This window comes from Streptomyces sp. NBC_01320 (assembly GCF_035974375.1).
In the GTDB taxonomy this organism is placed as follows: Bacteria; Actinomycetota; Actinomycetes; order Streptomycetales; family Streptomycetaceae; genus Streptomyces; species Streptomyces yanii.
In genome coordinates this window covers 10,312,327-10,368,094 of the sequence record NZ_CP108390.1, presented here as the reverse complement: position 1 = coordinate 10,368,094, position 55,768 = coordinate 10,312,327, and the positions used below count along the sequence as shown (strand labels likewise).

53 protein-coding genes and 7 pseudogenes (2 of these 60 running past the window's edge) are annotated in these 55,768 nt (G+C 68.5%); 27 read left to right on the top strand and 33 right to left on the bottom strand.

Translation table 11 applies throughout. The features are described 5' to 3' along the window. Positions 1–193: the 3' portion of an NADPH-dependent F420 reductase gene (locus OG395_RS47075; RefSeq protein ID WP_327248398.1), read on the top strand. It extends 470 nt beyond the left edge of the window; only the last 193 of its 663 coding nucleotides appear in the window; its start codon lies beyond the left edge, outside the window; the stop codon is at positions 191–193. A gap of 38 nt (positions 194–231) precedes the next feature. Here OG395_RS47075 and OG395_RS47070 read toward each other — a convergent pair. Further along, positions 232–981: pseudogene (locus OG395_RS47070) on the bottom strand (transposase); the annotation flags it as partial. Positions 982–1,120: 139 nt separating this feature from the next. After that, positions 1,121–2,164, bottom strand: coding sequence for a LacI family DNA-binding transcriptional regulator (locus OG395_RS47065; RefSeq protein ID WP_327248397.1), 1,044 nt, complete (start codon positions 2,162–2,164; stop codon positions 1,121–1,123). Between the two features lie 155 nt (positions 2,165–2,319). Between OG395_RS47065 and uriH the strand changes: the two genes are divergently transcribed. The 3 genes from uriH (at position 2,320) to OG395_RS47050 (ending at position 6,172) form a co-directional block, all read left to right on the top strand. After that, a complete protein-coding gene (gene uriH, locus OG395_RS47060) occupies positions 2,320–3,306 on the top strand; it encodes a uridine-preferring nucleoside hydrolase UriH (RefSeq protein WP_327248396.1) in 987 nt (328 codons plus the stop codon). Beyond that, positions 3,303–4,733, top strand: a complete 1,431-nt coding sequence (uriT, locus tag OG395_RS47055) for a uridine transporter UriT (RefSeq protein ID WP_327248395.1) — start codon at positions 3,303–3,305, stop codon at positions 4,731–4,733. The genes uriH and uriT overlap by 4 nt, the downstream gene beginning before the upstream one ends. 440 nt (positions 4,734–5,173) lie before the next feature. Further along, positions 5,174–6,172 (top strand): ribokinase, encoded by a 999-nt coding sequence (locus tag OG395_RS47050; protein ID WP_327248394.1) that lies wholly within the window; start codon positions 5,174–5,176, stop codon positions 6,170–6,172. 290 nt (positions 6,173–6,462) lie between these two features. On the opposite strand, the gene OG395_RS47045 is transcribed toward OG395_RS47050, so the two are convergent. From OG395_RS47045 to OG395_RS47030, 4 genes and pseudogenes are all read right to left on the bottom strand, one after another. Further along, positions 6,463–6,870, bottom strand: coding sequence for a helix-turn-helix domain-containing protein (locus OG395_RS47045; protein ID WP_327249684.1), 408 nt, complete (start codon positions 6,868–6,870; stop codon positions 6,463–6,465). 133 nt (positions 6,871–7,003) lie between these two features. Continuing rightward, positions 7,004–7,176: pseudogene (locus OG395_RS47040) on the bottom strand (zinc ribbon domain-containing protein); the annotation flags it as partial. Positions 7,177–7,420: 244 nt separating this feature from the next. Further along, positions 7,421–8,302: an ABC transporter permease gene (locus tag OG395_RS47035; protein WP_327248393.1), complete on the bottom strand. Its 882-nt coding sequence runs from the start codon at positions 8,300–8,302 to the stop codon at positions 7,421–7,423. Then, positions 8,299–9,210, bottom strand: a complete 912-nt coding sequence (locus OG395_RS47030) for an ABC transporter ATP-binding protein (RefSeq protein WP_327248392.1) — start codon at positions 9,208–9,210, stop codon at positions 8,299–8,301. Before OG395_RS47030 ends, OG395_RS47035 begins: the two co-directional genes overlap by 4 nt. Positions 9,211–9,342: 132 nt before the next feature. Between OG395_RS47030 and OG395_RS47025 the strand changes: the two genes are divergently transcribed. The 4 genes from OG395_RS47025 (at position 9,343) to OG395_RS47010 (ending at position 13,970) form a co-directional block, all read left to right on the top strand. Continuing rightward, complete coding sequence (locus OG395_RS47025) at positions 9,343–10,536, top strand: sensor histidine kinase (protein WP_327248391.1); 1,194 nt, start codon at positions 9,343–9,345, stop codon at positions 10,534–10,536. After that, on the top strand, positions 10,533–11,204 hold the full coding sequence (locus tag OG395_RS47020; protein WP_327248390.1) for a response regulator transcription factor: 672 nt from the start codon (positions 10,533–10,535) through the stop codon (positions 11,202–11,204). The genes OG395_RS47025 and OG395_RS47020 overlap by 4 nt, the downstream gene beginning before the upstream one ends. Before the next feature lie 352 nt (positions 11,205–11,556). Continuing rightward, entirely contained in the window at positions 11,557–13,185 is a 1,629-nt protein-coding gene (locus tag OG395_RS47015) for a transposase (protein ID WP_327248389.1), read from the top strand. A gap of 308 nt (positions 13,186–13,493) precedes the next feature. After that, entirely contained in the window at positions 13,494–13,970 is a 477-nt protein-coding gene (locus tag OG395_RS47010; RefSeq protein ID WP_327248388.1) for a hypothetical protein, read from the top strand. A 42-nt stretch (positions 13,971–14,012) separates the two neighbouring features. Here OG395_RS47010 and OG395_RS47005 read toward each other — a convergent pair whose 3' ends face one another. The 4 genes and pseudogenes from OG395_RS47005 to OG395_RS46990 form a co-directional block, all read right to left on the bottom strand. Continuing rightward, positions 14,013–14,420, bottom strand: coding sequence for a DUF4158 domain-containing protein (locus OG395_RS47005; protein ID WP_327248387.1), 408 nt, complete (start codon positions 14,418–14,420; stop codon positions 14,013–14,015). A 46-nt stretch (positions 14,421–14,466) separates the two neighbouring features. Beyond that, positions 14,467–14,595: pseudogene (locus OG395_RS47000) on the bottom strand (MFS transporter); the annotation flags it as partial. Beyond that, positions 14,592–15,059: an ArsI/CadI family heavy metal resistance metalloenzyme gene (locus tag OG395_RS46995; protein ID WP_327248386.1), complete on the bottom strand. Its 468-nt coding sequence runs from the start codon at positions 15,057–15,059 to the stop codon at positions 14,592–14,594. The pseudogene OG395_RS47000 and the gene OG395_RS46995, both read right to left, overlap by 4 nt. Positions 15,060–15,117: 58 nt before the next feature. Then, positions 15,118–16,518, bottom strand: a complete 1,401-nt coding sequence (locus OG395_RS46990; protein ID WP_327248385.1) for an NAD(P)-binding domain-containing protein — start codon at positions 16,516–16,518, stop codon at positions 15,118–15,120. 103 nt (positions 16,519–16,621) lie between these two features. On the opposite strand from OG395_RS46990, the gene OG395_RS46985 reads away from it, so the two are divergent. Then, entirely contained in the window at positions 16,622–17,017 is a 396-nt protein-coding gene (locus OG395_RS46985) for an ArsR/SmtB family transcription factor (protein WP_327248384.1), read from the top strand. Here OG395_RS46985 and OG395_RS46980 read toward each other — a convergent pair. Further along, entirely contained in the window at positions 17,014–17,343 is a 330-nt protein-coding gene (locus OG395_RS46980; RefSeq protein WP_327248383.1) for an ArsR/SmtB family transcription factor, read from the bottom strand. The genes OG395_RS46985 and OG395_RS46980 overlap by 4 nt on opposite strands. 59 nt (positions 17,344–17,402) lie before the next feature. Between OG395_RS46980 and OG395_RS46975 the strand changes: the two genes are divergently transcribed. Then, positions 17,403–17,825 carry an NAD(P)-binding domain-containing protein gene (locus OG395_RS46975; RefSeq protein ID WP_327248382.1) on the top strand — a complete coding sequence of 141 codons (423 nt, stop codon included), beginning with the start codon at positions 17,403–17,405 and terminating at the stop codon, positions 17,823–17,825. Positions 17,826–17,904: 79 nt separating this feature from the next. Further along, a complete protein-coding gene (locus OG395_RS46970; RefSeq protein ID WP_327248381.1) occupies positions 17,905–18,453 on the top strand; it encodes a hypothetical protein in 549 nt (182 codons plus the stop codon). Between the two features lie 109 nt (positions 18,454–18,562). On the opposite strand, the gene OG395_RS46965 is transcribed toward OG395_RS46970, so the two are convergent. Both OG395_RS46965 and OG395_RS46960 read right to left on the bottom strand, forming a co-directional pair. Beyond that, complete coding sequence (locus OG395_RS46965) at positions 18,563–19,273, bottom strand: cation transporter (protein WP_327248380.1); 711 nt, start codon at positions 19,271–19,273, stop codon at positions 18,563–18,565. Between the two features lie 2 nt (positions 19,274–19,275). Next, complete coding sequence (locus tag OG395_RS46960) at positions 19,276–19,611, bottom strand: ArsR/SmtB family transcription factor (protein ID WP_327248379.1); 336 nt, start codon at positions 19,609–19,611, stop codon at positions 19,276–19,278. 45 nt (positions 19,612–19,656) lie between these two features. Between OG395_RS46960 and OG395_RS46955 the strand changes: the two genes are divergently transcribed. Then, the gene (locus OG395_RS46955) at positions 19,657–19,788 is read left to right on the top strand and encodes a hypothetical protein (RefSeq protein WP_327249776.1); all 132 of its coding nucleotides are present in this window, start codon (positions 19,657–19,659) and stop codon (positions 19,786–19,788) included. Here the strand turns inward: OG395_RS46955 and OG395_RS46950 are convergent. The 3 genes and pseudogenes from OG395_RS46950 to OG395_RS46940 form a co-directional block, all read right to left on the bottom strand. After that, positions 19,781–20,205, bottom strand: a pseudogene (locus OG395_RS46950) (FAD-dependent oxidoreductase); the annotation flags it as partial. The gene OG395_RS46955 and the pseudogene OG395_RS46950 overlap by 8 nt on opposite strands. Further along, entirely contained in the window at positions 20,202–21,320 is a 1,119-nt protein-coding gene (gene arsB, locus OG395_RS46945; RefSeq protein WP_327248378.1) for an ACR3 family arsenite efflux transporter, read from the bottom strand. The pseudogene OG395_RS46950 and the gene arsB, both read right to left, overlap by 4 nt. Further along, positions 21,317–21,625, bottom strand: a complete 309-nt coding sequence (locus OG395_RS46940) for an ArsR/SmtB family transcription factor (protein WP_103492416.1) — start codon at positions 21,623–21,625, stop codon at positions 21,317–21,319. Before OG395_RS46940 ends, arsB begins: the two co-directional genes overlap by 4 nt. A 94-nt stretch (positions 21,626–21,719) precedes the next feature. Here OG395_RS46940 and OG395_RS46935 point away from each other — a divergent pair, with 94 nt between their 5' ends. Together OG395_RS46935 and OG395_RS58650 are read left to right on the top strand one after the other, a co-directional pair. Continuing rightward, a complete protein-coding gene (locus tag OG395_RS46935; protein WP_327248377.1) occupies positions 21,720–22,142 on the top strand; it encodes an arsenate reductase ArsC in 423 nt (140 codons plus the stop codon). Beyond that, positions 22,139–22,262, top strand: a pseudogene (locus OG395_RS58650) (FAD-dependent oxidoreductase); the annotation flags it as partial. The gene OG395_RS46935 and the pseudogene OG395_RS58650, both read left to right, overlap by 4 nt. A 283-nt stretch (positions 22,263–22,545) precedes the next feature. Here OG395_RS58650 and OG395_RS46930 read toward each other — a convergent pair. Genes OG395_RS46930 through OG395_RS46900 form a run of 7 tightly spaced genes read right to left on the bottom strand, consistent with a single transcriptional unit; the run spans position 22,546 to position 30,645 of the window. Continuing rightward, entirely contained in the window at positions 22,546–24,195 is a 1,650-nt protein-coding gene (locus tag OG395_RS46930) for an ABC transporter substrate-binding protein (RefSeq protein ID WP_327248376.1), read from the bottom strand. Between the two features lie 14 nt (positions 24,196–24,209). Beyond that, entirely contained in the window at positions 24,210–25,016 is an 807-nt protein-coding gene (locus tag OG395_RS46925; RefSeq protein ID WP_327248375.1) for an ABC transporter ATP-binding protein, read from the bottom strand. Next, on the bottom strand, positions 25,013–26,035 hold the full coding sequence (locus OG395_RS46920; RefSeq protein WP_327248374.1) for an ABC transporter ATP-binding protein: 1,023 nt from the start codon (positions 26,033–26,035) through the stop codon (positions 25,013–25,015). Before OG395_RS46920 ends, OG395_RS46925 begins: the two co-directional genes overlap by 4 nt. Next, positions 26,032–26,907 carry an ABC transporter permease gene (locus OG395_RS46915; protein ID WP_327248373.1) on the bottom strand — a complete coding sequence of 292 codons (876 nt, stop codon included), beginning with the start codon at positions 26,905–26,907 and terminating at the stop codon, positions 26,032–26,034. Before OG395_RS46915 ends, OG395_RS46920 begins: the two co-directional genes overlap by 4 nt. Next, complete coding sequence (locus tag OG395_RS46910; protein WP_327248372.1) at positions 26,904–27,923, bottom strand: ABC transporter permease; 1,020 nt, start codon at positions 27,921–27,923, stop codon at positions 26,904–26,906. Before OG395_RS46910 ends, OG395_RS46915 begins: the two co-directional genes overlap by 4 nt. Continuing rightward, complete coding sequence (locus tag OG395_RS46905) at positions 27,920–29,566, bottom strand: amidohydrolase (RefSeq protein ID WP_327248371.1); 1,647 nt, start codon at positions 29,564–29,566, stop codon at positions 27,920–27,922. Before OG395_RS46905 ends, OG395_RS46910 begins: the two co-directional genes overlap by 4 nt. 8 nt (positions 29,567–29,574) lie before the next feature. Then, on the bottom strand, positions 29,575–30,645 hold the full coding sequence (locus tag OG395_RS46900; RefSeq protein WP_327248370.1) for a C45 family peptidase: 1,071 nt from the start codon (positions 30,643–30,645) through the stop codon (positions 29,575–29,577). Between the two features lie 154 nt (positions 30,646–30,799). Here OG395_RS46900 and OG395_RS46895 point away from each other — a divergent pair, with 154 nt between their 5' ends. From OG395_RS46895 to OG395_RS58640, 3 genes and pseudogenes are all read left to right on the top strand, one after another. Further along, entirely contained in the window at positions 30,800–31,867 is a 1,068-nt protein-coding gene (locus tag OG395_RS46895) for a LacI family DNA-binding transcriptional regulator (protein ID WP_327248369.1), read from the top strand. 1 nt (position 31,868) lies between these two features. Further along, positions 31,869–32,051 (top strand): annotated as a pseudogene (locus OG395_RS58645) (hypothetical protein); the annotation flags it as partial. A 660-nt stretch (positions 32,052–32,711) separates the two neighbouring features. Beyond that, positions 32,712–33,026 (top strand): hypothetical protein, encoded by a 315-nt coding sequence (locus OG395_RS58640; protein WP_442818685.1) that lies wholly within the window; start codon positions 32,712–32,714, stop codon positions 33,024–33,026. A 105-nt stretch (positions 33,027–33,131) separates the two neighbouring features. Here OG395_RS58640 and OG395_RS46885 read toward each other — a convergent pair whose 3' ends face one another. Beyond that, positions 33,132–33,968 (bottom strand): SMI1/KNR4 family protein, encoded by an 837-nt coding sequence (locus OG395_RS46885; protein ID WP_327248368.1) that lies wholly within the window; start codon positions 33,966–33,968, stop codon positions 33,132–33,134. A 69-nt stretch (positions 33,969–34,037) separates the two neighbouring features. On the opposite strand from OG395_RS46885, the gene OG395_RS58635 reads away from it, so the two are divergent. Both OG395_RS58635 and OG395_RS46875 read left to right on the top strand, forming a co-directional pair. Further along, entirely contained in the window at positions 34,038–34,460 is a 423-nt protein-coding gene (locus OG395_RS58635) for a transposase (RefSeq protein WP_442818799.1), read from the top strand. Next, positions 34,460–34,561, top strand: a pseudogene (locus OG395_RS46875) (IS5-like element IS4811 family transposase); the annotation flags it as partial. The gene OG395_RS58635 and the pseudogene OG395_RS46875, both read left to right, overlap by 1 nt. Before the next feature lie 183 nt (positions 34,562–34,744). Here OG395_RS46875 and OG395_RS46870 read toward each other — a convergent pair. The 3 genes from OG395_RS46870 to hutH form a co-directional block, all read right to left on the bottom strand. After that, the gene (locus OG395_RS46870) at positions 34,745–37,738 is read right to left on the bottom strand and encodes a family 16 glycoside hydrolase (RefSeq protein WP_327248367.1); all 2,994 of its coding nucleotides are present in this window, start codon (positions 37,736–37,738) and stop codon (positions 34,745–34,747) included. 1,227 nt (positions 37,739–38,965) lie between these two features. Continuing rightward, positions 38,966–40,168 carry an imidazolonepropionase gene (gene hutI, locus OG395_RS46865; protein ID WP_327248366.1) on the bottom strand — a complete coding sequence of 401 codons (1,203 nt, stop codon included), beginning with the start codon at positions 40,166–40,168 and terminating at the stop codon, positions 38,966–38,968. 157 nt (positions 40,169–40,325) lie between these two features. Beyond that, positions 40,326–41,861 (bottom strand): histidine ammonia-lyase, encoded by a 1,536-nt coding sequence (hutH, locus tag OG395_RS46860; protein WP_327248365.1) that lies wholly within the window; start codon positions 41,859–41,861, stop codon positions 40,326–40,328. A 128-nt stretch (positions 41,862–41,989) separates the two neighbouring features. On the opposite strand from hutH, the gene OG395_RS46855 reads away from it, so the two are divergent. Next, positions 41,990–42,763, top strand: a complete 774-nt coding sequence (locus OG395_RS46855; protein WP_327248364.1) for an IclR family transcriptional regulator — start codon at positions 41,990–41,992, stop codon at positions 42,761–42,763. Between the two features lie 71 nt (positions 42,764–42,834). On the opposite strand, the gene OG395_RS46850 is transcribed toward OG395_RS46855, so the two are convergent. The 3 genes from OG395_RS46850 to OG395_RS46840 all read right to left on the bottom strand — a co-directional run bounded on the left by OG395_RS46850 (position 42,835) and on the right by OG395_RS46840 (position 46,279). Further along, the gene (locus OG395_RS46850; protein WP_327248363.1) at positions 42,835–43,053 is read right to left on the bottom strand and encodes a hypothetical protein; all 219 of its coding nucleotides are present in this window, start codon (positions 43,051–43,053) and stop codon (positions 42,835–42,837) included. 91 nt (positions 43,054–43,144) lie between these two features. Next, positions 43,145–44,797 (bottom strand): amidohydrolase, encoded by a 1,653-nt coding sequence (locus OG395_RS46845; RefSeq protein WP_327248362.1) that lies wholly within the window; start codon positions 44,795–44,797, stop codon positions 43,145–43,147. A gap of 66 nt (positions 44,798–44,863) precedes the next feature. After that, positions 44,864–46,279, bottom strand: a complete 1,416-nt coding sequence (locus OG395_RS46840; protein ID WP_327248361.1) for a purine-cytosine permease family protein — start codon at positions 46,277–46,279, stop codon at positions 44,864–44,866. 180 nt (positions 46,280–46,459) lie between these two features. On the opposite strand from OG395_RS46840, the gene OG395_RS46835 reads away from it, so the two are divergent. Beyond that, on the top strand, positions 46,460–47,065 hold the full coding sequence (locus tag OG395_RS46835) for a TetR/AcrR family transcriptional regulator (protein ID WP_327248360.1): 606 nt from the start codon (positions 46,460–46,462) through the stop codon (positions 47,063–47,065). A 277-nt stretch (positions 47,066–47,342) separates the two neighbouring features. After that, on the top strand, positions 47,343–47,735 hold the full coding sequence (locus OG395_RS46830) for a DDE-type integrase/transposase/recombinase (RefSeq protein ID WP_327248359.1): 393 nt from the start codon (positions 47,343–47,345) through the stop codon (positions 47,733–47,735). A 76-nt stretch (positions 47,736–47,811) separates the two neighbouring features. On the opposite strand, the gene OG395_RS46825 is transcribed toward OG395_RS46830, so the two are convergent. Next, on the bottom strand, positions 47,812–48,393 hold the full coding sequence (locus OG395_RS46825) for a hypothetical protein (RefSeq protein ID WP_327248358.1): 582 nt from the start codon (positions 48,391–48,393) through the stop codon (positions 47,812–47,814). A 71-nt stretch (positions 48,394–48,464) separates the two neighbouring features. Between OG395_RS46825 and OG395_RS46820 the strand changes: the two genes are divergently transcribed. Continuing rightward, positions 48,465–48,710, top strand: a complete 246-nt coding sequence (locus OG395_RS46820; protein WP_442818684.1) for a DsbA family oxidoreductase — start codon at positions 48,465–48,467, stop codon at positions 48,708–48,710. 59 nt (positions 48,711–48,769) lie between these two features. Here the strand turns inward: OG395_RS46820 and OG395_RS46815 are convergent, their stop codons facing one another. After that, positions 48,770–49,780 carry an aldo/keto reductase gene (locus tag OG395_RS46815; RefSeq protein ID WP_327248357.1) on the bottom strand — a complete coding sequence of 337 codons (1,011 nt, stop codon included), beginning with the start codon at positions 49,778–49,780 and terminating at the stop codon, positions 48,770–48,772. 87 nt (positions 49,781–49,867) lie between these two features. Between OG395_RS46815 and OG395_RS46810 the strand changes: the two genes are divergently transcribed. The 4 genes from OG395_RS46810 (at position 49,868) to OG395_RS46795 (ending at position 53,351) form a co-directional block, all read left to right on the top strand. After that, positions 49,868–50,764 carry an AraC family transcriptional regulator gene (locus OG395_RS46810; RefSeq protein WP_327248356.1) on the top strand — a complete coding sequence of 299 codons (897 nt, stop codon included), beginning with the start codon at positions 49,868–49,870 and terminating at the stop codon, positions 50,762–50,764. A gap of 483 nt (positions 50,765–51,247) precedes the next feature. Next, the gene (locus tag OG395_RS46805; RefSeq protein ID WP_327249683.1) at positions 51,248–51,637 is read left to right on the top strand and encodes a RidA family protein; all 390 of its coding nucleotides are present in this window, start codon (positions 51,248–51,250) and stop codon (positions 51,635–51,637) included. Positions 51,638–51,945: 308 nt separating this feature from the next. Continuing rightward, a complete protein-coding gene (locus tag OG395_RS46800; protein WP_327248355.1) occupies positions 51,946–52,668 on the top strand; it encodes a class I SAM-dependent methyltransferase in 723 nt (240 codons plus the stop codon). A gap of 296 nt (positions 52,669–52,964) precedes the next feature. Then, on the top strand, positions 52,965–53,351 hold the full coding sequence (locus OG395_RS46795) for a helix-turn-helix domain-containing protein (RefSeq protein WP_327248354.1): 387 nt from the start codon (positions 52,965–52,967) through the stop codon (positions 53,349–53,351). 108 nt (positions 53,352–53,459) lie between these two features. Here OG395_RS46795 and OG395_RS46790 read toward each other — a convergent pair whose 3' ends face one another. Beyond that, positions 53,460–55,768, bottom strand: the 3' portion of a protein-coding gene (locus OG395_RS46790) for a family 78 glycoside hydrolase catalytic domain (protein ID WP_327248353.1). Its footprint extends 1,360 nt past the window's final position; only the last 2,309 of its 3,669 coding nucleotides appear in the window; the start codon falls outside the window, past its right edge; the stop codon is at positions 53,460–53,462.

Sequence of the window (55,768 nt, the reverse complement as noted above, 5' to 3'; positions counted from 1 at the left end):
CGAGACCGCCAAGGCGAGGGTCCGCGCCCTGATCGATGAACTCGGCTTCGACACTGTCGACGCCGGCGGGATCGATGACTCCTGGCGCCAGCAGCCCGGCAGCCCGGTCTACGGGCTCCGCGCCGACGTCGACGGCGTGACGAAGGCTCTCGCCGACGCCTCACCCGAGCGCAAGTCGGACTTCCGGGCCTAGGTGTACTGACCCGTGAGACGCCTCAGGGTTCTCACTCGTCAAGCGGCGGCAGCGAGTTCGATGGGGAAGGCGGTTCGTTCGTCGAACAGCTTGCGGTGCTGGAGGCAGTGGTAGAGCCGGCCGGGCATGCGGTTGAAGAGGTTTCTCTGGGCGGCAGCGTGCCAGTCTCCGTGGTCGTCGCGGCGCCTTCGGTAGTGGGTTTTGGCGCCGGGTGAGGTGGTGATGGCGGAGAAGGCCCAGAGGTAGCCGGTGTGGTTAAGCCGGTCGTTCTTGACCCACCGCCGGGTGTTGCTGGACTTCTTGCCGGAGGCCCTGGTGATGGGCGAGGAGTCGGCGTATGCCTTGAGGCCGCGGGCGTCGGCGAACCGGGTGCGGTCGTCGCCGATCTCGGCCGGCACCGGGGCGCCGAGCTGAACGCCGAGGCCGGGGAAGCTGAGGGTGATCTCAGCGTCCGGGTGCTGGGGGAATGCTTCTTCGACCGCCTTCGCGAGGTCGTCGGTGGCTGTGCGGGCGGCTGCAAGCTGGATCACAAGGGCGAGCATCTGCTGGCCGAGCGCGTCTTCGACAGCGAGTGGCTGGTGGGCCCAGTCGGTGCGGAACACGTCGCGAAGCCGGTCGGCTTCGGTTGCGATGCCGCGTTGGCGGCCGGCTCGCTTGAGCGCGGCCTGCAGCTGCGTGCGCGTCAGGAAAGCGGCGCGGGATGGTGTCGGAGCCGCTTTGAGGACCTCAAGGGCCTCCGGACGGCAGAGGCCGTTCCTCCACGGCTCGAAGGCCACCAGCGCGGCCGGGGGCGGCGCGCTGCGCGAGTTCGCCCTGCACATGGCCCGCATTGCCGTGGATGCACCTGGTTGCCGCAACGTCATTCATCGGCCGACCGGAATGCGTTGCTTCCGTGGGCCGGCGCGAGCGGCCCGGCCAGGGGCCGTACTACCGAGCCCCTACGGTCGAGTCCCGGAGGATGAGCCTGCTTGTCAGCATGACTTGGTGGTCTCCGGGGTTCCCGCCCTCGATGATCGCGCGCAGGGCCCTGCCTGCCGCGTCGCCGAGTTCGCGGGCGGGGAGGCTCACGCTTGTAAGGCTCGGGCTCATGTGGCGCGAATACGGGAGGTCGTCGAAGCCGGCGACGGCGAGTGCATCGGGGACGCTCACGCCGGCCGCGCGGGCGGCTGCAAGGATCCCGTATGCGTGGGTGTCGGTGCAGCCGACCGCCGCGCTGATGCCGGCGGCCTGCCACGCGGGCCAGACTTTCGCGAAGGTACTGGCGGCATCGTCGACAGCGGTGAGCGAGCTGGCCTGATAGCCGGCCTCGAGCCCTAGATCCGCTGCCGTGTCGCAGAACGCCGCGCGTCGCACCCGGAAGGTCTCCGCCTCGACGACGCTGTCGAGGTAGGCGACGCGTCGGTGGCCGAGGTCCGCGAGATGGCGGGCCAACTCGGCCGCGCCGCCCGCTACGTCGAGGTTGACGGTGGGCCAGGTGGTGCTGAGCCCGGGGGCGTCCAGCAGAACGGCCCGTGTTCCGGCGGGAAGGCTCGCGACCAGCTCCGCGTTCGGGGCGTCGATGAGGAAGCCTGCTGGGCGCTGCGAGATCAGGCGGCGGATGCTCGCAGGGTCGGTCGGGCTGCCGGGGTCGCTCACGGACAACAACAGCTCGTACCGATCGCCGAGCGCCGCGCGGGCGGCGGAGATCAGCTCGGCGTAGAAGGGGTTGGTGACGTCCGTTGCGATGAGTACGACCACGGGGCTGAACCCCTTGGAGAGGGAGCTGCCGGCGGTGTCCACCACGTAATTCAGGCGTGCGACTGCGTTCTCGACCTTCTCCCTGTTCGCGGCGGAGACACGCCCGCGCGCTTTGCCGCTGACCACGAGTGAGACGGTGGCGGTCGAGACCCCCGCCTCGTGCGCGACCATCGCTGCCGTCACGCGCCGGGAGCCTGCGGGACGGGGGAGCGGACTGCCGTCGGCCGTATCCATGTGCCGCATTGTACTGGGGGCGTCCTGCCCTGCCTCACCAAGGGGTAAAACGCTTGACGTCAAACGCTTGACGTGAATCTTTACCGGTGTCACAGTCGTGTGATCCCCCCGGCCGCGTGTAGCAGCCCCAGTTCCCGACGACGCGGAGCCCCGCCATGTCCCTTTCCCCGCATGAATCCAGTCCGCGCAAGATCATCCTCGATTGCGACCCCGGCCACGATGACGCAGTGGCCCTCCTTCTGGCCCACGGAAACCCGAGCATCGAGCTACTCGCTGTGACGACCGTGGTCGGCAACCAGACACTGGAGAAGGTCACACGCAACGCGCTGTCCGTGGCTGCCGTCGCCGGTATCACCGGGGTCCCGTTCGCGGCCGGCTGTTCCCGGCCCCTGGTCCGCCCGATCGAGATCGCGCCGGACATCCACGGCGATTCGGGTCTCGACGGGCCCGACCTTCGCAGGCCGTCGTTCGAGCTCGATCCGCGTCACGCCGTCGACCTCATCATCGACACGATCATGGCCCATGAGCCCGGAACCGTGACCCTCGTCCCCACGGCGGGACTGACGAATATCGCGATGGCCGCTCGGAAGGAGCCGCGGATCGTCGAGCGGGTCCGCGAGGTCGTCCTCATGGGGGGCGGATACCACGTGGGCAACTGGAGCGCCGTCGCCGAGTTCAACATCAAGATCGACCCCGAGGCCGCTCACATCGTCTTCAACGAGTCCTGGCCTGTCGTCATGGTGGGCCTCGACCTCACTCATCAAGCCCTCGCGACGCCGGATGTGGTCGAGCGCTTCGCCGCGATCGGCACGGGTCCTGCGAAGTTCGTCGTCGAGCTGGTGGACTTCTTCGCGGCGACATACAAGGATGCTCAGGGCTTCGACCACCCGCCCGTGCACGATCCGTGCGCCGTCGCCTACGTCATCGACCCCACGGTCATGACCACCAGGCGCGTCCCCGTGGACATCGAACTCACCGGCACGCTCACCCTCGGTATGACCGTCGCCGATTTCCGTTCCCCGGCACCGGAGAGCTGCAACACCTCGGTGGCCGTCGAGCTGGACCGTGAGAGGTTCTGGGACCTCGTCGTCGACGCCGTGAGGAACATCGGCGAGCCATCCTCGGAGGTGTCCGCAGAATGAGCGTGCAGACGAGCCCACGTATCAACAAGACGGTTACGAGCACCGGCGTCCTGACCGTAGCGCTCCTGGCAGCGTGCGTGGCGTTCCAGCTGAACGCCTCCATGCTCAGCCCCGCGCTTGTGTCGATGCAGCGCGAGTTGCACACCGACCAGGCCGTGATCGACCTGAGCCAGACATGGTTCTTCACGGCTGCAGCGCTCTTCTCACTGTTCCTTCCGCGGCTGAGCGACATCGTGGGCCGCAAGCGCGTCCTCGTCGGGATGATGGTGCTCATGGCCGCGGGCTCCATGATCGCTGCGCTGGCCCCCGATGTGAGCTGGCTCTTCGTGGGGCGCATCATCCAGGGTGTGTCCGGTCCTACGGTCCCGCTGTGCCTCATGATGCTCCGGTCTGCCACGGACGATCCCCGCCGCTACGGGGCGCTCCTGGGCGTCATCACCGCCGTGAACGGTGGCGTGGCCGGGATTGACTCGTTCGTCGGCGGCTACTTCACCGAGCATTTCGGCTTCCGCAGCCTCTTCTGGATCATGATGGTCCTCGCCGTCGTCGCTGCCGTCCTCGTCGCGGCCAAGGCACCTGAGACCCGCCCGGGAGCCGGCACATCGATGGACTGGGCCGGGGTGTTCTGCATCGTCGTCGCCGTCGGCGCCGTTCTTGTCGCGCTCAACCAGGCGGCCGGTCTCGTCGCCGCGTTCGACAGTGGCACGCTCCTCGTCTCGGTACTGCTGGCCGCCCTCGGCGTCGCGGCCTTCGCGGGCTTCTGGGCGGTGGAGAAGCGGGCGGCCCAGCCCATGGTCGAGATCGTGCATCTGCGCCAGCGCGCCACGTGGGCTCCGTTGCTGACGACCGTGATGACCATGACCGGCGTCTTCGCGGTGATCAACGGGATCGTGCCCGCCTATGTTCAGGCTGCTGCGCCCGGCTTCGCGGTCGGTCCCACGGAAATGTCTTTGATCATCCTCACCCCCTACGCCCTGCTCGGCTGGGTGGCCGGCCCGTTCAGCGGCCGTCTCGCCCCCGTGCTCGGTTACGGAAAAATGTTGCGGATCGGTCTGCTCGGAAGTCTCGTGGCGCTCGTGGTCATCGCGTTCCTGGGCCTGGCGAGCCTTCCCGTCATGGTGGTGGGCACGGCACTCCTGGGCATCGCATACGCGGGAACCGCGAACATCATGCTCAACGGGCTCGGTGTCGTCCTCTCGCCGAAGGCCAACCCCGGCTTCCTGCCGGGCATGAATGCCGGTGCGTTCAACCTCGGTGCCGGCCTGAGCTTCCTCGTTCTGCCCGCAGTCCGCCAGGCCACAGAGTCGCTCGGCGACACCCGGACCTCGTACCAGATCGTCGTCTTGGCCGGCTTCCTCATCACCCTCGCGGCACTTGCGGTGTCGTTCCTCATCCCGCGCCCGGTGGAAGCGGAGGTGCCGCGCTGACGGGTAGCGCCTCGGCCTGCCCACGTGGATCTGACGCTTCTGACCCTCGAACGGCCGGATGTTCGTCGAGCCCGCCTCGTCGATCGTGGCGGCGCGCAGGGTGCAGATGATGGCCGGTCCGCGCTCCGACAGCAGGTAAACCGTCCTGGAAGCCGGCAGCTCGCTCCGCAGGCAGATCGAGCTGCCGGCCCGGGAGCGGAACATCCAGGTCAGCGTCACCGACTTCGGCATCCGCCCTACCCGCCGCTATCGCGAGAATGGCCTGCTCCTGGCCGAGGAGGCAGCCGCCGACCTGGGAGACGCCCCGCGACGCAGGACGCGCAAGGGAGCGCGGCGACACAACCAACGCAGGCCACCCCACCGGACCCGCAGGCGGACCGCCCTCCGCACCTGGTGCAGCCCGGCACCCATCGCATTGATCGAACGGAAAGCACAATCACATGGACACGACATCCTCTCTCCACAGCACGCACGCCGTATGTGTCGTCGGCTCGATCAACGCAGACCTGAGTGTTGCCACGGAGCACCTGCCCCAGCCGGGACAGACCGTCCGCGGCGGCGGACTGGTGATCGGTTCCGGCGGCAAGTCGGCCAACCAGGCAGTGGCCGCGTCCCGCCTCGGCGCATCTGTGAGCATGGTGGGCGCTGTCGGGCGCGACGAGCACGGCGGCATCCTGCGCGGCGCGCTCGAACGGGAAGGTATCGACACCTCCCGGGTGCAGTCCTTCTCGGACGTCGCCACCGGCACGGCGTTGATCACCATCGACCACGAAGGCGAGAACACCATCGTCGTCTCCCCGGGAGCCAACGGCGTCCTGTGCGACCGGGACATCGAAATTGCCCGAGAGACCATCGCCCAGTCGGCAGTACTCGGCCTCGCCTTCGAAGTCGACGACCGGGTGCTCCTCACCGCGGCTCGGATCGCCCACAGCTCCGGAGGCCGGGTCGTGCTCAACCCCTCGCCCTATCGCACACCGCACCCGGACCTGCTGGCCATGGTCGATCTGCTCGTGCTCAACGAACTCGAACTCGCTGACATGGTGGGAGCCGACCTGGCGGAACAGCCGTGGGAAGACATCTGCCGTGTGCTGTTCGAACGCTTCGGTATCCGCCGCACGGTGGTGACCGCAGGAGCCCGCGGCGCGATGGTGCTGAACCATGCCGACGTCGGCCCCGACGCTCACGCCCCTGTCGTCCGCATCGCGCCGATCACCGTCAGCGCTGTCGACACCACCGGCTGCGGGGACGCCTTCCTCGGGGCGGTACTCGCGGGCCTTGCCGACGGCCGTACCGTCGTCGACGCCGCGCACACGGCAGCAGCGGTCGCCGCCTACGCCGCCACCCGCCGCGGAACCCAGAGCTCCTATCCGACCAGCGCCGAACTGCAAGCCCTGCTCGACTCACTCGACCATGACGATGCCGCCGCCCCGGCACCCTGATTCGGCCGCTGCCGCCCGCGGTATCTGCTCCAACTCCCCCTGGGGCGCTGCTCCGACGTGCTGCGGCTCGCACTCGCCGACCTGCCGCACGGTCGGCCACTCGCCACGCTCGGTGATCGAGTTCCGGATGCCTCTGAGGATCGACCCCTGCCTCGGTGAGAGCACACCTTTTCGGCTCATGCCACTCCCCCATTGCCGACGGCCTGCGTGCCGGAAAGCCTCCCGTCACGATCGCCGCCGCCAGCAAGGGCTGACCCGCACTCCCCGGTCAGGCCGGGCCGGGAACGCGGTCAGCCGAGTCGGCGATGGAGCCGCAGCGCCAGATGCAGGGCCAGCGCCCGAGGCGTGCCGGTCGGGTCCCCGCCCAAAAGGTCGAAGGCGCGCTGCAACCGGGCGTAGAGGGACTGGCGTTGCAGATGCAGCTCCGTCGCCGTGCGGGTCTTGTTGAAGCCGGACTCGAAGTACGTCTCCAGAGTGGTGAGCAGCAGTTCGCGTTCCTCGTGGCGCAGGGTGAGCAGCAGGCCGAGCTGCTCTCGTACGAGCCGCTCCGCGGGGGTGCGCAGCTCGTCGTCGAGCAGCAACCGCTCGGCGCCCAGTTCGGTGGCGTCGACCACCCCGGCCCGGAACGCGAGCGTCGGGCGCCGCAGACACGTCAGCGCGGCACCCAGCGAGAGGGCGGCGTCCTGCAGGGACGGCATCAGCGGACCGACCGCGATCGCGGTGCGGTCGGACGTGTGCCACTCGGTGAGGTCGGCGACGAGCCGGGCGCGGAGGTTCGCGGCGCCGCCGCGCTCGCGCGGCGCCAGGAGCACGTGCACGGCGAGCACGGATCTGGATCTCCGGGTTGCCGGGCGTGGTGAAGCCGCACGCTGAGCAGCGTTGGGAGGTGCCGGGGCGGGGACCTTGTGCAGGGTGCCGCCGAGCTGGGCGGTCTTGTACGTCAGCATGGTGACCGTCCGGCCCCATGCCTCCCCGCTGATGGAACGGTTCAGCCCGGACTTCCGCCGCGTGTGCGGCACGGACTCCCCGCCGTGGCTTCACAGTTCGGACAGTCGTTTCATTCTACCTCGGCGGCTTGATCAGGCGTCAGGTTCACCTCCGTAGTGGGTCACAACTGTCCCGCAGAACGCTGGAGTTCTGAGAGGTTTTCTGTGAACGGCGACCTGCGGAAACGTGATCGACTCCGAGGCTCTCGCAGAACTCGCGCAACTGGTCATTTGTGAGGAACGAGAAACCCGCCTGGTCCGCTCACACATCGCGGTGGTGCACGACGGCCACGGCGACGGCCGCCGCGACGAGCGACCATGCCCCGAACACGATCCACCCCTCGGTGACCGATACCGGGTACTTGTCCACGCTGTAGTCCCGTCCAGGGTTCTGGACCAGAGCTCGCCATGCGGTGAGCGGCATCGCGTTGCCGATCTCTTTGACCCACCGATAGGTCTCGCCCATGAACAGCGTGGGCAGCAGCAGGAGCACGCCGACGACAGCGACGACGGTGCCCGCGGCTTGGCGGATGAGCGCCCCGAGGGCCATGCCGACGAGGGCGCACAGTGGCGCGAGCAGCGCGGATGCGCCGACGGCCCGCAGTGCGCCGGGGTCGCCCATGGACATGCCGTGGTGATCTTGCAGAATCGCCTGGGTGACGCCGAACGAGGCGCCGGCGGTGACCGTGCCGAGGACGAGCATGACAGCCGCCATGACGGCCACCTTCGCTCTCATCACCGCACGGCGTGCGGGAACGGCCGCGAAGGTGGTACGGATCAGTCCGCTGGTGTACTCGCCGAAGACAGCGATGGCGCCGACACTGCCGGCGATGACCATGAGGAGCTGCCAGGCTGGGTCGACGAAGGCGGACGCCAGAGGATCGAACAGCATCTGCGGCAGCTCGGGACGCCCTGGCGGTGGGGCAGGCGGCAGTTCGGGCTGATGCGCCAGCCGGTCGCCATTCGACAGAGCGGAGTTCACGTTGATCCCGATGACGGCCAGGGGGCCGACTCCGAGGACCCAGTAGGTGGAACGCAGCGACCACAGTTTGATCCACTCGGCGGAGAGGAGGTGGTGGAACCGGGTGGGCGAGTCGAGGGCGGTCGCGTACGCTTTGGGCTCGGCGACTGTCTGTGCGGTCATCGTGCATCTCCTGCGCTGTATTCGACACTGTCGGCGGTAAGTCCCATGAACGCCTCTTCCAGAGAGGCCGAGCGGGGGGCGAGTTCGTGCAGCAGGACGCGGCTGTGGAAAGCGAGCTCGCCGATGCGATCCGCGCCCATGCCGGTCACCGTGCACGAGCCGTCGGCCTCGCCGCGGACGGCCGCCCCCTCCTTGGTGAGGACGGACGTCAGCCGGGCGACCTCGGGCGTTCGGACGGTCACGGTGAGCCGGGTGCCGCGGGCTGCGAACTCCGCCAGGCTCTCCGCGGCGATCAGCTCGCCCCGGCCGATGACGATCAACTGCTGAGCGGTGTGCTCCATCTCGCGCATCAGATGGCTGGAGACCAGCACCGTACGGCCCTCGGCGGCCAGCCGATGGAACAGGCCGCGCACCCACAGCACGCCCTCCGGGTCCAGCCCGTTGAGCGGCTCGTCGAACAGGAGGACGGGCGGGTCACCGAGCAGCGCGGCGGCGATGCCGAGCCGTTGCTTCATCCCCAGCGAGAACCCCCCGATGCGGCGCCGGGCAGCGGTGGCCAGTCCCACCTCCTCCAGGACTTCGTCCACCCGGCGCCGCGGCAGCCCGTTGCTGTGCGCCAGTGCCGACAGATGCGACCGTGCGCTGCGTCCGCCGTGCACGTCATGGGCGTCAAGCAGGGCCCCGACGTGCCGCAGTCCTCGTGGGCGTCCCCGGAACGGCTGCCCGTCGACGGTGACGGTGCCGCTGCTGGGGTCGTTCAGGCCGAGGATCATCCGCAGCGTGGTGGACTTGCCGGCGCCGTTGGGGCCGAGGAACCCGGTGACGTGGCCGGGGCGGACGGTGAAGGTCAGGCGGTCGACGGCGGTGGTGGCGCCGTATCGCTTCGTCAGTTCGTTGGCTTCGATCACCCGGCCCACGGTGCCGTGGGCCGGCCCGCACGGCATCGGCCCGCGGGCCACACTCTCAGGATCCGCTTGTAGCCTCAGGGCGTACGCCTCGAGGCCGATGCCCCGGCTCCGGCCCCTACCTATGATCGCCGCATGAGCCTCTCACCCCGCGCCGCCCTCTCCTGGCGCTTGCGGCCGGCCGCGGCGCAGGCCCTGGCCTGGTGCGGGGCCCTCGCCTACCCGATCCTGCTGTACGTCGCGGTGCTCAACGAACGCGAACCCACCGGTGTGCGGCTCCTCCTGCCAGCCGTACTCTCGGTTCTGACCATTCCTCTGCTGCGGCGTCGACCGTTGCCGGCCCTGATGCTGATGCTCGCCGGTTCGTTCGCCGCGACTTTGACAGCGGCGTCGAAATTGGCTTCGGCGTTCCCCTTCATGTCGCCAGGGCAGGCATGGCAGATCGGCTGTCTGCAGGCTCTGCTGACCAATCTCGCCGTCGCCTGGATCGCTGCCACCCGGACGCGCCGGACCGCGCTCGCCGTTGCAGCGCTGACGCTCGCCGAGCAGATCGCCGCCGCCGGCTACTACCGGACCGGGCGGGACGTCTTCGTCTCAACCATCGTGTTCCTCGTTCTGATGCTCGCCCTTGCCTGGCTGACCGGCTATCTCGTCCAAGAGCGCCGCGAGCACGCCGAAACGGTGCGGGTCCAGGCCGCGGAGCAAGCAGTCACCGCCGAGCGGCTGCGGATCGCCCGCGAGTTGCACGACATGGTCGCGCACAGCATCGGCATCATCGCCATCCAGGCCGGCACGGGCCGCCGGGTCATCGACACCCAGCCGGTCGAGGCCCGCAACGCGCTGGCCGCCATCGAGACCACCAGCAGGGACACCCTGGCCGGGCTGCGGCGCATGCTGGGATCCCTCCGCAAGGCCGAGCCAGAAGAGGCGCCGTTGGCCCCCGCGCCGGGCATGACGGACGTCGACCGGCTGGTCGCGACCACACGGAATGGCGGCGTGAGGGTCGACGTGAAGTGGCGAGGAGAACGCCGCCCGCTCCCCATGGACATCGAACTGTCCGCCTTCCGCATCATCCAGGAGGGCCTGACCAACGTGGTTCGCCACGCGGACACGCACGAGTGCCGGGTGGTCATCGACTATCAGGGGGACGAACTGTCCATCGAGATCACCGACGACGGTCAGGGGCCTACACCTGCAGGCATCGGCTACGGCATCATCGGCATGCGCGAGCGGGCCTTCCTGCTGCACGGCCAGTTCACCGCCGGACCCCGTCCCGAAGGCGGCTTCCGCGTGGCGGCGCGGCTGCCGGTGCCGGCGGGGATGCGATGACTCCTGACCGCGTCCGTGTCGTGCTCGTCGATGACCAGCCGCTGGTGCGCGCCGGGCTGCGCGTGCTCATCGCGGACAGTCCGGATCTCGAGATCCTGGGAGAAGCCGGCACGGGCGCCGAAGCGGTCCAGTTGGTCCAGGACGTCCGGCCCGATGTGGTCGTGATGGACATCCGCATGCCCGGCATGGACGGCATCGAGGCGACCCGGCTGATCACCGCCGGCCCGAACACGGCACGGGTCCTCGTCCTCACCACCTTCGACGACGACGAGTACGTCTACGGCGCGCTGCGTGCGGGCGCGAGCGGATTCCTCGTCAAGGACATGGACTTGGACGACATCCTCACCGCGATCCGTGTGGTCGCCGTCGGCGAAGCCCTGATCGCGCCGCGCGTGACCCGCCGCCTCATCGAGGAGTTCGCCGCACGCCCCGAACCCACGGCCCCGCCCCGGCACGGGGCGATCGAAGGCGTCACCGACCGGGAACGCGAGGTACTCACCCTCGTCGGACGCGGCCTGTCCAACGACGAGATCGCCGGCCGGCTCTTCATCAGCCCGGCCACGGCCAAGGCCCACGTGGGGCGGCTGTTCTCCAAGCTGGCGGCCCGTGACCGGGTCCAGTTGGTCATCATCGCCTATGAACTGGGCTTGGTATCGCCATCGCGCTGAGCGAGTGCACGTGCTGTTGGCTTCGTTCACTACTGCTCGATAAAGCCATGCTGTGAGCTGCGCCCCGTGCGCCCCGCTGCCGGGTGAGAGCGTCCTGCGACTGGACTGTGCTCGTTCTGGTCGGCAGAAGCATGGCGTTTCAGCCCGTCGACCGGCCGAGGTAGGTGTGAGTACGGGGGTTGCGAGCTGCTGTCGGTTTGCTGCGTTGAAGTGTGTTGTAGCGAGCGGGAGTGAGTCCTGTGGGTGGGTTTGTGGGGGTGGGAACGGGGGTTCTGGGGTCGAATGGGTGACCTTGGCGGTTGTGGCTCGTTGGGTGGGGTGGCAGGGGTGCGGCCTGGGTGGGGGTGATGTGGTGGGTGGTTTGCGGGAGTTGGCCGGGTCCTTTGTGGTGCCTGGGCCTTGCGGGGTGGCGGTCCGGGACCGCCTCAAGGACCTCACGCCCCAGGACGAGAGGGTGCTGCGTGCGGTCGGTGCGCACCAGGGTGCGCTGGCTTCCGGTGATCTCAAGGCCCGTTGTGCGGATGGTCTGGGGCACGGTGCGGACACGTGGGCGGCGCGTAAGCGGGAGCTGACGGCACGGTCGTCGTCGCGGATCGCGGGTGCGATCACCAAGGCCACGCACGATCAGTGGGCACTCGCGCGCCGTTGCCAGGCGGCGCACATCCAGAGCCTGGCGGCCGGGATCAGGACGTTGCGGCACCGGCTGTCCCTCCCGGTCGGGGAGAAGGGCACCAAGCGTGCGGCGGGTGGCTATCGGTCGAAGGGCGAGTGGTTCCGCAAGTCCCGCCGCCTCGCGGCACTGGAAGCCAGGCATGCTGCTGCTGTGGCCGACTGGCAGGCCGGACGGGTCCGGGTGGTACGGGGCGGGAAACGTCTCCTCAACACCCGCCACCACCTCACCCGGGCCCGGCTCACCGAGGAGCAGTGGCGGCAACGCTGGGAGGCGGAGCGCTGGTTCATCGCCGCTGACGGTGAGTCGGGGAAGCGGTTCGGGAACGAGACGATCCGCGTCACCCCGGACGGCGAGGTCAGCATCAAGCTGCCTGCCCCGCTCGCGCACCTGGCCAACACCCGGCACGGCCGGTACACCCTCACCGCCACCGTGGCGTTCGCGCACCGGGGCGCGGAGTGGGCCGACCGCATCACCGCGAACCGGGCCGTCGCCTACCGCGTCCACCTCGACACGGGCCGCGGCCGCTGGTACCTCACCGCGTCCTGGCAACGCCCCGCCGTGAAGACCGTCCCGTTGGAAACCGCCCGCGCCCGGGGCATGATCGGTGTCGACACCAACGCCGACCACTTCGCCGCCTACCGGCTCGACCGGCACGGCAACCCGGTCGGCGGGCCGCGCCGCTTCGGCTACGACCTGTCCGGTTCGGCCGGTCACCGTGACGCACAGATCCGTCACGCCCTGACCCGCCTGATCAACTGGGCGGTGCGGGCCGGGGTCGCCGCGATCGGCATCGAAGACCTCGACTTCACCGCCGAGAAGACCCGGGAGAAGCACGGTCGCCGCAAAAGGTTCCGGCAGCTCGTCTCCGGCATCCCGACCGGGAAACTCAAGGCCCGGCTCGTGTCGATGGCCGCCGAACACGGCCTGAGCATTGTCGCGGTCGACCCCGCCTACACCTCCCAGTGGGGTGGCCAGCACTGGCAGAAACCGCTGGCCACCCCCCACCGCACCATGTCACGTCACGATGCCGCCGGTATCGCGATCGGACGACGCGCCCTCGGGCACCCGATCCGGCGTCGGACGGCACCGCCCCCACACGACCGGAGTGATCGTGCGGGGCATCGGACCGCCCAGGCCGGACCAGGCACCCCGGGGCGTGAGGGAACCCGCCCACCCACCACGGACCGGCCCCCTGGAGGACCGTCGCCGAGCGGGACGCGAACGCGGGAACCCAGCGCATCCAACACCGTTCGGGATGCGCCCAGCACGCAACAGTGGGTCCAGGACTCACTCATGCGCACTGGTTAGGAACGGTAGGCAGTGAAGCCCATGGAGTGACGGCTCCCGCCCGAGCCCCCGGGTGTCATGCCAAGGTCCGCGTCGGCTCGCCCCGCACGGTGCGAGGGGCAGGCACCATCGCCGAGGCGGCGGCCAGATTCAGGTCGAGACGGCTGTTCGTGTCCAGCTCGAATCGCCCGTAGGAACCCTTATCTGGACGTTTTGTGTGGCTGCCGCTGGACCGGTCTTGAGGTTCACGAGCGCCCGTAGAGCCTTGCTGGCACTCTCTTCTTGTGGATGCTGGGACTTCAGCGGTTCTGGGTGCCGGGGTGGGAGTAGTGGGAACAACCCTGGCAGCGATCATTGCCGGGGTAGCGGGGCAGCGGCAGGCTCGAGCTGAGCATCGTCACTGGCGTCGCCAGCTGCGCCGAGATGCTTATGCCACCTTCACGGTCAGAGCTGATGAGGTTCATGGGGCACTGAGGGGTATCGAAGCTGAGTTGGCCAGGCCAGCCCATGATCTTGACGGGCTGCGCGGTGCTCTTGACGAAACCCGCAGGTTGGTTCGAGAGGATTTAGCCGATGCCCAGACTGCCGTCGAGCTTGAAGGCCCGGAGGAACTGGCTCGCATGGCGGGCGAGTTGACCAAGTCGCTGTCGGCCTGCGCAGCAGCGATTCAGGCAAGAACCCTTGGTCGAGAGGGCAGTGGTGCGCTTGGGGCGAACGAGTCGCATCGCATCCGGCGTTTCCTCAACCATGCGTCGAACAAGCGAGACCAGTTCGTGAGTCATGCTCGCAAGGCCATTGATGTGTGAGCGTGAGATTGAGCATTGCTCGAGCCATGCGCGCAGAATCGCTCAGCAGTGATCGTCGGGGCCGGACTCGGTGCTCTCGCCGAGGTCGGCGAGGAGACTGGGATCCGGTCGGCGATGGCGTTGTGCCGTTCGACCTCGCGGGGCCAGCCGCGTTCGACGGCATCCCGGGCGAGCTGCTGCTCGCGGGCAAGCCAGCTGCATGGCCTTGCCCTGCCAGCCGTACTCCGCCCACGCCTCGGCCGGCACCTTCATCTGCTGCGCCCCGTACGCCACCGCAGCGGCCGGGATCTCCCTGGCCGTCTCCGGGAACCGGGCCTCCACCTCGAAGAACTTCAGCAACAGCGTGAAGCCGAGCCGATTCGCCCCGGACTTGTTCCGCACCCGCTTCATGTCGTCTTCGAGCAGCGTCCAGACCTCGATCAGGTCCTCCGGCTCCCAGTCCTGCCGCACCCGTGCTCCTCCGCGCCGACCGAGATCACCGTTCGCCGTAGCCATACGGGAACAGGGTCTTGACGATGCCCCAGCTGGTGATCTGTGTGATGCACAGGGCTGGAAGTACGGCGCGGGGCCGCGACCGGTCCCCTGTTCCGGTCGAGGCCCGGCTGGCGACGTCGAGCTCGGTCACGGGCAGCAGCCACCTGCCTCGACCGGCGTACCAGGGCCTGCTTCGGCGACGGCCGGGTCCACGCAGCAGGTGCTGCCTTTCTGCTTGGCCATCGAGTCGGCGTCGGCCTTGACGACATACACCTCCCACGGCTCCTGGCCGGGGCCGTGGACCCAGACCTTGTCCTGGAGGACGTAGCAGCAGGTGGTGTCGTTCTCGACGTCGGTCGCCAGCCCCTGGCCTGCGAGTCGAGTGGTGGCCGTGTGGACGGCTTCGGTGGTGTCGACTTCGATGCCGAGGTGGTCCATGCGTGTGTTCTCGTCCGGCGTGCCTTGGATGAGGACGAGTTTGAGCGGGGGTTCGGCGATGGCGAAGTTGGCGTAGCCGTCGCGGAGTTTGGCCGGCTCGGTACCGAAGAGCTTGCTGTAGAAGGCGATCGAGGCGGGGAGGTCGGGGACGCGCAGGGCGAGCTGTACTCGGTACATGGCGATGCCTCCTGACGCGGGGTGGTAGCGCCCCGGCGGTTGGCCGGGGCGCCGGGGTTCAGGCTCCGCAGCAGCCGCCGGACGAAGGTTCGTCGGCAGCGGCTGCAACCGGCAAAGAGGTGCCAGTGCCGATCTGTACGAGAGCGAGCGCCGGAGCGGCGCAGCAGCCTGTGCCGTCGGCCTGGTCGGCTGCCGGGTCGTCGAAGAGTCCGGCGCCGCCGCAGACTCCGGTCTCGGGAAGGGTGAGTTCGACGCGGTCGGCGGATTCGGTGTCACCGGCGATGGCGGCGGTGACGGAGCGAACCTGCTCGTACCCGGTCATGGCGAGGAAGGTCGGGGCGCGGCCGTAGGACTTCATGCCGACCAGGTAGATGCCGGAGTCGGGGTGGGAGAGCTCACGGTGTCCGTGGGGGTAGACGGTGCCGCAGGAGTGCTGGTTGGGGTCGATGAGCGGGGCGAGTTCGGTGGGGGCCTGGAGGCGCTCGTCGAGACCGAGCCGGATCTCGGAGAGGAAGGACAGGTCGGGGCGGAAGCCGGTCAGCACGATGACCTCGTCCACCGGGTCCAGACGGCGTCCGTCCTCGCCGACCAGGATCAGACGGCCGTCCTCGTCACGCTCGATGGCCTCGGTACGGAAGCCGGTGACCGCGTCGGCGTGGCCGTGGTCGACGGCGGCCTTCGCGGCCAGGCCGAGGGCGCCGCGGGCGGGGAGCTGGTCGGCGGTGCCGCCGCCGAAGGTGGAGCCGCTGATGCCGCGGCGCAGGATCCACGCCGCGTGCGTGCCGGGCTCGTCCTTCGCGACGTCGGCGAGCGTGGCCAAGGCGGTGAACGCGGAGGCGCCGGAGCCGATCACGGCGGTCCGCTTACAGGCGTAGCGGGCGCGGACGGCCGGGTCCTTGAGGTCGGGGACGCGGTAGGTAACGCGGTCGGCCACCGTCTTCTCACCGAGGGCGGGCAGGCCGCTGGCCCCGGCCGGGCTCGGGGTGGTCCAGGTGCCGGAGGCATCGATGACCGCGCGGGCGAAGACACGCTCCTCACCGCCGTCGGCAGTGGTGAAGTGGACGACGAAGGGCTGGGCTTCGCGGCCGGCGTCAACGATACGGTCGCGGCCGGTGCGCGACACCCCGGTGACAGTGGCGGTGTAGCGGACGCGGTCACCCAGGACATCGGCGAGCGGCTGGAGGTACTGCTCGGCCCAGTCCCCGCCGGACGGGTAGGTGGCCGCGTCGGGCTTGGTCCAGCCGGTCGGCGCCAGGAGCTTCTCGGCGGCCGGGTCGGTGACCTCGCCCCAGGTGGAGAACAGCCGCACATGCGACCAGTCACGTACCGCGGAAGCGGCGACCGGACCGGCTTCCAGGACCAGCGGTTCGATGCCGCGCTCGACCAGGTGGGCGGCGGCGGCCAGCCCGGCGGGGCCGGCGCCGATGACGACAACCGGAAGGTCTGCAGTGGTGGTCATGGCGGTGATGTCCTCCGAGATAGGCGGCCCGTGAGGCCGCTGTTTCGATTGCTGTCGATGTCTGGAGCTTGCACCGGATATCGATGAGTGTCAACATAGACACATGTCGAAATCAGAAGTTGCGGAACTGCCAGTCCTGGACGCAGACGCGGTGGTGCCGTGCTGCCCGCCGATCACCGCCGGAGAGCTGTCACAGGACGACGCGGAGAAGATGGCCCTGATGTTCAAAGCGCTGTCGGACCCGGTGCGGCTTCGCCTGTTCTCCAAGGTCGCCTCGCACGCGGGCGGCGAGGCGTGCGTGTGCGACATCTCCGACGTCGGCGTCTCCCAGCCGACCGTCTCCCACCACCTGAAGAAACTGCGCGAGGCCGGCCTCCTGACCTCCGAGCGACGCGGGACCTGGGTCTACTACCAGGTCGCCCCGTCCGTCGTGGCGGCCATGTCCGCCATGCTCGACCTGCGCTCGACCGCTGCCCCACGATCCGGCGCGGCCGGTTAGCCGGTGCAGTCGGACGGGCAACAGAGCGCCAGGTACGCCTGGAGTGCGGACATGCGCTTCGCCATAGTGGCGCCGTCGGCCCGGTAGAAGACCTGCTTGCCTTCTTTGCGGGAGATCACCAGGCCACCGCGACGCAGCAGACTCAGCTCTTCCGAGGCGGTCGACGGCTTCAGCGCGCACCGCTCCGCGATCTCGCCGACCGTCAGCTCGATACCTCCGGTGAACTGCTGCATCACCTTCTGGCGTGTCTCGCTGGCCAGAGCCTTGAGGAAGTCGGCCGTCGCCGGATCCACCGCGGGCTGTGCGCTGCCGTTCTCTGTCACCACTTCCCCAACATTTCGTCACTTCCCGAAACAACGACCCATTGTGACGGGTTCACGTTCTGATGGAGCATGCCGATCTCATCCTCCTCGGCGCCGGGCAGTCCGGCCTGGCCACCGCAGCCCTCGCCCCGCGCCACGGCTTCACCCGCATTCTGGTGCTGGAGGGCGCCGAGGAGCCGGGCGGGTCATGGCCCAGGTACTACGACAGCCTCACCCTGTTCTCCCCGGCCCGGTATTCGTCCCTGCCCGGGATGCGCTTCCCCGGCGACCTGGACCGCTACCCGCGGCGGGACGAAGTGGTGGGCTATCTGCGCGATTACGCCCGCCGTCTGTCCGCCGACATCCGCACCTCGACAACCGTCACCGCCGTGACACGCCAGGACGGCACCTGGTCTGTGCGGGCCGATGACGGGCGGGAGTCACCGCGCGGGCCGTCATGGCCGCGATCGGTGACTACGGCGCACCCCTTGTTCCGGACGTTATAGGGCGAGTGGACTTCGGTGGCCGGGTGCTGCACGCCGCTCACTACCGCAGCCCCGACGCGTTCGCCGGCAGAGAGTCGTAGTGGTCGGCGGGGGCAATTCCGCGATTCAGATCGCTGCTGAACTCGGCCCGGTCGCCGACACCATCCTGGCCACGCGGCGCCCGATCGGCTGGACACCCCAGCGCCCGCTGGGCCGGGACCTGCACTGGTGGCTCAAGCACACCCGCCTCGGCGTCGCACCGTTCCGGCGGCTGCTGGCGAAGGTCCCCGTCTCCGTGCTCGATGACGGCCACTACCGCACCGCCTTGGACCAGCACGGCGTCGACCGGCGCGACACCTTCAGTCGGCTCACGACCGACGGCGTTGTGTGGGCCGACGGAACGAAGGAAGCGGTTGACGCGGTCGTGCTTGCCACTGGATACCGCCTCACATTCCCCTACCTGACCGGATCAGGCGCCCTGGACCCCAACGGCACGCCGCTGTATCAGGGCGGCCTCTCCACTGTGGCGCCGGGTCTCGGCTTCGTCGGTATGGAGTTCCAGCGCAGCTTCTCCTCCAAAACTCTGCGAGGCGTCGGCCGGGATGCCGGACACGTCATGAAGCAATTGCGTACCGCAGTGGCCGGGTGAGCCGGGATCAGGATTCGGGACGCCGCCGACGGGGAACCCGGGCGGGCGGCCTCGCAGGGCCGCTACAACCGCCGTCCATGCCCCCGTCGAGCCCGTGTCCGCTCACCGGTCAGCAGCAGTCGCAACCGGGTAGGCAGCCGCAGGCGTCCGCCTCGGCGCCTGGGGACGACACCGTGGCGGCCGGCGGCGTGCAACAGCCCTTTCCCTGCCAGGCGTCGCGGCCTTCCTTGACCGCGACGGCTGCGATGATCAGGGCGGCGATCGGGTCGGCCCAGGACCAGCCGAGCGTGGCATTGAGGACCAGGCCGATCAGGAGGACGCCCGAGAGGTAGGTGCACAGCAGGGTCTGCTTGGAGTCGGCGACCGCGCTGGCCGAACCGAGTTCGCGCCCGGCCTTGCGCTGGGCCGCGGACAGGAACGGCATGATCGCCAGGGACAGCGCGGCGATGACGATGCCGGGGACCGACCGCTCCGCCTCTCCGGTGCCCGCCAGAGCCCGGGCGGCATCGACGGTGACATACGCGGCAAGCGCGAAGAACGACACCGCAATGATCCGCAGGGTGGTCTTCTCCCTGGCCTCGCGCACGGCGTGCTCGCGGGCCGAGAACTGCCAGGCGACCGCTGCGGCGGAGGACACCTCGATGACCGAGTCCAGGCCGAAGCCGACCAGCGCGGTGGAGGAGGCCGTCGTCCCGGCGGTGATCGCGACAATGGCCTCGATGACGTTGTACGTGATGGTCGCGGCGACCAGCAGGCGTATGCGGCGAGCCAGGACGTCACGGCGGGCAGGGGCGGGGCCCACAGATAGCTTCGCGGCCATGGTCAGCAGCAGTGCTTCTCTGCGGCATCCACGCAGGTCTTGTCAGCCTCTACTGCCAGCACGGCGGTGCGCAGATCCTCCAGCGCGTGCCCAAGGCGCTCGTCGGCGAGTTCGTAGCGGGTGCGGCGGCCCTCAGGTACGGCCACGACCAGGCCGCAGTCGCGCAGGCACGCCAGATGGTTCGACAGCCGGGTGCGGGAGATGCCCAGCGCCTCGGCGAGGTCGGAGGGGTGGGCCGGGGCCTCGTGCAGTGCGAGCAGCAGGCGACAGCGGATGGGATCGGCCAGCGCCCGGCCGAACCGGGTCAGAGCGTCGAGGTCTGTGGCGAGGGTCAGCATGGACAAGACGATACACGGATGCTTGAATTCAGGAATACCTGAACCGTGGGACATCCCGGCCTCCGTCAGAAGGTTGCCGTCGGCGGCTATGCCACCACAGCGGTGCTCGGCGCGGCCACGGCGGGCGCCACCGCCGTATGGCAGGTGGGTCTGCTGCGGGCAGCAGCCTGGGCATGAAGGGGCGCCCCCAGGTGCCGGTGGCCGAGACGACCGCCTGTGCCGACCAGTCGCCGGTGTCCGTCTCCACCCGCAGCCGGGTGCCGTCCCGGCGCACCGCGCGGACGCGGACTGGACGGTGAACGGGCAGGGCGTAGCGCTGCTCGTAGTCGGTCAGTTACTGCACCACGTGGGCGGCGTCCGGGTACTCCTGGCCCAGTTGGGCGGGCATGATGCGGCCGGGCAGGGACGAGAACGCGGCCGGGGAGAACAGGTGCAGGGAGTCCCAGGTGTGCCGCCAGGCGCCGCCGGGCTTGCTCTGGGCGCGCTCTGGGCGTCGAGGATGACGAAGTCGAGCTTGTTGCGGCGCAGGTGGTAGCCGGCGGCGAGTCCTGCCTGCCCGCCGCCGATTACCACCACGTCCACGGTGTGCGTCACGGGGCCGTCGTCAGGGAGCCCGCGCCGAACCTCTTGCGCCAGGCGAGCGCGACGTAGACCAGGCCAATCAGGACGGGCACTTCAATGAGCGGTCCGACGACACCGGAGAGTGCCTGGCCAGAGGTGACGCCGAAGGTGGCGATGGCGACCGCGATGGCCAGCTCGAAGTTGTTGCCTGCCGCGGTGAACGCCAGCGTCGCTGTGCGGTCGTAGGCGAGGCCGAGGCCCTTGCCGAGCAGGAACGTGCCGAAGAACATGATCGCGAAGTACACCAGCAGTGGCAGCGCGATCCGGACCACGTCCAGCGGCTGCGAGGTGATCGTCTTCCCCTGCAGGGCGAACAGGATGACGATCGTGAAGAGCAGCCCGTACAGGGCCCACGGGCCGATCTTCGGCAGGAACTTCGCCTCGTAGGACTGGCGGCCCATCTTCTGCTCGCCGATGCGGCGGGTGAGGAAGCCGGCCAGGAGTGGGATGCCGAGGAACACGATGACGTTGAGAGCGATGTGCCACATGGAGACGTCCAGACCCTGGCCGTCGCCGAGGTTCAGCCGGCGCGGCAGCAGGTCGAGATAGAACCAGCCCAGCACGCCGAACGCGATCACCTGGAACACGGAGTTGAGCGCGACCAGGACGGCAGCTGCTTCGCGGTCGCCGCACGCGAGGTCGTTCCAGATGATGACCATGGCGATACAGCGCGCGAGGCCGACGATGATCAGGCCGGTGCGGTACTCGGGCAGGTCGGGAAGGAAGATCCACGCCAGAGCGAACATGACCGCGGGCCCGACGATCCAGTTGATGACCAGCGAGGACACCATCAGCTTCTTGTCGCCGGTCACGGTGTCGAGCCTGTCGTAGCGGACCTTGGCGAGGACCGGGTACATCATCACGAGCAGACCGAGCGCGATCGGCAAGGAGATTCCGCCGACCTCTATCTTGGCCAGCGCGTCGTTCATCCCGGGGATCAGCCGCCCCAGGCCCAGGCCGACGGCCATGGCGAGCAGGATCCACACCGCGAGATAGCGGTCGAGGGTGGAGAGCTTCTCGACGATCGAGTCGTCGGTGCCCGTGGCCTGGGCGGCGGTGGGAACCGTGGTGGTGCGCTCGGTCGTCACGGGCAGGCCCTCTTGTTCTCGGCGGCTGTACGGGCGGATTCGGCAAGCGCGGCGAACTGCTCCGAGAGGCCGGCGAGGACCTCGGGGCGCAGCTTGTAGTAGGTGAAGCGGCCGCACGGCTCGGTCTCCACCACACCGGCCTCGCGCAGGACCTTCATGTGGTTGGACAGGTTGGTCTGCTTCGCGCCGGTCTCCTCGACGAGGTGCGTCGTACAGAGCGTCTCGCGCGCCAGCAGGGTCACGATCTGGAGGCGGAGCGGATCGCCCAGCACCCGGATCAGATCAGGATCGACTGAAGTCAGCATGCACTGATACTCTCACATCACCGCTTGCTGATATCAGCGGGGCCTGAAGTAATTGGCGGCCGATCCCGCCGTGCGACGAGAGAGAACGATCAACATGGCCGAGTCTTCCGGCAAGCCGTCCGTCCTGTTCGTCCGCATACACAACGCCGGCCGATCTCAGATGGCCGCCGCATGGCTGACCCGCCTGGCTGGGGACCGCGTTGAGGTCCGCTCCGCCGGTTCCAACCCCGGCGACGCCGTCAACCCGGCAGCGGTCGAGGCCATGGCCGAGGTAGGCATCGACATCTCCGCCGAGAGCCCGAAGATCCTGACGATCGATGCCGTCCGCGAGTCGGACGTGTGCATCACCATGGGCTGCGGCGACACCTGCCCCGTCTTTCCCGGCAAGCGCTACCTCGACTGGAAGCTCGATGACCCGGCAGGCCAAGGCGTCGAAGCCGTCCGCCCGATCCGCGACGAGATCAAGACCCTCGTCGAGGGCCTGATCAAGGAGATCGCTCCGGAAGCCACGGCGTGAGCGGGATACGCGACGTCGTCATCATCGGCTCCGGCCCCGCCGGCTGCAACGCCGCCCTCTACACGGCCGGCCCGTGCCCAGCTCAAGCCCGTGCTGTTCGGCAGCAGTATCTTCGAGGGGGTCTGTCAAACGAACGGCTCCGCGAGGTGGTCAACAGGACGAACGTTGCCTGACGCGGCACGAGAACTGGCATGCCCCCCACCCCCAAACCATCAGCACTGACATGGACCTTGGGACGCGAAGCGATGGCCTGCACGCAGAAAGCACCTTCCGCTTGGTACGACAGAACCCCTCGACAAGGTTCATCGTCCCAGTTCAGAAGGCACTTTCGCGTTCCGGCCCACCAGCCAGACCCGCCGCGACCGAAACGGCGAGGCAAGGCGGGAGGGGAGTCAAGTGAGGACTACTTGCCAGTTCCGCTGAGGTGAGCCGCCCATGGGTAGTAGACGTAGTCGAATGCCGCCGGCGCCCCGGTGATCTTGCTGCCGAGCCACACGTCGTTCGTCAGCTGGATACCGGAGAACATCGGATCCATCTCGTCGTGCAGCTTCTGCTCCATCTGCAGGACCAGCTTGGAGCGGGCGCTGTCGTCCTGCGTGCTGATCGCCTTGGCGTAGAGCCCGTCGATGCCGCTGTAGCCGGACTGGTTGAATGTGCCGCCGGTCACCGCGGTGAGGCCCAGCCAGTCGAGCGGGTTCGGGATGTTGGGCCAGAACTGCGTGTACAGCAGGTCGGTGTTGCCACGCGTCGCCGGGTCGTACAGGTAGTTCGAGTAGCCGGTCGCAGGTACGACGTTGAGCTTGAAGTTCAGGCCGATCTTGTCGGCGGCATCCTTGATCCCAACGCCCAGCTGTTGCGTCTCCGCCTGCTGCGGAACCACGAGGCTGATCTGCTTCGACTTCACGTCGGTCGGAACGCCGGCGAGCAGCTTCTTCGCCTCGTCTATCTTCGCGGAGCCATCGGTCTTGACCGAGTCGGCGTACGAGGTCAGGTCATCCTTCGCGAAGCCGTACACGGCCGGCACGGTCTGCAGCGAAGCAGGGGTCCCCTCACCGGCGTACACATGGTCGCCGATGCCCTTCCAGTCGATGGCCATCTGGAGCGCCTTGCGCACGTCGGCGTTGCCCATCGCGCCCTTCTGGTTCGCGACCACGAGCGTGACAGCCAGTGGCGCGGCACCCGAGTAGAGCTTGCCCGCCGACGATGCCTTCAGCTGTGCCAGCCCGGCCATCGGCGGACCGTATGTTCCGTCGATCTGGCCCGAGAGCAGGCCGGAGGTGATCGCGGAGTCGTCGGTCAGGAAAGTGAAGTCGATGTTCTTCACCTTCCGTGGCAGCGACTTGTTCCAGTAGCCGTCGTAGCGGCTCACCTTGATCGACTGACCCTGCGTCCACTTGCCGAACTTGTAGGGGCCGGTGCACATGACACCGACACCTGGCGTGCCGACTTTCTTGCCGTGTTGCTCGTAGAACTTCTTCTTGACGACGACACCGGCGAAGCTCGCCAACTCGTCGTTGAAGAGGTAGTCGGGCTTCTTGAGTTTGACCGTCACTTCGCGGGCGCCCGTCGTCGCGATCGAGGCGACGTTCGAGTACAGGTAGCCGTAGAAGCTCGACTTGTCCGTCATGTTGTGCTGCATGCTCCACACGACGTCGTCGGCGGTCATCGGCGAGCCGTCCCAGAAGGTGACGTCGCTCCGCAGCTTGTAGACCCAGGTCGTCGGGTCGGGGTTCGAGTACGACGTCGCCAGATTGGGCTTGATCCGGAAGTCGGGCGTCTGGGCGAGCAGCGTCTCGCACATGTTCGAGTTGATCATGTTCGGCGTGTAGTCGGCCGACTGGAAGGGGTCGATGGTCTGCGGCTCGCCCTGGAAGACGTTCCAGGTGATCGAGTCGACCGAGCCCGAGCCTGTCGGCGTGAACGTCGTCAGCGCGTCGGAGGACCCGGTCGCCGCTTCGGTGCCGGATGTGCCTCCGGAGCAACCGGCCAACGCGAGGGTGGCGGCGGCGACGGCGAGTGCCGTTGCCCGTCTGCGTGGGTGGGCTGAGTACATGGCGCAACTCCTGGTCATTGTCGGGCTGTGATGGCTTCGGGGTCCCACCCGCTGCGAGGGACGCTGTCGCGCAACAAGCGGGTGTAGGGGTTTTGAGGGTTGTCGAGCACGTCGGCGGTGGGCCCTTGCTCGACGACGGCGCCGTGACGCATGACGATCGTGTCGTCGGTCACCTGGCGGATGACGGCGAGATCGTGGCTGATGAACAGGTAGCTCACGCCACGCTTCTGCCGGATGTCGGAGAGCAGATTGAGGATCTGTGCCTGGATCGAGACGTCCAGGGCCGACACGGCCTCGTCGAGGATGAGGACGTCCGGATCGGCGGCGAGCGCACGAGCGATGGCCACGCGTTGGCGCTGCCCTCCGGAGAGGGACCTCGGCAGTGCCGCGAGCTGCCGGTCGTCGAGTCCGACGAGCTCGGCGAGTTCGCTCACGCGCTTCCTGGTCTCGTCGCGGCCGAGCCGGGAATGAACGCCGACGACTTCCGCGAGGCAGTCGCCGATGCGCTGACGGCGGTCGAGCGAGGTGTACGGGTCCTGGAAGACGATCTGGATGTCCCGGCCCCGCTCACGGCGACTGCGTGCGGAACGCGCCGGGTGTGTGCGGTCCTCGCCACGGAACACGATGCGGCCACCGGAGGGACGTTCCAGGCCGATGATCATCCGCGCCGTGGTCGTCTTGCCGGAGCCGGATTCGCCGACGATGCCGAGGGCTCCGCCCGGAGCCAGGGCGAAGCTCACGTCGGCGACCGCGGTCGCCTCGGCCCGCCCACGGCCGAACGTCTTGGTCAGGTGCTCGACCACGAGCAGCGGTTCGGTCATCGCTGGACCTCCTCGTTCGAAGCGGAGCCGACGTGCTCCTGCGGCACCATCTGGCCGCGCAGGCCGGGCATCCGGACGCACCGGGTCTCCGACGGACCGATCTGCAGCAGGGGCGGCACCCCCGCCCGACACTCTTCTTGTGCGAAGCGACAGCGCGGCGCGAAAGCACAGCCGTCAGGCGCCTCGTAGGCGGTGGTCGGATGACCGGTGATCGCGGGCAGTCGATCGACACGCCGGCCGATCTCGGGCCGCGCCTGCACCAGTGCGGCCGTGTAGGGGTGGAGCGGATCTTCGTGCAGCTGCACCGACGCCTGGCGTTCCATGACCTGGCCGGCGTACAGCACGATCGTCTCGTCGCACACGGCACCGGCGAGCTCCAGGTCGTGCGTGATGAAGAGCATCGCCATGCCGTACTCGCGCTGCATGCGCCCGAGAATCGCCATCACCTCCGCCTGGGTGGTGACATCGAGCGCGGTCGTCGGCTCGTCGGCGAGGACGAGCCGAGGCCGCGCGGCGACCGCGGCAGCGATCATCACCCGCTGCAGCAGGCCGCCGGAGAGCTCGTGCGGGAACTGCCGCAGCCGGCGCTCCGGGTCCTCGATCCCGACCTCGGCGAGCAGCTCCTGTGCGCGCTTGCGAGCAGCGGCCTTCGGCATCCGGTCGTTGGTGCGCATCGCCTCGGTGAGGAAGTCGCCGATCGTGCGTACGGGGTTCGTGTAGGCCCGTGCGTCCTGGAAGATCATCGCGACGTCCTTCGCCCGGTAGGACCGCAGGGCGTCGGTGCGAAGGTCGAACACCGCGGCGCCGTCGAAGCGGACGCTGCCCCGGACGTCGGCGCCGTCGGGGAGCAGACGGGCGATGGTGCGAACCGTCATCGACTTGCCCGAACCGGACTCGCCGACCAGGCCGAGAGTGCTTCCACGGTCGAGTGAGAACGAGACATCGCGCAGCACGGTGCGTAGCTCGCCCGCGACCGGCAACTGAACGGTCAGACCGTCGACTTCGAGAAGTGCGTTCACGAGCGTGCCTCCCAGCGTTCCGTGAGTCGGTCGCCGAGCATGTTCACGGCACCGACGGTGATGACGATGAGTGCGCTGGCGAACAGAGCCTCCTGCGGGTGCTGCTGCAGCACACCGGCCATACCGGTGCCGACCATCGCGCCCCAGTCCGACGTCGGTGGCTGCACCCCGAGGCCGATGAACGAGAGGCCGGCGAGGTCCATCAGGGCGAACCCGAAGGCGAGCGTGGCGTTGGCGACGATCAGCCCACCCACGTTGGGCAGGATGTGCCGCAACGCGATCCGCAACCCGTGCACGCCCTGAACCTGCAGTGCCGCGATGTACGGCAGTGAGCGCTCTCGCAGCGCCGCGCTCCGCACGATCCGTGCGATGTAGGTGACGTAGGCGATGGACAGCGCCACAACGGCGGCGTTCAGTCCGGACCCGAACAGGGCGGTCGCCAGGATCGCCAGCAGCAGACCGGGGAAGGCGAACACTGCGTCGACGACGCGCACCACCATCTGGTCGAACCAGCCGCCGAACCACACGGCCGCGAGCGCGAGGGTCGTCCCGAGAAGCGTCGAGATCACCACGACGAGGAACGGTCCGATCAGCGCGGTTCGGGAACCGTGGACGAGGCGCGAGAGAAGGTCCCGCCCACTCGCGTCGGTTCCCAGCAGGTGCGCGCCGCTCGAACCCTGGTACGCACCGGAGAGGTTGACGGCGTTCGGATCGTGCGGTGAAAGGAGGGGCGCGAGGACGGCGAAGCAGACGACGAGTCCGAGGAGGGCGATCGCCACCCAACCGGACATGCCGATGCCTCTCGTACGACGCGTCGTCCGCCGGCCGGCCTTTCGGGCGCCGATGCGTCGCACTGCTGCTGTCGTGCTCATGAGTCCTTCTTCCCGATCGACACGCGCGGGTCGAGCAGTGTGTAGGCGATGTCGATGAGGGTGTTCAGCACGATGAAGGCGGCGACGTACATCAGGCAGATCGCCTGGACGACGGGGAAGTCCTTCTGCTGCACCGAATTCACGAGGAACTGACCGAGCCCGCCGAGCTGGAAGACCTGTTCCACGACGACGCTTCCCGCGATCAGACCCGCGATCGTGAGACCCGCGACGGTGAGCACCGGCATCGCGGCGTTGCGCATCACATGTCTGCGTACGACGACTGCGCGGGGCAGTCCGCGGCTGATCGCCGTCTGCACGTGATCGGCCGACAGCTCCTGTCGGATCGCGGTCTGGGCGAGTCGCGCCACGAACGCGACCGACGCGAGAGCGAGCGCGATCGACGGAAGAACCAGGTGGTAGATCTCGTCGAGACCTGCACGGCCGGCGCCGAACACCGGGAACCACTCCAGGTCGACGGCGAACACGATGATCAGCACGACCGCTCCCACGAAGGTCGGCACCGCCATGACGCCCGTCGCGCCGGCCATGGCGGACCGCGACAACCAGCCGGGCTTGAGGCCGGCGAGAGTGCCGATGGCCAACCCGAGCACCAGGACGATCGCCGCGGCCATGAGGACGAGAAGCGTGGTCGCGGAGGCGCGACTTCCGACCAGCGACGCCACCGGTTGGTTGTAGATGATCGATGTTCCGAAGTCGCCGTGCACCACGCCGCCCAGCCACCTGAGGTATTGCTGCCAGATGGAGTCGTCGAGGTGATACTCGGCCTTGATCGCGGCGATCGAGTCGGGGCTCATGGTGCGACCGTGCGTGAGATAGGTGAGCGGGTTTCCCGGCGCGGCGTACAGCGCTCCGAAGACGACCAGGCCCGCGATGAACAAGGTCACCACCAGTCCCACGATGCGAGTGGCGATGAACCGCAGCATCACCCCGGCGGGCCGCTGCTTCGCCTTCACCTGCCCTGATGGCACGGGTGCCGACATGGTGGCGTCACTCATCGGTTCACCCCCGGCTGTGCGTGATGGACCACGTGGCCACCCACGACTGTCCGCAGCACTCGCGTGTCGAGCAGTTCCTCGAGTGGCCGGGCGAAGATGTCCCGGTCGAGAACGATGAAGTCGGCGTACAGGCCCTCGGCGAGACGGCCGTGAAGGTGCTCGGAGCGGCTCGCCCAGGCGGCGTCACGGGTGGCGTGGACGACCGCGTCCGCCAGTGGCAGGGCGTAGTGCGCGTGGTTGGCGGGCAGTGACGGATCCAGGGCCGAGCGCCGTGTCGCCGCGATGAACATGTTGGGCAGCGGGGCGTGCGGCGACGTGGGGGAGTCGGTGCCGAGGACGAGCGTGGCTCCTGCCTCGGTCATCTCGGGCCACGGGAAGCCGCGGTCGACCCGCTCGTCGCCGAGCACTCGTCGCCAGTTCTCCTGGATGGCCGGATCGGCGTGCACGGGCTGCATGCTCGCCGTGATGCCGAGTGCGGCCAGTCGGTCGATGTCCGCAGGGTCGACGACTTCGAGGTGTTCGATGCGGTGGCGACGCTCCTTGGGGCCGTTGAGAGCGACGGCGTGCTCGACGGCGCCGATCGCGACCCGGATCGCCTCGTCACCGATGGCGTGCATGGCGACCTGCAGGCCGGCCGCGTCCGCGGCGGCCACCACCGGCGCGAGTTCGGCAAGACTCCAGATCGGGTCGGCGCTCGTGCCGTTCACGTAGGGCTTTCCGAGCGATGCGGTGCACCCGTCGACGGTTCCGTCGACCATGACCTTGATGCCGGTCACGCGCAGGAACGGGGTCGACCGGTGGGTGGCGAGTTCGACAGCGCGCTCGACCTGGGCGAGGTTCCCGCCCTCGTCACCGGTGGGCTGGACGCGCCAGAACGCGGCGATGCGAGTGGTCAGGACGCCCGCCGCATCGGCACGACGCATCGCCTCGTAGTCGCCCTCGCCCAGCGCCATCTCGGTCGAACCGACGATCCCGGACTCGGCGTACGCCGCCAGGGCGACCGCCAGGGCCTCGTCACGGTCGGAGTCACTGGCGAAGCTGTCGAGCACCGGCCACACGAGGTGGTGCATCGCGGTCTCGTCGACCAGGCCGGTGGCCGCGCCCCGCTCGTCCCGGTGGACCGTTCCCCCCGGTGGTGATGCCGTGGTGTCGTCGATGCCGACTTCGGCGAGGGCGGCCGAGTTCAGCCAGATCGAGTGGAAGTCGTAGGCCTGCGCATAGACGGGCCGGTCGGCGACGACGGCGTCGAGCATGCCCCGATCAGGCAGGCCGCCCGGGATGTCACCGTGCTTCCACCCGGTGGCGAGCACGCGAGGTGCGTCGGGGTTCTCCTGCGCCCACGTCCGGACGCGCCGCTGGATCTCCTCCACTGTGTTGGCGCCCCAGAGATCTACCTGGGCCGCCGCCTCGCCGGTGCCGACCACGTGCGCGTGGCCGTCGACGAATCCGGGGAGGACGGTCGCGCCGTCGAGGTCGTGGATCAGGGCATCCGGTCCGGCCACACGCGCTGCGGTGGCCTCGTCGCCGACGTAGGCGAGCCGGTCGCCGACCACCACGAGCGACTCGGCCCAGGGGCGTTGGTCGGAGGTGAAAATTTGGGTGTTGCGGTAGAGATGAGCGGGCATGGTCGTGTCCTTGTCCATCGGGTTCCTCAGAACCGGTCGAGGCCCTCGCGGGCCGCAGCGTCGGGGTTGCCTGCCCGGTACTCGAGGGCAAAGCCGGGGAGGTCGAGAGATGCCGTGAGCAACGTGCTCCACCGCTCGTGGCCCGGCTGGGAATCGTCGGCGTGGACGCACACCACGGCGGCGGCACCGTCGCCGCCGCAGAAGGCAGCCGCGCGCTCCGGCGCGGAGCGGCCGGTCATGCTGCCGCGCACAGCGTGCGTGTGGTGGTACCGCTCGGCCGACACCGATTCCGGAGTGCTGGTGTCACCGCCGGCGAGGCCGGAATCAAGAAAGTGGTTCGTGTGGATGACCCAGCCGTCGGTATCGGGTTGCACCACGGCGAATCCGGAGGGTGACATCTCGATGGAGGCTGCTGCGGCGTGGCCGTCTCGGTAGGTTGCGACGGTCAGCACGGTGGATGCGCTCACGGTCGCGGAGGCGACGATGTCGCGGGCTTCCGCCACCGTTGTCGCCTCCTCGAGGACGCGACGCGCAACAGCATGGACGGGCACGCCGCCGTTGGCGTTGTCGGAGCGATGGTTCAGGATGTTGAAATGCAGGCCGAGGCCGACGTCGTTCACCCCGATCTTTGCGGCCGTGCCGAACTCGGTGAAAAGCTTCACCCGGCGTTGCGTTCCGGTCACGAGCGACAGCAGGAGACCGTCCGGCGTGAGCGAGTCGTGCCAGTCCCACGTCTGGATCGTCTCGGGTGGGCCGCCGGAGGCCGGTGCGTGCACGGCGGTTGTGCACTCGCCCTTCCCTGGCGCGGCGGCAAGTACTTCGGTCCGTGCGCCGACCGCTGCCATCTGCCATGGCTCGATTCCTGATGCCTCGGCGATTCCGTCGGACTCCTCGACCAGACCCGGGTACCAGTCGCGCAAGGCGTCGTAGCTGTGGGCGACGATGTCGCGGACGGTCGTTTCCGAGACGCCCAGAACCTTGAAGTGCGCCAGGTAGCGGGCGCTGACGTCGCGCACCTGGTCCGCGTATCGCGTGCCGATCTCGCGTCCACGGTCGCGGAAGTCGGTGGTGGTCGTGCGCAGTGTGTGCAGCTTCATGGTGTTGCTGTGCGACCTTTGCTTGTGAGGCCCGTCACGGTGAGGGGCGGGCGATACGCTAGGTAGGTAAAACGTTTAATACAATGGTGTTTCTCATGTCACTTTCTGCTCTTTCTGTCGCCCCGGCCTACGTGGGCGACAGCGGTCCGGCGGCGTGAGGCAGCATCGGAAGGTACGAACCAAGGAGGTCGCCGTGGCTCGATCGAAGGGCGTCACCATTCGCGATGTCGCCCAGCGCGCGGGTGTCTCCGTCGCGGCGGTCTCGATGGCGCTCAATGACACCGGGACACTGAGCGCGGCCACGCGACTGCGCGTCCGGGCCATCGCCGAGGAGATGGACTACGAAGCCGACGCCCTCGCGCGCGGCCTGCGACGTTCGTCGGTCGGGGCGATCGGACTCGTCATGCGGTCGCTGGACGCGCTGGGTGAGTACGCGCCGCGGGGCGTCGATGTGTTCACTCGCTACATCGGCGCCGCCTCGGCGCAGGCGATGGACCGCGGACTCAGTGTGATGCTCGTGCCTGACCCAACGAAGCGGCCGACACCACCACTGGCGCTGTCGCTCGATGGCTACATCGTGACGATGCCGCACGTGGATGATCCGGTGGTCGGTCTCCTCGAACGGCGTGGGATCCCGTACGTGACGCTGGGACGCGATCCCAGCCGCCCGAATTTCACCGACTGGGCCACCGAGGACGAGGGCTCAAGCTTCCGGCGTATCTACGAGCACTTCGCCGCATCCGGTGCCCGGTCGATCGTGCTGTTGCGCGGAACCGACCCCAATGCGTGGAACATCGACAGCGAGGCGACGTACCGCGCATGGTGTGAGAGCGTCGGGATCACGCCGCGCGTCTACACGTCGGCCGAGCGCGCCGGCGAGCACGGCGGCGAGAACATCGCGCACGCGATCGTGGACGACGGGATCCCCGATGCGATCCTGTGCCACACCGGTCGTCAGGCGGCTGGTGTGCTCGCGGGCCTCACGGCTCGCGGCGTCGCTGTGCCCGATCGGACGATGCTTGCCGCGGCTTCCGACTCTGAGCACACCCGGCACAGCCGGCCCGCCATCTCGGCAGTCGAACTCAACGCCGCGGAAACGACGTTGGCGCTGCTCGACCTTCTCCAAGCGCGCATCGCGGGCGAGCCGAGCGCGGGACCGGTCCTGACAACCGCCCGGTTCCGGGTCCGCGCATCCTCGCGACGCACCGACACGAACGCCTGACGCAAAGGCGGCGGTCGAGGCCCGCGACTTCGGCGTCCTGGTCCGCGACGCCCACGCCGACCAGTGGGACGACGTGGTGCGCATGGCGGTGGGACACGCACCCGTGGAGGAACGGGGGCGGCTGCTGCGACAGTTGCTGCGTCGGGCGGACAGAGCACAGCGCTATCGGCAGCGGCTGGTACTGCATCAGGCAACGTTCGCCCGGTTGTGATGTGACGCGCCGTCGGCGGGCTGTGCCAGGCGGCTGTGACTCAACGCTTCAATTGACGTGCCTCGCCAACTGAAGCGCTCAGGAGGAAGGTCCCGTCAGGAACTCCACGGCGGACAGGTTCTGAACCGCCACAACTCCCCCGTGCCGGGCGGAAGGTGTGAATAGGTTGGCGGGTGTGGACACCGAATGGGCCGCCCCGATCGCCACCGCCCTCCTCGTCGCTTCTCTCGTCGGGTGCAATCCAGGCGCGGCGGATTCGGGAGCCGACTCCAAGCCGTCGGCGCCCGCTTCCCAGTCGGGCAAGGCATCCGCAGCACCAGGCGCTCCTGCAGGCGGTGAAGACCTGTCCCTGGCCGAGGCCATCGCGAATATTCCGGCCGAGGATGAGGACCGTGCTGGGTACGAGCGCGACAGCTTCCGTCTGTGGGTCGACCCGGACAAGGGCGGGTGCGATACCAGGAAGGAATTCCTGATCGCGGAGGCAGTGACGGCGCCGCCCCAGGGGGCACAGTGTGCACTGACCGGCAGCGAGTGGCTGAGCTACTACGACGAGGTCACCGTGGCTACGGCGACCAAGCTCGATATTGATCACGTCGTACCGTTGGCCGAGGCCTGGGCCTCCGGGGCCTCGAAGTGGGATGTGATCGGCGCGAGCAGTACGCCGACGACCTCGACGCCGACAGGTCGCTGGTCGCCGTCACCGCGAAGACGAACCGGTCCAAGGCGGACCGGGACCCGGCCGAGTGGTTGCCGCAGGCCGCGTCCGCTCAGCGCACGTACGGTGCCGACTGGGTGGCCACGAAGCTTCGCTGGAAGCTTGCCGCGGACGACAAGGAACGGTTGGCGCTCGAGAAGCTCGCAGCGGGCTGCTCCGACACCGTCGGCTGCTCCCGGCGAGCTTCCGCCGAGCTGGGAGCTGGCGATGGCCGCGCGGACGGCTCCCCGTAGATGTCATTGCATACGGCGAGTCTGCTGTGGCGGACGAGTGTTCCTGCCCTGCTCCCCGAAGGCAGCGTCCACCAGGCTGCGGATGCCGTTGGCGGCGGGGGTCGGTCAGCCGCTTTCCCGGTAGTTCATGAACCAGTGGGTGTCGAAATAGCCGGCCATCGTAAACGGGTGGTGCGGGTCAATGAGGATGCGACAGACGAACTCCGCGGCCGTGCAGTCGAAGGAGACGTCCTCGCCGTCGAAGGACCGGACCACGACAGGCCAACGGTCGGGGTCGTCGCCGTCGGCCCTCCAGGTATACAGATCCTCGTGCTCAGTGCCCGCCCAGATGAGCAGACCGTCCTCCCTGAGATCCGTCCACGGCTCCTGGTTCAGGTCCAGGTATCCGTCAAAGGCGCCCTCGCCGAACGTCTCGACCATGCGCTTGTAGTCACTCGGCAGCGCGGTGCCCAGGCGCGACTCCACCTCCGCCCAGTCCGCGTCCGGCCGCTGGGCGGGCTGTGTCCAGCCTGTGATCCGCCTGAGCCGCTCCATCCAGTCGACGTCCTCGTCCTTGCCCGGAGCGACCGCCAAGAGTTCTGGCACCTCCCTGTGAGCGACCGCCAAGAGTTCTGGCACCTCCCTGTGAGCGACCACCAATACCGACCGCTCGTCCCCCTCGGGGTCCCGCGCCGTACCCGTGCCGACCCACTGATTCCCGTACGCCCACGCCCGTATCGTCACGGCCCGGTCCTCGAAGGGGACGAGGAGAGCCCCGCCCCTGGACTCGTCGACCGTCGGGTCGGTGAAGCCGTCGAGGACGAGGGTTCGCGGGGCGCCGTACCTGCTGTCGAGCAGGTCGGTCAGGTCCTGCAGGTTCAGGTCGTTGGGCAGGTACGTATAGCCGTCTCCCGGGCCGAGTTGGGCCAGTAGGTCGTTGACAGTCCCTTGCGTAAGCTCCATGGCGGACAGCAAAGCGCACCGCACTGACAATGGACGTGCTCACCGACGTTTACGGCCTGTGCACCGAAGCTGCTGGACCGCTACGGCGTCGGCTCGGATACCGCGGCTGCGTTGCTGATGGCGGCCGGCGACAATCCGGAGCGCATGGCCAGCGAAGCCTCATTTGCCGCGCTCTGCGGTGTGAGCCCGGCCGGTCGAGGCGTCAGCAGGGCCACCATGAACCGGGCCACCGCGGTCCTCACCGAATGGGACAGCCGCGTCACCGAATCCCCGGCCGAGGCCCTTCAACGCCAGCACCGCGAGGAGCTGGCCGAGGCCCGCAGAAAGCTCCAGGAAAGCCGCCGGAAGTGTCGCCGCCTCCAAGACCAGCTGGACGCCGCCGCAATCGTGATTACCACGCTCCTCGCCGAGCAAGCAGCCATGCAAAAACAGGAAGCTCGGCGAACCGCCGCCGTGATCCCCCTCGGGCGGTCTCATGCCATCCACGAGTGAAGGAAGTCCTCTTCCGCTGGCGACTCATGCACCTCGAGATCACCATCGTCCGGGCCGACCGCGTCTATGCCGGCAAGCTCGTGACCTGGGCCAAACAGCACCCCACCTGATGGGCCTGGCGGTCGTGTCGGCGCTGGTGGTGCCGTTCTCCTTCCGGGAGACGCTGCGCCTGCCGCCGACGCGGACCACAGTGCTCGAGAAGTAGCGCCCACCCGACGAACGGCGGTGGCCGGCCCGGGCATGCCCGGGCCGGCCACCGCTTCGCGCGCCGCGCTCGTGTGCCGTTACGAAAGCGGCTCGATCCAGATGTTGCGGTACCGCACCTTGTTGCCGTGGTCCTGGAGGCGGACGGAGCCCGCGGCCGGTCCTTCCGGAGCGCCGGCACCGGTCGGGCCGGTGATGGCCACGTCGTCGTGGACGGTCACGCCGTTCCACACCACCGTGACGCGAGCGTCCTCGGTCTTCGCGCCCTTTTCGTCGAAGCGCGCCGCGCGGAAGGTGATGTCGTACGTCTGCCAGGTGCCCGGTGGGCGGGCGGCGTTGGCGTCGGCGGCCTTCTGCTTGTAGATCGCGCCGGCCTCGTCGTCGGCGGGCGTCGTGTCGCCGAACGAGTCAAGGATCTGGATCTCGTAGCGGTCCTGCAGATAGATGCCGCTATTGGCCCGGTTCTGGCCCGTCACCTCAGGCGGCAGCTCCGGCAGCCAGAACTCGGTGTGGAGTTTGAAATCGCCGAACGACTGCTTGGTGCGCAGGTCGCCGCAGCAGACCTCCATTCCGCCGCCCGTCAGTGGCCACTGGGCGGTGCGACCGTCCGTCTGCTGCCAGGCCGCGCGGTCCGCGCCATCGAACAGGACGATGCGTTCGCCCTCGGGATGGACGCTGATCATGTCGAGGTTGACGTGTCCGGTGTCGCCCTCGTCCACTCGGTAGGTGATCGTGTTGGATCCCTCGCGCAGCTTCAGCGTCTCGGTACGGGTGGACCAGTTCGCCCAGCCGCCCGTACTGAGCAGGCTCGACTGCTTCACTTTCTCGTCACCCACGTACACGCTCACCGTCTTTGTGCCGGTGAAGGGGTTTGGACCATTCGCATACCTCAGGGCCACGTCGTACGCGCCCGCCTCGTCCACGTCGACGGTGAACGAGGTGGACGCGCCTTGGGTGCCGTAGCCGGCGACGAAGCCGCTGCCGGAGTAGCCCGCGTGGTCGGTGGCGACGCCCGCGCCGCCGGAGAGCTTGGCTTCCTCCGCCTCGTATGCCGTCGTCGCGGGCTGTTTGCCGGGCATGGCGTTGAGTGTGTACCAAGCTTCGGTGCTCCACAGCGTCTCGCCGTCGGCGGAGCTGAACGGACGCGGCGAGCGCACGTGCACGACACGGTCGGGCTTGAGACCGGTGATCTCCAGAGTGACCTTCCTCCGGTCCTCGGAGAGCCGGGCGGAGCTCACGGCGAGGGTCTCCTCGTCGACCTTGGGGCCGCCGTACGACGGTGTCGGGACGTAGCGCCACTGCTTGACCTGATAGTTCTGGGCAAGCCTGTCCGCCGTCTCCTGGGACAGCGGCTGGGTGTACTCCAGCTCGAATCCGCCCCGCTTGGCCCGCATGGCCAGGATATCGAACGCCTTGCCGCCATTGGGGGTGAGTTTCTGCAGACCGTGGGTCAGCTTACCCTCCTGGCCCCAGTTGCCTCCCGCGCCCAGACCGCCCGCGTAGATCGCCCCGTCCGGGCCCTCGCTGATGCGGTTGACACCCGCCTCGAGGCCCTGCGTGTGGCGGAAGACGGCGCCCTGGTCCTTGCCCTTGACCTTCTCCAGGAAGGCACGCTGCAGCCCGCCGTAGGTCACGTCGCCGAACAGCATCTGGCCTGCGTAGGGGCCCTTCTTCAGGAGGATCGGGGTGCTGGGAGAGTTGGCGATCTCATTCTGCGGCAGCCACAGCACCGGTTCGGTCACCGGCTGGTCGTCGAACGGGCCGGCCGGGTTGGTGTAGTGGTTGAAGAAGCGGTCGGGCTTGATGCGCACCAGCTTGGAGGCGGGGAGCCAGCCGCCCTGGTTGTCGGCGACGAAGATGTCACCGCCGGGGCCCCAGCCGATGCCGTTCGGGGTGCGCAGGCCGCCGGCCAGGTAGGTCACCTTGCCGGTCTTCCGGTTCACCTTGATCGTGGTGCCGCGGTTCGGCGCGGGCTGCGGATTCGTCGTCGCGCCACCGTAGTTGATCGCGACGGAGAGGTTGAGGTAGAAGAACCCGTCGCGGTACAGCATGCCGAAGGCGAACTCGTGGAAGTTGCCGCCGTATGGCCAGGTTGCCACCGTGCGCCGCTTGTCGGTGACGTCGTCACCGTCGGTGTCGCGCAGCTCGGTGAGTTCGTGCTTCTGCGACACGTACAGGGCCCCGTCGAGCGCCTTGATGCCCATCGGCTCCTTGAGACCGCTCGCGACCTTCTTCACCGTCACCTTGTCGGGGCCGGTCCGCCCAGTGACGTTGTCGAGGAGGTACACCTCGCCCTCGGTCTTGTCCGTGCCACCCCACGTGGTCACGGCCAGGCGGCCGTCCGGGAGCCAGTCCATGCCGGTGACTTGCGGTTTGAAGCCGTCGGGTCGCAGGTCCGTCAGAGTGTAGTCGGGGTGTGCGGCGTTCAGCGGCAGTCCGTCGCCAGGGGTGTCGGTGCCGCTCTCGCACTGCTTGCGGCCGGGGGCCGTCACGCGTACGACATCGGCGTCGGTGCTCAGTGCCGAGTTCGGTACGAGAGAGAAGGCAGCGGCGCCCGGTGGTTTCCAGGCCAGTGTGATCTGCTGGCCGCCCGTACGGTCGAAGTGGTCGATGCGCAAGGGATGGTGACCTGCCGTCAGCGAGACCGTGCCGTCCTTGGGCTCGGCTGCGTGGAGACCGTCGTGGTCGATGACCGTCCGGTCGTCGATGGTCAGGCGTGAGCCGTCGTCGCTGGTAAGCCGGAAGGTGTAGGTCCCGTCTTCGGGAACCTCGATGTTGCCGATCACTTGCGAGACGAAGTTGTCAGCGACACCGAAATGCTCGGTCGTGGACAAGTCGACGGTGGGCATCAACTTGTCGACGTTCGGGGTCTGTCCGGGCTTGAGCACGCAGATCTCGTTCATCGGCAGCCCGATGTCGAAGACGCGCAGCGTGACGCCCGGTTCCTGCGGTGGTAGGTCTTCGGCGGCATCCGCGGCGCCGGCCGGTGCCGACGTGAAGCAGCCGAACAGGAACGAGACGGCGACCAGACCGGTCAGCCGTCTGCGGGATCTGGAGCGGGACCGTAAACTCATGCATCCTCCCCGGGGGGCCACCCCGTGGAGGGGCGCCCATGGCGGTGGTACGGGACGACGAGGTGGTGCGGTCGGCGTCGCGCCGACCCGAAATGACGTGCGGTGTGCGTGAGATGCCTGGATTCGACCAGGCGTCGCACACCATAGGAGCCCTTTGCCTACTGCGTCTATAAGTTTGTCATCAGTGAGTACAAACTCTGTTGTGTCACAACCGACACACGCTGATGTCAGGCAGGGTTTCCCGCACATCGGACAAAGTCGGCGGCGCTGCAGTCCTGCTGACACGGCATCGACCCGCTCTCGTCGGGCGGGACCACTGCCATCGGCGCCTTCACCACATCAACGGCGTCGGTGAGCGTGCGGGCCTGGCAGCATCTCGATACGTCGCCTCCGCGGAGTCGAGTGGGCCCCGGCTCGCCCGGAAGCATGCCACTCCCCCGCCTCGGTGAACTCCGCCCGGTGTGGCGGACTACCGACAAGTCGCAAACCCGCAAGGGCCCTTCTCTTGTTGCGGCCCTGTCGAACTTGGAATCGTCCTGCGAGATTCCCGGCAGTGCGTGCCGGACCGCCCGAAGGACCCTCATGAGAACTGGCCCTGCCCTTGTCGAAAACTAATCCATCCTGGTGGGAGCCGTGTACGGGGTCTGGGGCATGTCAGCCGTGGCTGATGGCACCGGGCCCTCGCGCGGTTGGCGATCAGCGCGGCACGATGATCCGCCATGCTGCTGCGACTGGTCCGCTTCGGTGTGACGAACGCGTTCACGATGCTGCGCTTGCTGTCGTTGAGCGACCGGGACAGGGCCGTCGATATCCTGGCGCCGCGCCACCAGATCACCTGATGCCGGGTGTCTCGGTCCTGCGCCGTCTCATCGTCGCCGAGCCCCCTGGGCACCGCTGAGGAGGCCATGGGGGCAGTCGAGGAAGATGTGGTGTTGCGGTGGCTGTCGCTGCCCAGTGCGCGGTTGAGGTCCTCGGTGCGCCTGGCCAAGTGCTGGTGTTCCCCGTTCTCATACAGCCGGCAAAGCTCCTCGAGCCCGGTCTTACCGGGGAAGGCACAGCAATTTTCGATCGGTGCCGGCAGCCGGAACAGCTCCTCGATCGGCCCGGCTGCTCGCGGATGCACGTCCGCGCCTTCGGTCCGAGAGCTGGTGGGTGAGGTCCACCAGCGAGCTCCAGGCGTCGGCGCGCAACTGGCCGACGCTGTTGTGCACACTGGCGGCCGGCTGGTCATTCACCGTGACGAACCCCTTCGTACCGACGGCCCGCTCGCCGGACCGCCGACACCAGCGGCACCCCCGGGCGGTAGGCCAGATGCACGTGGGAGGGAGCGTCCAGGACGACGAGGTCGGCCCGCGCCCCCGGGGAGAGCCGGCCGACGTCCGTACGGCGCAAGGCACGCGCACCACCGGCCGTCGCCGCCCACAGTGCCTCGTCCGGCGTCATGCGCATCTCCCGGACGGCCAGGGCGATGCAAAAGGCCATGGAACTCGTGTAGGACGAGCCGGGGTTGCAGTTGGGAGAGAGCGCGACCGTGGCACCCGCGTCGATCAGACGGCGGGCGTCGGGATAGGGCGAGCGGGTGGAGAAGTCCGATCCCGGCAGCAGGGTGGCGACGGTCTCCCCCTGCGCCAGAGCGTCCACGTCGGCGTCGGTGAGGTACGTGCAGTGGTCGGCCGAGGCCGCCTCCAGTTCAACGGCGAGCTGAACGCCCGGCCCGTAGGTGAGCTGGTTGGCGTGAACACGGGGCACGAGGCCCCGGGCCGCCGCCGCGGTGAGGACCGCCCGCGCCTGGTCACCGTCGAAGGCGCCCTGCTCGCAGAAGACGTCCGCCCAGCGGGCGTGCGGCGCGCACGCGTCAAGCATGGGGCCGGTGACGAGGTCGACGTAGCCGCCCGGGTCGTCGGCGAACTCCGGGGGCACGAGGTGGGCGCCGAGGTAGGTGACCTCGTCGGTGTGGGCGGCGGCGACAGACACGGCGCGCGCCTCGTCATGAACCGTCAGGCCGTAACCGGATTTCGTCTCCAGGGTGGTGGTGCCCTGCCGGAGCGCCTCGCGGACGTGACGCTCGACCGTCGCGTGCAGGTGGCCGTCGGGTGCGGCGCGGGTGGCGTCGACGGTGGTCCGGATACCGCCGGCCGAGTACGGGCGCCCCAACATGCGGGCGTTGAACTCGGCCGTGCGGTCCCCGGCGAAGACGAGGTGGGAGTGGGAGTCGACGAAGCCGGGAATCACAGCCCGGCCGCCGGCGTCCACCTGCTCGTCGGCCGCCGGAGCATGGGCGGCGGGGCCGACCCAGGCGATGTCGGTCCCGTCGATGAGGAGCGCGGCGTCGGTGAGAAGGCCGAGCGGACCCTCACCGAGGACGGGGTCGTTGGTGATCAGCGAGCCGATATTGGTGACGAGGGTGCTTGGCGGATGGTGCGAATCCATGTGGATACTCCTGGGTGATCGTGCGACCGGCCGTTCGGGGCCGGTTGCGTATGCAGTCCCGCCGCAAGGTGCGGTACCACGCCCGAACGCATCCGACAGGGGGCCTGCGCGCCGCCCGGGCCCAGAAGTCCGGGCGGCGCGCAGGCGAACGTGCCGGTCAGACCAGTCGGCCGGTGACCGCCTCCGCGGCGGCCAGAGCGCGGCCGGAGGTCACGTACTGGACGGTCGCCTCGATTTCCGGGGCGAGCCAGCGGTCCGTGCCGGGACCGTCGACCGTCTCGCGCAGCCCGTCGCGCACAGCGGCCGTGGCCGGCGCCGGAGCCAGCGGAGCCCTCAGGTCAAGAGCGCGGGCGGCGGTGTAGAGCTCCACCGCGAGGACGCGGCCGAGTCCGTCGACGGCGCGGCGCAGCTTGCGGGCGGCGGACCACCCCATCGAGACATGGTCCTCCTGCATGGCGCTGGAGGGGATCGAGTCGGTGGAGGCCGGCACGGCCAGCCGCTTGAGCTCGGAGACGATCGCGGCCTGCGTGTACTGCGCGATCATGTGGCCGGAGTCGACACCCGGGTCGTCGGCCAGAAAGGCGTTGAGGCCACGGTTGCGGGCCGGGTCGAGGAACCGGTCGGTGCGGCGCTCGGAGATCGAGGCGAGGTCGGCGACCGAAATGGCCAGGAAGTCGAGCACGGCGGCGACCGGGGCCCCGTGAAAGTTGCCGTTGCTCTCCACCCTCCCGTCGAGGGTCACGACGGGGTTGTCGACGGCGGCGGCCAGCTCGCGGGAGGCCACCAGCTCCGCGTGGGCAACAGTGTCGCGGGCCGTGCCGTGGACCTGCGGCGTGCAGCGCAGCGAGTACGCGTCCTGGACGCGGGTGCACTCCGGCCCCTTGTGGCTGGCGACGATCGCCGAGTCGGCGAGCAGGGAGCGCAGGTTACCGGCGCTGTCTGCCTGGCCCGGATGCGGGCGCAGCGCCTGCAGGTCGCCGGCGAACACGGCGTCGGTGCCGAGCTGGCCCTCGACGCTCATCGCGGCGGCGATGTCGGCCGTACGCAGCAGGCGACGCAGGTCGTGGGCAGCAAGAACAAGCATGCCCAGCATGCCGTCTGTGCCGTTGATGAGGGCAAGGCCCTCCTTCTCCTCCAGCACGACCGGAGCGATGCCCGCGTCGGCGAGCGCCTCGCCGGCGGGCTTGCGCACACCCTCGGCGGTGCGGACCTCGCCCTCGCCCATCACCGCGAGCGCGCAGTGCGCGAGGGGAGCGAGGTCGCCGGAGCAGCCGAGCGAGCCGTACTCGTGAACGATCGGGGTGATGCCGGCGTTCAGCAACGCCGCGTACGCCTCCGCGGTCTCCGTCCGCACGCCCGTACGGCCGGTGGCGAGGGTGGACAGGCGCAGCAGCATCAGCGCGCGGACCACCTCACGCTCCACCTCGGGTCCCGAACCCGCGGCGTGCGAACGCACCAGGCTGCGCTGAAGCTGGGCACGCAGCTCGGTGGGAATATGGCGGGTCGCCAGGGCACCGAAACCGGTGGAGACACCGTAGTGGGGCTTCGCGTCGTCGGCGAGGGCCTGGACGACCTCGCGACTGCGAGCGATTTCCTTGAGAGCCTCCGGGGCAAGGGCCACCGGGGTCCCGAGACGGGCAACGGACACAACTTCGTCGGCGAAGAGTGCGCCGACACCAACAACAACGGTCATGCCCCCATGAAGCCGCAGGCCGGCGCGGGTCTGCGAGAGCCTCCGGGCGAAAAGCGTCTGCTATCCCAGACATTGCGTCTGAGATAGCAGACGTTCGGTCTGCGTTTTCACTGGTCTACGCTCTGCCCATGAGCATCGTCCCGGCCGCAGCCCAGGTGCTGGCCGTGCTGCGCTACCTGGCGCGGCAAGCCACACCCGTGCCCGCAGCCGCCATCAGCCGCGACGTGGGTCTGCCCCGCTCGACGACCTACCACCTGCTCGACACCCTCGCCGCGGACGGCTTCGTCGTCCATCTGCCGGAGGAACGCCGCTACGGCCTCGGCGTCAGCGCCTTCGAACTGGCCTCTGGATACGAACGCCAAGCGCCGTTCCAGCGGCTGGCCCGGGCGCCACTGGCCACGCTCGTGGACCGAACCGGGCACAACGCGAACCTCGCCGTGCTGCACGGCCGCGAGGTCATCTACGTCATCGAGGAGCGCGCCCCCGGCCAGCCGCCGCTCGTCAGCGAGGTGGGGGTGCGGCTACCGGCCCACCTGACCGCCAGCGGCCGTGCGGTGCTGGCACTGCTGCCACCCGCGCAGGTGCGGGCGATCTTCCCGGACAGGTCGGCCTTTGTGCAGCGACACGGCGCCGGTCCCGCCTCCCTGACGGCACTGCGGGGCCTGCTGACCCAAGTACGGCGCCGTGGCTACGCCACGGAGGAAGGCGAGGTCACCCCCGGCCTCTCCTCCGTCGCCGCGCCCGTGCTGGACCACCACGCCCACCCGATCGCCGGCGTCTCCGTCACCTTCCCGGGTGAGTCGGCCGACGAGTCAGAACGCCACCGGATCGCCGGCCACGTGACGCAGACGGCGCGGGAGCTGACCCGCCGGGTGGGCGGCACCACCGCGCCACAGCTATGACACATCTCCAGACTCTCGGCGGGGACCGTGAGCTTCTCGAACGACGGAGCCCGATCTTGTGACGGCACAGATCAGTACGTGCGGTTGTTGGTGTGGCCGTCCTGGCGGAAGACGCTGATGGTGAGGTTGCGCAGGCTGGCCATGGTGCGGGGCAAATGGCCGGTGCGGATCTTGGAGTCGTCGAGCAGCGCACGGTCACCTCGCCCCAGCGGGTCACGACCGAGCGCCTGCGCCTGACGGTCCGTGACGCCCACCTCCAGTGCGGCAACTTCGCGCGCTACGAGATCCACCCCACCCCCACCCTGCACCACGAACGGCAAGAACCCCGACGGCCTCCCGGGCACGCGGACGCGTGGCACTCCGGGAGGCCGTCGGGGCCGATCACGCGGTGTGTTCGACGACTCCACCGACCACGACGGTCTCCGCCACGGTGCCGGGGATGTCCTCGGGTGCGGCGCGCAGGATGTCACGGGAGAGGAGCACGAAGTCGGCTGCCTTGCCGACGGTCAGCGAACCCCGTTCGTGCTCAAGGAAGTTGGCGTACGCCGAGCCCATCGTGTAGCCGTGGACCGCGGTCTCCACACTGATCGTCTCCTGCGGCATCCAGGGCTCACCACCGCCCAGCGGGCGCCGGGTGACCGCGGTGTGGATGCCGATCATCGGGTCCATCTCCGCCACGTTCCAGTCACTGGAGAGCGCGAGCACGGCCCCGGCCGTGTGCAGACTGCGCATCGGCCATGCCTTGTGCCAGCGCTCGGCCCCGACGTTCTCCGCCCAGTCCTTGCCGGGGCCGGCGACCTCCGGGGCGCAGTGGCGGGGCTGCATGCACGCGACCACGCCCAGGGCGGCGAACCGCGGGGTGTCGTCGGGGTCCAGGCACTCGACGTGGACGACCTGGTGGCGGGCGTCCCGCTCCCCGTTGACCGTGTGGGCCCGCTCGACGGCGTCCAGTACGGTGCGGATGCCCCGGTCGCCGGTCGCGTGGACGAAGCACTGGAAGCCGCGGGCGTCCAGCTTCGTCAGCAGCTCGGCGAACTCCTCGGGCGGGTAGAAGGTGTCGCCCCGGTGGTGGCCGCAGCCCGCATAGGGTTCCAGCAGGGCCGCGGTCCGCGGCTCCACCACGTCGTCGATGTAGAGCTTGAGCGGTCCGACCCGGATCCGGTCGTCGTCATAGCGGTGGGCGGCGGTGGCGAAGTCGTCGAGGTCGGCGTCCGTGGTGCCGCGCGGATGGAAGAGGGCGGCGACGATCCGGGACTTGAGCCGGCCCTCGGCGCGTGCGCGGTCGAAGAGCGGGAGGTCGTCGAGCGAGTTCTGGGGTTCGACCACCGTCGTAATGCCGAAGCGGATGGCGTCGTCGAGGGACTTGACGAGCCGCCCGTACTGCCGGTCGGGCGAGGCCCACGGAAGTCCCAACTGCTGGAGGGCGCGGTGGCCGTCGCGGGACAGGCCCTTGACCGCGAAGTCCTTGATGAAGCCGGTGGGTTCACCCGTGGCCGGGTCGGTCACGGCTTCGCCGAACGGCAGGTGGGTGTGGTCGCGGTCGATGCCGAGGCGGCGCAGGCCCGCGGTGTTGACCCAGGCGGTGTGCACGTCGTAGCTGAGTACGAAGGCCGGTACGTCACCCGTGACCGGGTCGAGGTCGGCGGCGGTGGGCATCCGGCCGTCCGGGATGGCCGAGTAGTCGAAGGCTTCCGCCTCGATCCACCCGGCGTCGGGGTTGGCGGTGTGCCAGGCACGGATGCGGGCGTGGACCTCGTCGAGGGTTCCGGCGCCGGAGAGCTGGACGCAGGCGTCGTCCGAGCCGAGCCGGACATGGTTGTGGGCGTCGACGAACCCGGGGAGCACGAGCTTGCCTTCGGCATCGATCACTCGGGTGCCGGGCCCCGTCCACCCGTTCGCGTCCTCGTCGGAACCGAGCCAGGCGATACGGCCGTCGACCACCGCCATGGCCTGTGCCTCGGGGAGTTCCGGGTCGACGGTATGGATGCGGGCGTTGCGCAGGACGAGGTGGGCGGGACGGGCGGGGCTGGCCATGTGGTGTGACTCCTTGCGGTGCGGTGGTGCGGTCGGTCGGTGGTTCGGGCGGGGCGTGGCCGCCGGTCAGGAAGGTTCGGTGTGCGGTGCGACGGTCCGCCGGGCGAGCGCCCAGTAGACGAGCCCCGAGACGACGGAGCCGAGCAGGGTCAGGTCGGCGCCGCCCAGCGGTGCGACCAGCGGGCCGGTCCACAGCTCGGAATCGCAGGTCAGCGCGGCGAAGACCATGCCGACGAGCAGCGCGGTCATGCCGGCGGGGTGGTAGCCGGACCGGTACCAGTAGGCACCGTCCGGTCCGGCGTGCAGTGCCGGTGCGTCGTAGCGGCAGCGGCGCATGATCATGTCCGCGAGGAACACACCGCCCCAGGGTGCGAACACGATGATCAGCAGGGAGAGGAAGGACAGCAGTGAGCTGGTGAAGTCGGTGAGGAAGAGCGCGCACAGGGAACCCGCCGCGGTGACGGCCGCGCTGATGATGATGGCCTTGGAGCGGCTCCAGGGGACGCCCAGCACCTGGAGGTTCAGGCTCGAAGAGTAGAGCGTGACGATCGAGTTGGTGACCGATCCGCCGAGCACGAGGGCGAGGAAGAGCGGCTGGAACCATCCCGGCAGCAGCTTCTCCGTGCCCGCCACCGCGTCGGTCATGTCCGTCTGCGTGGCGGCGGCCACCCCGGCCACGCCCAGGGCGACCGAGGAGACGAAGCCGCCGAGGGCTCCGTACCAGGTGAGCGAGCGCATCGAGGTCGCCTTCGGCAGGTAGCGCGTGTAGTCGGCGGGCATCGGAACGTACGAGAACGGCCCGGCCAGCATCACGACGAAGGCGAGACTCCACCCGGAGGCGCCGGGATGGACCGCCGCCCCGCCCGTGTCGGCGCCCGGCAGCAGGAACACGAGGAGGGCGGCGAACCCGACGGCGAGGACGTACGCGATCCAGCGCTCGGCGAGCTGGACCGTGGCATGGCCCCAGAGGGCGACGAGGAACGTCAGCGCAAGGGTGATCAGCAGGGCGAGGGCACGTCCGGTGTGGCCGGAGGCCCATCCCAGATCGGCGAAGAACGCTTCGAGGGCGAGCGTGCCGACGACCGTGTTGAGGATCGTGTAGCCGATGCTGACCACCCAGTTGAGCATTCCGGCGGGCCAGTTGCCGCGAACGCCGAAGGGGGCCCGAGAGATGACCAGGGTGGCGGTGCCGGTGCGTACGCCGCTCAGTCCGGCGGCGCTGATGGCGAAGAACGACAGTCCGCCGATGACGACGACGCCGGTCGCCTGCCAGAAGGAGAGCCCGAAGGCGACGGCCAGGGCGCCGTTGATGACGTAGGTGAAGGTGAGGTTGGATCCGAACCAGAGCCAGAACAGATCCCTCGCGCCGCCGTGGCGCTCCTCGTCGGGAATCGGGTCGATGCCGTGTGTCTCGACCTGGAAGACCTGGTCGGTGGCCATGGTCACGCCGGGCGCCCTCGCGGTCGTCTCCTGCTGCGTCATGCGGCCTGCCTCTCATCCGTGCGTGCTCCGGGAGCCCCGGAACAGCACTTTGAACGCTGTTCTAAAAGTTTGAATGGCATTCAAGATGTGTCTGCGGGGGCTCGTCAAGACCTCCGCCGAAATCCGCGGGCCGAGGCGGGCTAAGGTCGTCACCGGGGTCCACGGAACAGGAGGGGTGGCGTGGCGGCGACGACGCGACGGCGGGACGGGCATCTGGCCCGAGAACGCATGCTGGAGGAGGCGATGACAGCCATTGCCGAGGACGGCCTGGCCGGACTCACCATGTCGGCACTCGCCAAGCGCCTCGGCACCAGCGGCGGCCACATCCTCTACTACTTCGGCAGCAAGGACCGGCTGCTCCTGGAGGTGCTGGGCTGGAGCGAGAGTGCGCTCGCCGAGGAGCGCCGGGCGCTGCTGGCCGGCCGGGCCGGCGCCGAACGCAAGCTCGGCCAGTTCGTGGAGCTGTACCTCCCCCGTGGACCGCGCGATCCGCGCTGGACCCTGTGGATCGAACTGTGGGCGCGCACGGCGTCGAACGAACCGCTGCGACAGGCCCAGGCCGAGATCGACCGCGGCTGGCAGGAGGACCTCGAATCGCTCCTCGCCAAGGGCGTACGGCAGGGCCGCTTCGCCGAAGACCTCGACACGGCGGCCCGCGCGTCCGAACTCCTGGCCCTGCTCGACGGGTTGAGCACGCGTGTGGTCCTCGGTCAGCGCGGAGCGGACCGGGCGAGCGCGCTGCGCATGGCGCTTTCGGCGACCGAGCGGCTGGTGGAGCGGGGTTAGGGTCTCCCGTTCGGATCATGCCGGGCACCCCGACCGCCGGCGACGGGAGTGTCTAATCAACGGCAGATCTGCTGATCAAGCAGAGACGCCAAGTGAGCGAAACGACGATCGAGCACGAGTCCGTCGAGGAGCCGGCCGGTGGTGCGATGCCGTCGGCCGCGTAGGACGAACAGCTCGTCGCGAGGCTGATGACCGAACTCGGCCTGGTAGCACGGGTGGTGAAGCATCGCAGGGGGTCTGACCCGGCCGGGGAAGCGGCCCGGCCGCGCCGGACTTCGTGAAGCGGGACTTCACCGCCGAGGCGTCCGATCCCGTCTGGTGCGGTGACATGACGGAGATCGTCACCGAGGAGGACAAGTTCTACCTCGCCACGTTCATCGACCTGTTCTCGCGACGCCTGCTCGGCTATGCGATGGGTGCCCGCCACGACGCGGACCTGCCGACTCCCCCTGATGGCAACCACGAGGCGCGGCGGTGGTTCTCGTGGGGCCAGGGATACGCGAAAGGTGGGCCGATGAGCAGCGGCTGTTCACCGAGGCCTGTCTGCACGGGCTGCGGGCCCGGCTGTGTGACGATCGAGGCGCTGGACAGCTGTCTGCTGCCACGGCTCGCGGCGATGGCGCGGAAGGTCGCCGAGGCCTTGAAGGAGCCGCAGCCGGCACCCGTGTGACGTTCGGTGCGGCCGCGGCCAGCCGCAAAGCCATGCCCCACCACAACTTCGCAAGGGTGGGGAACGGCTCGCGGTATCACGCCTTCGGACTCCACGGCTCGAGGACCGTACGTGCTTCGGCGACATGGGCGGTCTGGGCGTTGACCAGGCCGTCTCCGAAAGTGACCAGGGGAGCGGGAGTCTCGCCACGCAGGGCTCCATACTCGGCCAGCGAGCGGAAGCCGTGCTGCTCCGGCTCCGGCTTGCTGCCCGCACGCAGCTTCGGCAGGACCTCCTCGGCGAACAGCTGCAGCGTCTTGTTCGCCAGCCACTCCGGCTTGGAGTCCGCCATCGGGTCGATCAGCACACGGCCGGGGTCGATACGCTCGAACATGGCCTCGAGCTGCGTCCGGACGGTCTCCGGCGAGCCGACGATGACGGTGCCGTTCTCGATGGCCAGGTCAAAGGTGCTCTTGTCCGTGGACTCGCTGCGATAGCCGCCCCCGAGCACTCCCCTCATTGATCCCGAGGTCAGGTAGCCCGGCGGGAAGTTGTCATGGAACGGAGAGAGGAAGAAGTTCTGCGACGCCCACAGCGAATGGGCCTCGGCTTCGAGACGCGCCTGCTTGTCGGTCTCACGTTTGTCGATGCGTTCTGAGAACGACCGTGGGTCAGACACCTTGGGAATGTTCGCGAGAAGTAAAAGCAGACAGGTGGTTCGCGTCGACTCGCCGGCGGGTCTGCGAGGCCTTGGGCCTGTCGGTCGAGGTGGGGCTGGACGAGACAGCGGTCCGCGAGGTGCTCTCCAGCGTCGGCCGGTACGCCAAGGACGTACGGGCCGACGAGCGCCAGGCCGCTGAACTGGGCGCGGGCGGTGTGCCGTTCTTCATCCTGGACAAGAAGTACGGCGTGGCCGGCCTGCAGTCCGTGGAGTCGAGGAGCCGTCGGTGGCCGGACAGGGCTGAGCACCAAAACCGCGACCTCCCCTGCGGGTAGAGGGAGGGCGCGGCTGGTTTGGACGGGGTCCTGCTGTCTGCTCTGAGCTGTGTCGTTGGTTACTGCCAGTTGGGCAGTATTGCCTCGTTGTAGCGGGAGCCGGCCGCCCCGTGCGGCAGGATTTTGCCGATACGGGCGAGGTCCTGGGGCGTAAGGGTGGCCTGCGCGGCAGCCACGTTCTCCTGCAGGCGTTGCGGGCTGCGGGTGCCCGGGATGGGCACGATGTCGTCGCCCTGCGCGAGCAGCCAGGCGAGGGCCAGCTGGGTAACTGTGATGTCCTTGCCCGCTGCCAGGGCGGTCAGCTCGCGGACCGCGGCGAGGTTCTTCTCGTAATTGCGGGGCTGCCAGCGGTCGTCCGTGCTGCGCATGTCGTCGGCAGGGTACTCGGCGGCCGGCTTGACGGTGTCGGTGAGGAAGCCCCGGCCGAGAGGCGAGTAGGGCACGAAGCCGATGCCCAGTTCCCGGACCACCGGCAGGACGTCGGCCTCCACACCCCGCTCGAACACCGAGTACTCGGTCTGCAGCACCGAGACGGGGTGGACTGCGTGGGCCCGCCGGATCGTTCCGGGACCGGCTTCACTCAGCCCGAAGTAGCGCACCTTGCCCTCGGCGATCAGCTCAGCGACCGTGCCGGCCACGTCCTCGATGGGGACGTTCGGGTCCACGCGGTGCTGGTAGAGCACGTCGATGTGGTCGGTCCCGAGGTGGCGGAGGCTGTTCTCGGTGACCTCACGGATGTGCTTGGGACGGCTGTCGAGAGCGATCCCGAACTTGGCCGGGTCGGTGAAGTCATAGCCGAACTTGGTGGCGAGCAGGATGTCGTCGCGGAAGTCCTTCACGGCACGGCCGAGGAGCTGCTCATTGCTTCCGGTGCCCAGGCCGTACAGCTCGGCGGTGTCGAAGAGGGTGACGCCGAGTTCGTAGGCGCGGCGGATCGTGGCGATGCTGCTCTGGTCGTCCGGGGTCCCGTAGGCGATGGTCATGCCCATGATGCCGAGGCCGATCGCCCCGGCCCGGAGGCCCTGGCTGCCAAGAGTCCGCAGGGGGAGGTTTGTCGTTTGCTGTGCCATGCCCTCAACGCTAGGGACGCGGGACCTCGGAGACATGGGGCACTAGTCGCGTAAAATTGCCTGATCCTCTCAGGAAGGAAGTAGGTCGTGCTGGATCAGCTAGCCGCGGCCATCGACCGGCACTGCGTGGGACTGGGCTCGGACACCAAGATCCCCCGGCTCTCCCTTGCCGCGGCCGACGAACCCATCGATCCCACCGGCCTGCTGTACGAGCCGATGATCTGCTTCGTCGCCGACGGCGCGAAGCGCACCACCTCGGGAGATCTAAGCCAGGTCGCACACGCCGGCCAGATGCTCCTCACCACGATCGACCTGCCTGTCGCCGTCGACCTGGAGAAGGTTCCCTACCGGTCTGCCGTCATGCAACTCGACGGTCGAGTGCTCGCCGACCTGCTGATCGAACTGGACGAGACCGGCTCGGCCACCACGTCAGCCGCAGCAGGGCAGGTCAGTGCGCCGATGACACCAGAACTCGTCAACGCGGTCACCCGCTGGGTCGAACTCCTCGACACCCCTGAGGACATCCGCCCTCTCGCCCCGCGGATCGAGAGCGAGGTCCTCTACAGGCTGCTGCGCAGCTCTCTCGGCGCCATCCTGCGCCAGTGGTCGCTGGCCGACTCGACCACAAGCCGGGTGCGCCAGGTGGCCCGATGGATCTGCGAGCACTACACAGAGCCGCTCAGCATCGACGCGATCGCCGCCGTCGCACACATGAGCCCCGCCAGCCTGCACCGGCACTTCAAAGCAGCCACGGGCATGAGCCCGCTCAAGTACCAAAAGCACCTGCGGCTGCAGGCGGCCCGGCGGCGCCTGGCCGCAGGCGACGCCACCGCGGCCCAGATCGCACAGGCGGTCGGATACATGAGCGCAACCCAGTTCAACCGCGAATACCGCAGCGCCTACGGCCTCCCGCCCGGACAGGATGCAGCCCGGCTCCGCGCTCGACTCACCCACACCCGCACCTCCACGACTCGGCGGGCATAAGTCCTGGAGCCAGGCGCCGAGTGTGCACACAGCGCGGGGACCTCAAGGCTGCAACAACGGGTGCCACACGCGGTGATTCTCATAAGCGACCAGCTGAGAGAGGTGGCACCACCTTCCCGGCGCCGAAGAGTTTGCCCAGGTCGTACGTCGCAGAAGTCCTCTCAGAACCGGCGAGTTCCGCGACGGGGTTCTGAGAGGCCGCTGAGCTGCGGCGCTCTCCAAGATCAATCTCACCGCTACTGAGATTCGTCGCGCGATGTCGCTCGCCACAACTCCTGAGCTGCGGCGATGCCCGAGCCACAGGCGGCTTCACTCGAAGACCACCTCTCATCGGGCTTCCGCCGGTGCAGGTGGCTAAGACGGGGTACAGGCGGCGGCCACGGCTCAACGGGCGGCGACATGGCAGTAGTTGGTGCCCTATACCCTTGCCTCGTTAACTGCCGCTCAAGGAGGACACCTGTGTCGGATGAGTCAGAAGAGACCATGCTCACCCACATCTCGCCCGACGGGGTCGCCCCGGGAAACGGCTACAGCCATGTGGTTGTGGGCGAAGGACGACTGGTTGTCATCTCCGGGCAGGTCGCACTGGATGAACAGGGAAATGTGGTCGGGGAGAACGATGCCGCCGCCCAGGCCCGTCAGGTCTTCGAGAACCTGCGGCGCTGTCTGGCGGCAGGCGGCGCTACGTTCGCGGAGGTCGCGAAATTCACCTTCTACGTAACCGACGTCGCCATACTGCCGGAGGTGCGGGCCGCCCGCGACGCGTACATCGACACCGCGCGTGCGCCGGCCAGTACCGCAGTACAGGTGGCCGCCCTGTACCGGCCGGAGCTCATGCTGGAGGTGGAAGCCCTGGCCGTGATCCCCTGGTGACTCGGTATCCCTCTGACCGGGCGGTTGAACGGTTGCTGATGATCTTCGAGGCCTCCTCAAAGAGTCCGGCGGGACGCGGAGCCGTACGCCGCTGGCGATCACCCAAGGTCACCAGTCGGTTGGACTCCTCGGAGAACTGGCGACAGTTGGATACGAGAGCCCACCAGTACCGACGCCGGTACAGGTCAGCGACCTTCAATCGGTTGCCGTGTGTCCGACTACGCCGACCGTGAACCCGTGGGCCTTGCAGCCCGCCCTGGGAAGAGTCCAAGCATCGAGAGTCGATGCTTCGGAACGAGGAGGAGCCCATGGCGCGGAGAGCGGCATACGACGAGATCGCAGACTGGTACGAGCAGGAGTTCCTCGGCGGACAGCGGTCGGATGCTGCGAAAGCGGACGGCAATCCTCTCAACCTTGGCCGCGTCCTGCATGATCTCCTCGGTGAAGGCAGCGGCACCTGTCTGGAGATCGGCTGTGGCACCGGCGTTCACGCCGCGGGTGTCCGGGAACTGGGGTGGACTCCCGTCGGTGTCGACCTGTCCGCCGGGATGCTGCGGCATGCCCGGGGCCGTCTGCCCATCGCTCTGGCCGATGCCGAGCGGCTGCCGGTTCAGGACGGCTCCGTACCGGCCGTCATCGCCATGATGGTCCACACAGACATGCTCGAATATCCGAAGGTATTGCGAGAGGTGGCCCGGGTGTTGCGCCCCGGCGGGGTGTTCGTGCACGTCGGTGTCCATCCCTGTTTCTGCGGCGGCTTCGCCGACCGCCTCGATCCCCACGCGGTGGTGATCCGCCCGGGCTACCTCGACGGTCACTGGACGAAGTCGTCCTGGACGGACCAGGGGGTGCGCGACAAGGTCGGCGCCACCCACCGTCCGCTGCCGGAGCTGATGCACGCGTTCCTCGACGCGGGCCTGGCATTCGAGAGGTTCGAAGAGGCCGGTGAGCCAACTCCGATCGTGCTAGCTGTCCGGGCACGGAGAAAGAGCACCGGGCTCGGAGATACCCTCCGTCACACACTGGACTGAGCCAGGCATTCGGACCCTTCCCATACCCGACGTCACCATTACACGTCGTCCAGGACACCCGGCGTGAGGCAGTGAGCCACCTGGACCGCATGCTCAAGCAGCGTCCCGACCGTGAGTGACCCCACCCACTGATGTCAGAAGTAGATGTCAAAGGCCCCCAACCATGATCGGTTGGGGGCCTTTGCGCTGCTGGGCGCGGACGGTTTCGATCCGCGGACATCTGCTTTGTAAGCCTGGCGCCGACGACAAGACGGTCGTAGCTGTCGGGGCACGTGTTCGAGGTGACGTCGGCGACGGTGGCGAAGTGGCGTGGCCGGTTCACGGTCCGGCGGCCGGCCGGTTTTGCGGATGAGCCACGGGCCGGGCGGCCCAAGGCCGGACTCGTGCTCACCGGGGCCGAGCGGGCGGAGTTGACCCGGTGGGCTCGGCGGGCGAAGACGGCCCAGTTCCTCGCGCTGCGGGCGAAGATCGTGCTGCGCTGCGCGGAGGGCGGGACGAACAAGCAGGTGGCGGCCGAACTCGGCATCGCCCAGGCGACAGTGAACCGCTGGCGTGCCCGGTTCGGTGAGGACCGGCTCGACGGGCTGGCTGATGAGCCGCGTCCGGGCCGGCCGCCATCGGTCCTGCTCGACCGGGTCGAGGAGCACCTTCTTGCAGACTGTCCATCACGGCCTTTGGGTTGATCGGCTGTCGACTTCAGCGAGAAGACTCGATCACCCAAAGGCCGCCCAGCTGTCAGGCGAACGACGAACCCCATCAAGACATGATCTTGATGGGGTTTAGAGCCAAGCTCAGGCGTTGAAACGGTAGGTTCCTGCGGTAGCGGAGTAGACCCGGTAAAGCGCTCCACCAGCCGTGTCGTTGCGGAGGTGGGTGACTCCGCTCGGGGCCGTAACCGATTTGCCCTGGGTGGGGACCCAGACCTCGGCACAGGTGTTGTGGGGGATGACGACGGTGAGGTCGACGCGACCGTCGGGTCGGCGTGTCCAGTGGGAAGCGACCTCCCCACGCACGGTGTTGATCGAGGCCGCGACCTGGTTGAGCGGCGCCGGCGCGAGGTCGGTGTCGGTCGTGGAAGTCGGGACCTTGCTGTTGACGGGAACCGACGGGATGAACGGACAGATGCGCAGCGTCTCGTACGCGACGGAGGTGGGCTTGATGCCGGCCAGGCTCTGGTAGAACCAGGTCGCGATCTCGCTGCGGTAGTGGTGGTTGAGCGATCCGCCGGTCCAGTTCTCCCACAGGGAGGTGGCGCCTTGTGCGATCTGACTGACGTAGCCGGGCGCGCCGCTCTGCGTGACGGCTTGGAGGAGGATGTCGGTGTAGCCGTACTCGGAGAGGATGTTGAATTCGTACCGGGAGCCGTACATGTCGCTCTGCAGGTGATTGTTCGCGGCGACGATGCGGTCGGCGCAGAGCTTGGCGAGGGCCTCCTTGTTCTGATCGACGGACTTACTGCCCGCGAGGTAGCGGGGGTCGCTGCTGGGCAGGTCGGACCCCGGAACCAGGCCGAAGGCGATGGCCATGGCGTTCTCGCTGGAGATGCTTCCCTGGCCGAAGGAGCCGCTGGTCGCGTCCCAGTAGTTGGCGATGAAGGCTCGTCGCAGGGTCTCGCCCAGGTTCTGGTAGTAGGCGGCCCTGCTGGTGCGGCCGAGGATTTTGCCGACCTTGACCATGTAGTCGCAGAAGTGGATGTAGAACGCCAAACTGATGACGGCGTTGTTACCGGCACTCTCCGCGCCGGAGTAGGCGCCCAGCGCTGCCTTGAACTGGTAGTTGTTGTCGGCGGTGAACAGCTTCTCGTAGCTGGCCAAGAGCGCGTCCTGGTGGTCGTAGAGCTCGTCGAACAGCGCGCTGTTGCCGTAGTACTTGTTCAGTTCCCACGGGATGACGAAGTAGGCCGAGTCCCAGGCGGGAACCGCTTTCCAGGTGGCGTTCCAGCCCGGCGTCCGGTCGTATCCGTAGCCTCCCTTGGCAGCGGGAAGGATCATCGGGAGTTGTCCGGTGGAGATCTGACCGTCGGGGAAGTGACGCAGGTACTTGGTGAAGGCCGCGTTCACATCCCAGGTCAGCGACTGCGACTCCGAGCTGGACATGGTGTCGCCGGTCCAGCCGTTCTTCTCGCGGGACGGAGTGTCGGTCGGCTTCTGGACGATGTTGTTCTGCTCAGCCAACTCCAGGTTGTGCTGGATGCGGTTGATGAGTGCGTTGCCCGTCGTGAAGGTACCGGTGCGAGCGAATCCCGATCGGGCCACGTTGACCGTGAACAGGTCGCGGTCGCGGTCGCGGTTGAGGCTCGGGGTGCGTCCCAAAATCGGTTCGAGGTTGCGGACTTCGAGGTAGCGGAACCCCCAGTGTCCGAACTGAGGCTCCCAGTGCTGCTGGGAGGCGCTGCTGAGCGTGTAGTAGTTGGTCTGCAGGTTGGCGTCGTGGAAGTTGTTCTCCTCCCCTACGACCCAGGGGGAGGAGGCGGTGCCGGCACCGGTCAGCTGGTTGCCGCCACGCATGCGAAGCGTCAGTCCTTCCGCGGAGCGCGGCAGGCCGGTGAAGTGGACGGCGACGAAGCCGGTGAGGATCTGCCCGAAGTCGACGACCCACACCCCGGAGCCGGGTGAGGTCTCGACGATGGACTGGGCCTGCAGGGTCTGATTGACCAGGACGGGTTCTGCCTCGTGGGCGCGGACCGTAGCAGGGACGAAGCCATCCGGGATCCTCGTCGTCGGCAGCACACCGTGATACCGGGGGGACACGCCCTGGCAGCTGCCGGGCGGAATCATCACCGTGGCCGACTGCCACTCTTTGCTCACACGGTATTTGACGGATCGCCAGTTCCCGACAGTGGCTGCACGGCGCGCGTCGTACTTCTCTCCGCTGTAGACGGAGTCGAAGAGGGTCGGACCGTCGGCCGTACGCCATGACCGGTCGGTGACCACGGTCAACGGGGGTCGGTCGACGCACGTCACAACAAGCTTCGCCCGCATACGGGGAGCTCCGACGTAGGGGGCGAGGTTCCAGTACCACTCGGTCGGAGTGGTCAGCCCGTACCAGCCGCGGCCGAGCTCAGCGGCCAGCACGTTCTCCGTGCCATCCGCGAGGCTTT

What these genes read in the sequence shown, in the direction of transcription:
- OG395_RS46915 (WP_327248373.1), bottom strand. Translation starts at nt 26,907, where the DNA reads ATGAGCACGACAGCAGCAGTGCGACGCATCGGCGCCCGAAAGGCCGGC.
- OG395_RS46905 (WP_327248371.1), bottom strand. Translation starts at nt 29,566, where the DNA reads ATGGACAAGGACACGACCATGCCCGCTCATCTCTACCGCAACACCCAA.
- OG395_RS46885 (WP_327248368.1), bottom strand. Translation starts at nt 33,968, where the DNA reads ATGGAGCTTACGCAAGGGACTGTCAACGACCTACTGGCCCAACTCGGC.
- OG395_RS46840 (WP_327248361.1), bottom strand. Translation starts at nt 46,279, where the DNA reads ATGACGCAGCAGGAGACGACCGCGAGGGCGCCCGGCGTGACCATGGCC.
- OG395_RS47035 (WP_327248393.1), bottom strand. Translation starts at nt 8,302, where the DNA reads ATGACCGCACAGACAGTCGCCGAGCCCAAAGCGTACGCGACCGCCCTC.
- uriH (WP_327248396.1), top strand. Translation starts at nt 2,320, where the DNA reads ATGTCCCTTTCCCCGCATGAATCCAGTCCGCGCAAGATCATCCTCGAT.
- OG395_RS46940 (WP_103492416.1), bottom strand. Translation starts at nt 21,625, where the DNA reads ATGCTGACTTCAGTCGATCCTGATCTGATCCGGGTGCTGGGCGATCCG.
- OG395_RS46965 (WP_327248380.1), bottom strand. Translation starts at nt 19,273, where the DNA reads ATGGCCGCGAAGCTATCTGTGGGCCCCGCCCCTGCCCGCCGTGACGTC.
- hutI (WP_327248366.1), bottom strand. Translation starts at nt 40,168, where the DNA reads ATGGATTCGCACCATCCGCCAAGCACCCTCGTCACCAATATCGGCTCG.
- OG395_RS46845 (WP_327248362.1), bottom strand. Translation starts at nt 44,797, where the DNA reads ATGGCCAGCCCCGCCCGTCCCGCCCACCTCGTCCTGCGCAACGCCCGC.
- OG395_RS46930 (WP_327248376.1), bottom strand. Translation starts at nt 24,195, where the DNA reads ATGTACTCAGCCCACCCACGCAGACGGGCAACGGCACTCGCCGTCGCC.
- OG395_RS47020 (WP_327248390.1), top strand. Translation starts at nt 10,533, where the DNA reads ATGACTCCTGACCGCGTCCGTGTCGTGCTCGTCGATGACCAGCCGCTG.
- OG395_RS46925 (WP_327248375.1), bottom strand. Translation starts at nt 25,016, where the DNA reads ATGACCGAACCGCTGCTCGTGGTCGAGCACCTGACCAAGACGTTCGGC.
- OG395_RS47045 (WP_327249684.1), bottom strand. Translation starts at nt 6,870, where the DNA reads ATGCCGTCCCTGCAGGACGCCGCCCTCTCGCTGGGTGCCGCGCTGACG.
- uriT (WP_327248395.1), top strand. Translation starts at nt 3,303, where the DNA reads ATGAGCGTGCAGACGAGCCCACGTATCAACAAGACGGTTACGAGCACC.
- OG395_RS47025 (WP_327248391.1), top strand. Translation starts at nt 9,343, where the DNA reads ATGAGCCTCTCACCCCGCGCCGCCCTCTCCTGGCGCTTGCGGCCGGCC.
- OG395_RS46990 (WP_327248385.1), bottom strand. Translation starts at nt 16,518, where the DNA reads ATGACCACCACTGCAGACCTTCCGGTTGTCGTCATCGGCGCCGGCCCC.
- hutH (WP_327248365.1), bottom strand. Translation starts at nt 41,861, where the DNA reads ATGACCGTTGTTGTTGGTGTCGGCGCACTCTTCGCCGACGAAGTTGTG.
- OG395_RS46975 (WP_327248382.1), top strand. Translation starts at nt 17,403, where the DNA reads ATGGAGCATGCCGATCTCATCCTCCTCGGCGCCGGGCAGTCCGGCCTG.
- OG395_RS47065 (WP_327248397.1), bottom strand. Translation starts at nt 2,164, where the DNA reads ATGGATACGGCCGACGGCAGTCCGCTCCCCCGTCCCGCAGGCTCCCGG.
- OG395_RS46910 (WP_327248372.1), bottom strand. Translation starts at nt 27,923, where the DNA reads ATGAGTGACGCCACCATGTCGGCACCCGTGCCATCAGGGCAGGTGAAG.
- OG395_RS47050 (WP_327248394.1), top strand. Translation starts at nt 5,174, where the DNA reads ATGGACACGACATCCTCTCTCCACAGCACGCACGCCGTATGTGTCGTC.
- OG395_RS46800 (WP_327248355.1), top strand. Translation starts at nt 51,946, where the DNA reads ATGGCGCGGAGAGCGGCATACGACGAGATCGCAGACTGGTACGAGCAG.
- OG395_RS46900 (WP_327248370.1), bottom strand. Translation starts at nt 30,645, where the DNA reads ATGAAGCTGCACACACTGCGCACGACCACCACCGACTTCCGCGACCGT.
- OG395_RS46995 (WP_327248386.1), bottom strand. Translation starts at nt 15,059, where the DNA reads ATGTACCGAGTACAGCTCGCCCTGCGCGTCCCCGACCTCCCCGCCTCG.
- OG395_RS46960 (WP_327248379.1), bottom strand. Translation starts at nt 19,611, where the DNA reads ATGCTGACCCTCGCCACAGACCTCGACGCTCTGACCCGGTTCGGCCGG.
- OG395_RS46985 (WP_327248384.1), top strand. Translation starts at nt 16,622, where the DNA reads ATGTCGAAATCAGAAGTTGCGGAACTGCCAGTCCTGGACGCAGACGCG.
- OG395_RS46805 (WP_327249683.1), top strand. Translation starts at nt 51,248, where the DNA reads ATGCTCACCCACATCTCGCCCGACGGGGTCGCCCCGGGAAACGGCTAC.
- OG395_RS46855 (WP_327248364.1), top strand. Translation starts at nt 41,990, where the DNA reads ATGAGCATCGTCCCGGCCGCAGCCCAGGTGCTGGCCGTGCTGCGCTAC.
- OG395_RS46935 (WP_327248377.1), top strand. Translation starts at nt 21,720, where the DNA reads ATGGCCGAGTCTTCCGGCAAGCCGTCCGTCCTGTTCGTCCGCATACAC.
- OG395_RS46870 (WP_327248367.1), bottom strand. Translation starts at nt 37,738, where the DNA reads ATGAGTTTACGGTCCCGCTCCAGATCCCGCAGACGGCTGACCGGTCTG.
- OG395_RS46815 (WP_327248357.1), bottom strand. Translation starts at nt 49,780, where the DNA reads ATGGCACAGCAAACGACAAACCTCCCCCTGCGGACTCTTGGCAGCCAG.